Below are 56,245 nucleotides of genomic sequence, written 5' to 3'. Positions count from 1 at the left end.
AGCCGCGCCACCAGCGTAAAGTCCGATCATGAGTACGAGTACGACGACGATCAGCAGTGACGCGTTCGGCACTCTCCCGGACGGTACGTCCGTGGAGCGCTGGACCCTGGAGCGCGACGGGACCCGGGTACGCCTGCTGACGTACGGCGCGATTCAGCAGTCCGTCGAGGTGCCGGACCGGGACGGGGCGCCCGGCGAGATCGTCCTCGGACTGCCGGACCTCGCCGGATACCTCACCCACGCCTCGCCCTTCTTCGGCGCGGTCTGCGGGCGGTACGCGAACCGCATCGGCGGCGCCTCCTTCGATCTCGACGGCCGCACCCACCGGCTCACCGCCAACGAGGGCCCCAACCAGCTGCACGGCGGGGCGCGAGGCTTCGACAAGCGGGTCTGGGCGGCCCGCGAGGTGGACGGCGGCGTGGAGCTCGGCCTCGTCGCCGAGGACGGCGAAGAAGGCTTCCCCGGACGGCTCGCGGTCTCGGTGACGTACACGCTGGAGCCGGGCGGGGCGCTGCGGATCGGCTACCGGGCGACGACCGACGCGCCGACCGTCGTGAACCTCACCAACCACAGCTACTGGAACCTGGCCGGCGCGGGCACCGGCAGCGCGCTCGGGCACGAGCTGCGGATCGCGGCCGGGCGGATCACCCCGGTGGACGCCGCCTCCCTGCCGACCGGTGAACTCGCCCCGGTGGACGGCACCCGGTTCGACTTCCGCCGGCCGAAGCCGGTGGGCCCGGGGTACGACCACAACTACGTCCTGGACGCTCCGGGCGACCTCGCGGAAGTCTCCGCCGAGCTGTACGACGCGGGCTCCGGGCGGGCACTGACGGTGCGTACGACCGAGCCGGGCATCCAGCTCTACACCGCCGACCACCTCGGCGGCGGCCCCTTCGTGCCGTCGGCCGGGATCGCGCTGGAGACCCAGCACTTCCCGGACTCGCCGAACCGGCCCCACTTCCCGAGCACGGTGCTGCGGCCGGGCGGGGAGTACGTCTCGACGACGGAGTACGGCTTCTCCGTACGCTGACCCCTGGCGGGGCGGAGACGGGGCGGGGAGGAGCCCCGCAGCGGTGTCAGGTCCGCTGCGGGGCTCCTCGGTTGCGTGGACCGTCCCGAACCCGGTACGTACCCGGGTACGGCACGATCATGCGCATGGCGAGCGCTCCCTGATCCCCCGAAGTGCCGGGCGCGCTCGGGGCCCCCGTGCGAAGGTGGCCGGATGACGTCGTTGGAAGACCTCCGCAGACTGCGCCGGGCCCGCGACCGGATGGACCGCGAGTACGCCGAGCCGCTCGACGTCCCCGCGCTGGCCCGTACCGCCCTGATGTCGGCGGGCCACTTCTCCCGCAGCTTCAAGGCGGCCTACGGGGAGACCCCGTACAACTACCTCATGACCCGCCGGATCGAGCGGGCGAAAGCGCTGCTGCGGCGGGGCGACCTGTCGGTCACCGAGGTCTGCTTCGAGGTCGGCTGTACCTCGCTGGGGTCCTTCAGCTCGCGCTTCACCGAGCTGGTCGGCGAGAGCCCGAGCGCCTACCGGGCGCGTTCCCACGAGGCGGGCGCGGCCGTCCCCGCCTGCGTCGCGAAGATCCACACGCGACCGGTCAGGAATGGAGAAGCGAAACGATGACCCCGCCCGTAGCGTGAAACGCATGGACATCAACCTTTCCCAGACCTTCATCGCCGTCGACGACCACGACAAGGCGCTCCCCTTCTACCGCGACGTGCTCGGGCTCGAAGTCCGCAACGACGTGGGGTTCGAGGGGATGCGCTGGGTGACCGTCGGCTCTCCCTCGCAGCCCGACGTGAACATCGTGCTGGAGCCGCCGCTGGCGGACCCGGGCGCCTCGGCCGCCGACCGGCAGGCCGTGGCGGAGCTCCTCGCGAAGGGCCTGCTGCGCGGAGTCATCTTCTCGACCGACGACGTCGACGCCACCTTCGAGCGCATCCGCGAAGGAGGCGGCGAAGTGATCCAGGAACCGCTCGACCAGCCCTACGGCGTCCGCGACTGCGCCTTCCGCGACCCGTCCGGCAACATGCTGCGCTTCACCCAGAACAAGAAGTGACGCGCACACCCGCCACACCGCGGAACGTGGCACGGTAGACCGCCGCACCGCAGAACACCGCACGCCAGGACACCCGTACGCGCGCCAGGACGCCGCACCGCAGGAGGAGACAGCATGAGCAGGGCCCAGGGGACGGATCGCCGGTCGGCGGCGGAGCGCGGTGCGGACGGCCACGATCTGATCCGGGTGCACGGCGCGCGGGTGAACAACCTCAAGGACGTCCATGTCGAACTCCCGAAGCGCCGGCTGACGGTGTTCACCGGCGTCTCCGGCTCGGGCAAGAGCTCCCTGGTGTTCGGCACCGTCGCCGCCGAGTCGCAACGGCTGATCAACGAGACGTACAGCGCCTTCGTGCAGGGCTTCATGCCCACCCAGGCACGGCCCGAGGTGGACGTGCTCGACGGCCTGACCACCGCGATCCTCGTCGACCAGCAGCGCCTCGGCGGCGACCCCCGCTCCACCGTCGGCACCGCCACCGACGCCAACGCCATGCTGCGCATCCTCTTCAGCCGTCTCGGCGAGCCGCACATCGGCCCGCCGAGCGCTTACGCGTTCAACGTCCCCTCGGTACGGGCGAGCGGCGCCATCACCGTCGAACGCGGCAACAAGAAGGCCGTGAAGGCCACCTTCAACCGGACCGGCGGGATGTGCCCGCGCTGCGAGGGCCGGGGCACCGTCTCCGACATCGACCTCACCCAGCTCTACGACGACTCCAAGTCGCTGGCCGAGGGCGCGTTCACCATCCCCGGCTGGAAGTCCGACAGCTTCTGGACCGTGCGGGTCTACGCGGGGTCCGGCTTCCTCGACCCGGACAAGCCGATCCGCGACTTCACCGAGAAGGAGATGCGGGACTTCCTGCACCGGGAGCCCACCAAGGTGAAGGTCGAGGGCGTCAACCTCACCTACGAGGGGCTGATCCCCAAGATCCAGAAGTCCTTCCTCTCCAAGGACAAGGAGTCGCTCCAGCCGCACGTCCGGGCGTTCGTGGAGCGGGCGGTGACCTTCGACACCTGCCCCGAGTGCGAGGGCACCCGGCTCAGCGAGGGCGCGCGGTCCTCGAAGATCGCACGCCTCTCCATCGCCGACGCCTGCACGATGCAGATCAGCGATCTCGCCGCGTGGGTGGCCGCTCTGGACGAGCCCTCGGTGGCGCCGCTGCTCACCGCGCTGGGGCGGACCCTCGACTCGTTCGTGGAGATCGGCCTCGGCTACCTCTCGCTCGACCGTCCGGCCGGCACGCTCTCCGGCGGTGAGGCGCAGCGCGTGAAGATGGTCCGCCATCTCGGTTCCTCGCTCACCGACGTCACGTACGTCTTCGACGAGCCGACCGTCGGGCTGCACCCGCACGACATCCAGCGGATGAACGACCTGCTGCTGCGGCTGCGGGACAAGGGCAACACGGTGCTCGTGGTGGAGCACAAGCCGGAGACGATCTCCATCGCCGACCATGTGGTGGACCTGGGTCCCGGCGCCGGTGCGGCCGGCGGCACGGTCTGCTTCGAGGGGACCGTGGAGGGACTGCGGAAGAGCGACACGGTCACCGGCCGCCACTTCGACGACCGGGCGAAGCTGAAGGACGAGGTGCGGGAGCCCACCGGGGCCCTGGAGATCCGGGGCGCCTGCGCGCACAACCTGCGGGACGTGGACGTGGACCTCCCGCTCGGGGTGCTCACGGTCGTCACCGGGGTCGCCGGTTCCGGCAAGAGTTCGCTGGTGCACGGGGCGCTGCCGCGGCAGGCCGGGGGCGGGGACGTGGTGTCGGTGGACCAGAGCCCGATCCGGGGTTCGCGGCGCAGCAATCCGGCGACGTACACCGGACTGCTGGACCCGGTCCGCAAGGCGTTCGCGAAGGCCAACGGCGTGAAGCCGGCACTCTTCAGCGCCAACTCCGAGGGTGCGTGCGCCGGTTGCAACGGCATCGGCGTCGTCTACACCGATCTGGCGATGATGGCGGGTGTCGCCTCGGTCTGCGAGGAGTGCGAGGGGCGCCGTTACCAGGATTCGGTGCTGGAATACCGGCTCGGTGGGCGGGACATCAGCGAGGTGCTCGCCATGTCGGCAGCCGAGGCACGGGAGTTCTTCGCCGAGGGCGAGGCGGCGACCCCGGCCGCGGAGCGGATCCTCGGCCGGCTGGTGGACGTCGGGCTCGGATACCTCACCCTGGGGCAGCCGTTGACGACGCTCTCCGGCGGTGAGCGCCAACGCCTCAAGCTGGCGACGCACATGGGCGAGAAGGGCGGGATCTATCTGCTCGACGAGCCGACCACGGGTCTGCACCTCGCCGATGTCGAGCAGTTGCTCGGACTGCTCGACCGGCTCGTGGACTCCGGCAAGTCGGTGATCGTGGTGGAGCACCACCAGGCGGTCATGGCGCACGCCGACTGGATCGTCGACCTCGGTCCCGGGGCGGGCCACGACGGCGGGCGCATCGTCTTCGAGGGCACCCCGGCCGATCTGGTCGCCGCCCGCTCCACCCTGACGGGCGAGCATCTGGCGGCGTACGTCGGGGCCTGAGGGACTGCCGGGCCCGAGCGGGCGGGGCTCAGGGCCTGGATTCCAGCAGTCCCTCGATCACCGGCTCCAGCACCGGGGCCAGCGCGGTCGTGTAGCCGTCCGAGAGGTGGCTGGTGTCGCGGTAGACGGAGACGTTGCCGACGACGACGGGGCAGCGACCGGCGCGGGTGTCGCAGACCCAGGCCCGCGGGTCGATGAGAGTGGCGCCGGTCGCCGAGGCCGCGGAGCGCACGGCCCGGGAGCGCACCGGGTCGTGGATCGCGGCGGAGAGGGTGGTGCCGCAGGCCCGCAGCCGGGTGGAGTTGTCCGCGGCGCAGTCCACCGGGTCGCCCTTGGGCCACGGGGTGTCGAGGAGGGCGGCGACGCGGGTGCCGTGGGCGGCCAGCCGCCGGTAGACGGTCTCGAAGCCGCCCGTCCACTGGCCGAGCGGGTCGGCGGTGGGGCGGTAGGGGTCTCCCGCGTCCGACGAGGTGACGACGACCAGGTCGGGGTGGAGGGACTCGATCCGTGCGAGGGCCTTCTTCCGCCAGGTGTCGCAGGCGGTGTACGGCCGGTGGGCGCTGATGATGGTGACCTCGGCGGCCTTGCAGGACGCCTTGGTCAGGGAGACCAGCCTCCAGTGGTGGTCGGTGGCCAGGCGCTGGAAGGCGGGGAACCACTGGGCGGCGTGGGAGTCGCCGAAGAGCACCACGGTCCGGGAGCCGGCCGGGTCCCCGTAGACGCAGGGCCGTACCTCCGTACTGTCGTAGGAGGCCTGGCAGCCGTCGCGGTAGACGGCGGACCGGGCCGCCTTCACCCCGGCCGGGCCGGGGGCGAGGTTGGCGGGGAGTTCGGCCGGTGCGGCGGCGATGAGCCGGGTCAGCCGCGCCGCCGGGTCCGGGGCCCCGGCCAGCTCCCGGGCGAGGGCCGGTGCCGGCGGGCCCGTCTCGATCACCGGCGGCACGGCGGCGGCCGTCAGCGCCAGCGCCGTGATCCCTGCCGCGAGCCCGGCGCCCAGCATCAGGGCCCGGCGGGGGTGCCCCCCGAACGCCCGGTGGAAGCGGACCGGGTTCTCCACCAGGTGGAGGGTCAGCCAGGCCAGGACGAGGGCGACCGCGCACAGCGCGAGCGCCGTGGGTACCCCGCCGTCGCCGCCGAGCGCCATCGGGCCGATCACCAGCAGCGGCCAGTGCCAGAGGTACCAGCCGTACGAGAGTCCGCCGGCCCACACCAGGGGCCGCCGGCCCAGTAGCAGCCCGGCACCGTACCGGGCGGGCGCGGCGCCCGCGCCGAGGACCAGGACGGTGCCGAGCACCGGCAACGCGGCGTGGTGGCCGGGGAACGGGGTCGCGTCGTCGTACCGGAGGGCCGCGACGAGCACGCAGGCCAGGCCGGACCAGCTCAGTGCGGCGGCGAACCACGGGCGCGACCGGCCCGGGGCCGGTACAGGCCCCGGCCGGCCGGCCGCGAGGGCCGTCATGGCTCCGGCGCCCAGCTCCCAGGCCCGTGCGGGGGTGCCGAAGTACGCCCAGGAGGCCGAGGAGCGGGTGAGCAGGACGCTCAGCGCGAACGACCCCAGGCAGACCGCCCCGAGCGGCAGGGCCACCCGCGCGTAACGCCCCCGGGCGAGACGCAGGGCCAGCAGCAGGAGCAGCGGCCACCCCAGGTAGAACTGCTCCTCCACGGCCAGCGACCAGAAGTGCTGGAACGGGGACGGCGGGCTGTCCTGCGCCAGATAGTCCGTACCGGACCGCGCCAGGCGGAAGTTGACCAGGTACAGCGCGCTGCTGAGCGCGTCTCCCGCGTACTCGGCGAGGCGTGCCTTCGACAGGAACGTCCAGGCCCCGGCCAGGGTCAGGACGGTCACCAGCGAGGCGGCCGGCAGCAGCCGCAGTGCGCGGCGGGCGTAGAAGGCGCGGAGCGACACCCGTCCGGTGGCGGCGTGTTCGCGCAGCAGCAGGGTGGTGATCAGGAAGCCGGAGATCACGAAGAAGACGTCGACGCCCACATAGCCGCCGGCCACCCCGGCCACTCCGGCGTGCGAGAGCACCACCAGCCCCACGGCGACGGCCCGTAGGCCCTGGATGTCCGTCCGGTGGGCGGGGGCCCCGCCGGGAGCGGGTCCTGCCGTGCCGTCCACCGGACGGGAACGTATGTCGACGGAGGTCGCGCTGGTCATGGGGCGGCTCCTGGCGGGGCCGGGTGCCGACTCGCGCGACCCCCGGCCCCGGAACGCGTGCGGAGGGACGGGGCAGCTCCGTACTCTCCGTCAGCCAGGAGACGCCGAGGCGACCACCGCGCCAACTACGCCCCAAATCAACGCACTCGGTCGCGTACGGAGGCGGACCGGGCCGCACGGGGAGAGCGGACGCCTGCCGGGCCCCGGGGGCCGGAAGCCGCTTCAGCCCCTCAGTCGTCCTCGGGCTTCAGGAGCGAGGTGACCGGCGGGACCGTTGCGCCGGAGGCGTCCTGCGCGTTCTGCGGACCCTGCGCGTCCTCCGCGTCCTCCGCGCCGACGAGGTCGCGCACCAGCAGGGTCGCCCCGGCCACGGCGCCCGGCATCAGGAACACCGCGACGACCGGGATCAGGAAGGCGAGCGTCAGGGGGACGCCGAAGCCCAGCACCAGCGTCCGCCGGCCGCGCAGCAGCGCCAGACGGGCGCGCAGGTCGCGTCCCCGGCGCTGAAGGGCCACGGAGGTGAGTTCCTCGGCGAGGAAGTAGCCGGAGACGCAGAAGCCGAGGGCGGGCACGACGGTCTGTCCGGCCACCGGGATGAACCCGAGGGCGAAGAGGAGGATGCCGTAGAGGGAGACCCGCACCAGGATGCGGACGGAGTCCCGCGCGGAGAGCCAGAGTTCGCGCCAGAGCGGCAGCCCGGACTCGGGGACCTCGCCGCCCTCGCTGCGGTCGACCTCCTCGGAGAGCGACTCGTAGAACGGCTGGCCCACCAGGAGCGTGACGGCGGTGAAGGTGATGACGGCGAGGAACAGCCCGAAGGCGAAGACCAGTACGGTCAGCGTGTTGCGGAGCAGGCCGAGCCAGGGCGACGACCAGTCGTCGGCGAACGGGGTGGACCAGTCGGCCAAGTCGTCGGCGCCGTAGGCGAGTCCGACGAGTGCTCCGAGGTACAGGACGAGGGTGATCAGCCCCGGCAGCAGCCCGAAACCGAACCAGCGGCCGTGCCGGACGACCCAGCGCTGCCCCTTCAGCAAGTAGCCGAATCCGGCCCCGAGATCACTCATGGCGCCAGGGTACGTGCGCACCCCCCGGACGCCGCCAGTGGGTGTCCGGGGGGTGCGGCCTCGCCGTGGTGCGGCGGGGTCAGGCGACGACGAGGTCGACCTTGATGTTGCCGCGCGTGGCGTTGGAGTACGGGCAGACCTGGTGGGCCTGCTCCACGAGTTCACGCGCGGTCTCCGTGCCGACGTCCGGGATGGAGACGGTGAGCGTGACCTCCAGGCCGAAGCCGCCCGTGTCCGCCTGGCCGATGCCGACCGACGCGGTCACGGTGGACCCGGCGATGCTGATCTTCTTCTGTCGGGCCACGACGCCGAGGGCGCTCTGGAAACAGGCGCTGTAGCCGGCCGCGAAGAGCTGCTCGGGGTTGGTGCCGTTGCCGCTGCCGCCCATCGTCTTCGGCGGGTTGACGACGACGTCGAGGTTGCCGTCGTCGGAGTACACCCGGCCGTCACGGCCGTTCTCGGCGGTGGCGACGGCGGTGTAGGCGACGGTTATGTTCGGGATGCTCATGCGCGGTACTCCTCCTGTGGGTAAGGCCGTTGTCGGTGACGGAGCTGTCCGTGAGCGAGCTGTCCGTGACGGAGCTGTCGGTGACGGACGATCCTGCGGTCAGACCAGCGAAACGATCATCTTGCCGGTGTTCTCGCCGCGCATCAGGCCGTCGAAGGCGCTGAAGCCGTTCTCGATGCCCTCGACGGTGGTCTCGCGGTACTTCAGCTCGCCCGAGGCCAGCCAGCCGGCGGCCTCCTCGACGAACTTCGGCCGGAGCGCGGTGTGGTCGCCGACGAGCAGGCCCTCCAGGCGGAGCCGCTTGCCGATGACCAGCGCGAGGTTGCGCGGAGCCGGCGTCGGCTCGGTGCTGTTGTACTGCGCGATCATGCCGCAGATGGCGGCGCGGCCGTGGACGTTGAAGGACGAGAGCGCGGCTTCCAGGTGCTCACCGCCGACGTTGTCGAAGTAGACGTCGATGCCGTCCGGGGCGGCCTCGCGGAGCTGGTCGCGGACCGGGCCGTTCTTGTAGTTGAACGCGGCGTCGAAGCCGTACTCCTCGACCAGGAGCTTGACCTTCTCGTCGGAGCCGGCCGATCCGATGACGCGGGAGGCGCCCTTGAGCCGGGCCATCTGGCCGACCTGGCTGCCCACGGCTCCGGCGGCGCCGGAGACGAAGACCGCGTCGCCCTCCTTGAAGGAGGCGACCTCGAAGAGGCCCGCGTAGGCGGTGAGACCGGTCATGCCGAGCACGCCGAGGTAGGCGGAGAGCGGGGCGACGTCCGGGTCCACCTTGGCCACGCGGTTCGCGGGGACGTCGGCGTACTCGCGCCAGCCGAGGCCGTGCAGGACGTGGTCGCCGACCGCGATGCCCTCGGCGTTCGAGGCGACGACCTCGCCGACCGCGCCGCCTTCCATCGGCTTGTCGAGCTGGAAGGGCGGGGTGTACGACTTCACGTCGTTCATCCGGCCGCGCATGTACGGGTCGACGGAGAAGTAGAGGTTGCGGACGAGGACGTGGCCCTCGGCCGGAGCCGAGACCGGCGCCTCACGCAGCGCGAAGTCCTCGGGCTTCGGCCAGCCGTGCGGGCGGGCGACGAGGTGCCATTCGCGGCTGGACGCGGGAAGTGCAGCAGACATGGGCTCGGATTCTCCTCGGTGCGGGGTGCGGGGGGGTGGTGGCGTACACGGTGGGCGCACGGCGGCGTGGCTTCACCGCGTAGAGCTTCATCATGTAAAGCTTCACCACATGAAACAACCATGCTCCTGAATATTTCACCTTGTCAAGCAACTGGGTATCCTGTGTGTCATGACCACCCCGCGCACAGATCCTCTGACCCTCGAAGTCGTCGAGCTGATCGGCACTGTCGTGGCGCGCTACTACGAGGAGTACGACCGGGCCGCCGCCTCCTTCTCGCTCACCGGCGCCCAGGCACGGGTGCTGGGTCTGCTGTCCCTGGAGCCGATGCCCATGCGTCGGATCGCGCAGAAGCTGAAGTGCGAGCCGTCGAACGTGACCGGCATCGTGGACCGGCTGGAGGCCCGTGACCTGGTCGAACGCCGCCCGGACCCGCACGATCGGCGGGTGAAGCTCGCCGCCCCGACCGAGAAGGGGCGCGCGACCGCGCTGCGGCTGCGCGAGGCGCTGGACTTCGCCCGGGAGCCACTGGCCGGCCTGTCGGAGGCGGAGCGCACGGTGCTGCGGGACCTGCTGCGCCGGATGCTGGGGGCTGGACCCGACGGGGACCGCACGGCCCTGGAGGACCTCGTCGCCACGGCCACCGACGGCTCCTGAGCGGCGGGAGGGCTGGGCGCCGGGAAGAGGGCGCGGGGCAGGATGGACGGTATGACCGCCGCCACCCCCTTCGGACCGCTCCAGTTCCAGCTCGTCCTGCTCCGCCGGATGGCCGACCACCAGCCGGACCTGGCCGAGGACGCCCGGCACGAGCTGAGCGCCACCCTCGCCGAGGCACGCGAGGCGAACCGCCGCTGGCAGGCCATGGTGCGCGGACCGGGCGGGCGGGGAGTCCTCCGCCGGTACCGCTCCGTGCTCGGCGAGCCCGAGCGGTCCGTCCGGCGCAAGGTCGGCGATCTGGAGTGCGACGCGCTGACGTGGGCGCTGCCGCTCTGGCCCGGCCTGCGGTTCGAGGTGATGGCGGCGCCGGGCGGAGCCGTGTGGAACGCCTGGCTGGTCCGCGCGCCCGGGACCCCGGCCCCCGAACTGCGGACCGCCGCCGACCTCACCCCGTGGTCCTGCACCGTGGACGAGGTGGCGCGGGCCTTCGCGCCGGTCCGCCCGATGGAGGGCAGCGCGCCGACCCGCTGGGCGCTGGCCTTCACGGACCCGGCGACCCGCGCCCCGTACGTCGCCGAATTCACCTGGGGCCTGTTCCAGCGGCTGCTGCCGGGCTGACGGACGCTCCGGATCCGCCGGTCCCACGGGCCCCTTCCGGCGTACCTCAACGCGCGCCCGGCCCCCGCCCCGCCCACGATGCGAAGGAGAGCCGGCCGCCGCCGGGACACCACCAGCGCTCTCGGGAGAACCCGCCGTGACCGTCAGCCTTGAGCAGTTGCGCCGTTGCCACATCGCCGTAGACCTGGGGGCCGCGAGCACCCGGGTGTACGTGAAGGGGCTCGGGCTCGTCGTGGACGAACCGAGCGTCGCGGCCGTCAACACCCGCACCGGATCGCTCATCGCGGTGGGCGCGCTCGCCGAGCAGATGACCGGCCGCACCCCCAGTTACATCCGGGTGGCCCGGCCCGTATCGGGCGGCACCGTCGTGGACATCGAGATGGCCCAGCGGATGCTGCGCCACCTGATCGGCGAGAAGCTCCGCCGTCAGCTGCGCCGCAAGCCCCGGCTGCGGGCCGCCGCCTGCACCCCGCACGACAGCGACCCGCTGGCCCAGCGCGCGACCGTGGAGACCCTGGTCGGGCTCGGCGCGCGCCGGGTGGAGCTGGTGGACACCCTGATCGCCGCGGCCGTCGGCTGCGGACTCCCGGTCGAGCAGCCGACCGCGACCATGATCATGGTGTGCGGAGCGGCCACCACCCAGATCGCGGTGCTCTCGCTGGGCTCGATCGTCACCGCCGTACGCATCCCCATCGGCGGCAACACCATCGACAACGCGGTGATCCAGCACCTGCGCCAGCACCACGAACTGATGTTGCCGAGCCAGTCCGTACGCCCCCTCCAACTGGCCCTCAGCGGCACCGGGCTGACCCCGCAGGGCCCCGCCGTGACCGAGATCCACGGCCGTGACGTGGCGACGGGGCTGGCCCGTTCGGTGCAGGTGGACACGGCCGCCGTGCGGCAGGCGATCCACACCCCGCTCACCGCGGTGGTGGACGGCCTCGGCAAGGTGCTGCGGGACTGCCCGCCCGATCTGGTCGCCGACCTCGCCGACCGGGGCATCATGATGGTCGGCGGCAGCGCCCTGCTGCCGGGCTTCGACCAGTTGCTGCGGACGGCCACCGGGATGCCGGTCACCATCGCGGAGCGGCCCGACGTCTGCTCGATCCTCGGCCTCGGCGCGATGCTGGACGGCACGATCGCCCCGATGGTCCTCAACCCGCTCGTCGGCTGACCGCTCGACGGGGCTGGGGCGAGGCGGATGGCGCGCGAGCGCGGCAGCGGCGGTCCGGACCGGCCGCAGGACACCCCCGTCGCGGCGGGCGGTCCCGACCGGCCGGAGGGCGCGCCGCACGGCTACGCGCCCCGGCTGCCGGAGCTGCTGGAGGCGGTGCTGAGTGTCGGCACCGATCTGGGGCTGGGCACCACGCTCCAGCAGATCGTGGACACCGCGTCCCTGCTGACCGACGCCCGTTACGCCGCCCTCGGCGTGCTGGACCCCGAATCCGGCCGGATCACCGAGCTCTACACGGCGGGCCTCGGCGACGAGGAGCGCCGTCGCATCGGAGCGCTCCCGGACGGCCACAAGGGAGTGCTCGGCGCACTGATCCACGACCCCCGGCCGCTGCGCTCCGACGATGTGACCCGTGATCCGCGTTCGGCCGGAGTGCCGCCCGGTCACCCGGTCATGCACACCTTCCTCGGCACTCCTGTACGGGTCGACACCGAGGTGTTCGGCAACCTCTACCTCTGCGAGAAGAGCGGCGGCCGGCCGTTCACCGACGCGGACGACGCGCTGCTGCGGGTGCTGGGCTCCCAGGCGGGCATCGCGATCAGCAACGCGCGGCTCTACGAATCGGCCCTCCAGCGGGAACGCTGGCTGCAGGGGTCGGCGGCCGTCACCACGGCGCTGCTCACCGGAACGAGCCGGGCCGAGGCGCTGCAGACGGTCGCCGAAGGGGCCAGGGTGCTCGCGGAAGCGGCGGCCGGGGTGATCCTCCAGTCCCGCGAGGACGGCGGCATGGAGATCGTCACGGTCTCGACCCTGGAGGACCCGACCGGCATCCTGGGCGCCTCGATCGCGCCCGGCTCCCCCGTTCTCGTCCATCTGCTGAGCGGGCAGCCGGTGTTCCTGGAGGACGCGGCGACCGACCCGATGATGACGACCTCGGTGCGCCACCGGTACGGGCCCAGCATGATGCTGCCGCTGGAGAGCGGCGGCCGGCTGATCGGCACCCTCGCCCTGCCCCGGCTGCGGGGCGGCCGCCCGTACACCTCGGCGGACAGACAGCTCGCGACCCAGTTCGCCTCGCAGGCGGCGCTGGCCCTGGTGCTGGCCGACGCCCAGCTGGACCGGGAGCAGCTCGCGGTCTACGAGGACCGCGACCGGATCGCCCGTGACCTGCACGATCTCGTGGTGCAGCGGCTCTTCGCGACCGAGATGACGCTGGAGTCGGCCCGCCGCCGGGCCGTGGCGGCGACGAAGGCCCCGGAGTGGGCCGGTGACCCGGGCGACGCGGTGGAGGCGGACGGCCTGCTGGTACGGGCCGTGGACGAGCTGGATTCGACGATCCAGGAGGTGCGGACCACGATCTTCGCCCTCCAGCAGCCGCCCGCCGACGCGCCGACGACGTTCCGGGGCCGGGTGCTGCGGGAGACGGCCGGGGCTTCGGCGCTGCTGGGCTTCCAGCCGTCGGTGCACTTCGCGGGCCCGGTGGACGCCCTGGTGACCGAGCCGGCGGCCGGCGAGCTGCTGGCGACCCTGCGGGGCGCGCTGGCCGCCGCCCATCGCCGGACGGGGGTTTCCGCGATCGAGGTCGAGGTGGACGCGACGGTCCGGCTGCCGGACGGGGGACGCGCGGTGCGGTTGCTGGTTTCGGACGACGGGCAGGACGAGCGAGGCGAGCGGCGGCCGCCGCTCACCTGGCAGGCGCCGATCTGAAGCGTGTTGCGAAAGTCCCGCCTGTCCGGCGACGCCCGGCACGCACGCTTCAGGTGTACTGACCCGTGAGGTTGGGGACACGCCCTGAACCGCCGCCGGGGGTCAGCGGGTGGGCGCGGCCCGCAGGGCGATCCGGGTGATGGAGTGGGCGACGCCCGCGTCCCGCTTGAGGCGCCGCAGCAGGCTGTCGAGCGCGCCGGGGTCGGCGGCCGTGGCCCGTACGAGGTAGTCGTGGCCGCCGGTCAGGTGCACCACCTCGGTGATGCCCGGCAGCGTCAGCACGGAGCGTTCGAACTCCTCGTTGGTGGTGTCCAGGCGCAACGAGACGTCGATGAAGACGACGAGTCCGGAGCGGGTGTCGGCCGCGGGATCGATGATCACCGTGAAGCCGCGGATGACTCCGTCCCGGCGCATCCGGCGTACCCGGTCGCCCGCGGCGTTGGCGCTGAGCCCGACGCGGACGCCCAGGTCCCGGTACGAGATCCGGGCGTCCTCCTGGAGGATGGCGAGTATTTCTCTGTCCAGCCGGTCCATACCGCGATTGTCGCAGCATTCGGACGAAACCGACTGCGGAGGGGACGGTGGGAGCACGGGCGCGCACCGGGCGTGAGCGCGGCCCCGCCGTCGCGTCTGCGCCTCCGCGGTCCCCCGCTCGGAGCAGTCCGGCGGGCTGCCGGTGGGAGGGCGGTCTTGACTGGGGCCGTGGACACAGCAGCCCCCAAGCAGCCCGCCGCCCCGGTGGCGGCCAAGCCGTCCGCCGCCGCGTACCGCAACCTCGTCGTGGCGACGATCGGCTTCGCACTGACCTTCTGGGCGTGGAACCTGGTCTCGCCGCTGTCGGGCGAGTTCAAGGACCGGCTCGGACTCAGCTCGTTCCAGCAGTCCTTCCTGGTCGCGGTGCCGGTGATCGTCGGCTCGCTCGGCCGCATCCCGGTGGGCGCGCTGACCGACAAGTACGGGGCGCGGCTGATGTTCCCCGCGGTGTCGGCGCTGACCATCGTGCCGGTGCTGCTGCTGATCCCGGCGAAGGACTCGTACGGGGCGATGCTCGCGGTCGGGTTCCTGCTGGGGCTGGGCGGCACCACGTTCGCCATCGGCATCCCGCTGGTCAACTCCTGGTTCCCGCCCTCCGACAGGGGACTCGCGCTCGGTGTCTTCGGCATGGGCATGGGCGGTGTGGCGCTCTCCGGGTACTTCACCCCGCGCATCGCCAAGCACGGCGACAACCTGCCGTTCCTGGTGGTCGCGGGCGCGCTCGTGGTGTACGCGCTGCTGGCCGCCTTCCTGATCACCGACCGCCCCGACCGGCCCGTACCGGCCGACACCCTGGTCCACCGGCTCACCGAGGCGGGGAAACTGCGGGTGACCTGGGAGCTGTCGGCGCTCTACGCGATCGGCTTCGGCGGCATCGTGGCGTTCGGCGTGTACCTGCCGACGTACCTCAAGACCTGGTACGAGATGTCCCCCACCGACGCGGGCACCAAGGCGGCCGGATTCGCGCTGGTCACCGTCGTCTTCCGGCCGATCGGCGGCTATCTGTCGGACCACGTGCACCCGGCGCTGGTGACCGCCGGGGCCCTGCTGCTGGCCGCGCTGATGGCGATCGTCCAGGCCTTCGACCCGGCGCTGAACCCGGGCGGCACCATCGCGCTGCTCGCCATGGCGGCCGGGCTCGGCACCGCCAGCGGCAGCGTCTTCGCGCTGGTCTCGCAGGTGACGCCACAGCCGAAGGTGGGCAGTGTGACCGGCATCGTCGGCGCGATGGGCGGCCTCGGCGGGTTCGTGCCGCCGCTGGTGATGGGCGCGATCTACAGTGCGAAGGGCTCGTACTCGATCGGGTTCATGCTGCTGTCCGATCTCGCGCTGGCGGGCTGCGTGTACGCGTACGGGCGGATGCGGAACATCCAGCGGGACTCGGGCTGATTCCCCCGGGACAGCCCTTAGTCTGGCGGGCGTGACGCCACTTCTCCCCGCGCTCCAGAATCCCCCGGCCGCCGGTAATGAAGGCCGGGAGGCCGTCCGGTTCGGTGAACTCTCCCTCTCGTACGCCCGCCTCGGGGATCTCGCGGGGGCGCTGCGGCCCCGGATCACCGGGGCGGGCGGCCGGGTCGCCGTGTGGGCGACCCCGTCCGCGGAGACCGTCGTCGCCGTGGTGGCCGCGCTCCTGGCGGGCGTGCCCGCCGTACCCCTCAACCCGAAGACCGGCGAGCGGGAACTCGCGCACATCGTCACCGACAGCGCGCCCGCCGCCGTGCTCGCGGCACCGGGCGACGTCCTGCCGCCGGTGCTCGCCGCGCTCCCCCGGATCGACGTGCGCGTGGACGCGGACGCACCGGCCTCTCCCGGGCCCGTCCCCGTCGAGCCCGGCCCCGGGACGGCCGCGCTGATCGTCTACACCTCCGGGACAACCGGGCCGCCCAAGGGCGCGGTCCTCCCCCGCCGGGCGGTCGCCGCCTCGCTGGACGCGCTGGAGGACGCATGGGGATGGACCGGTGAGGACGTCCTCGTCCACTCGCTGCCGCTGTTCCATGTGCACGGCCTGGTCCTCGGGGTGCTGGGACCTCTGCGCCGGGGCGGTTCGGTACGTCACCTGGGGAGGTTCTCCGCCGAAGGGGTGGCCCGCGAACTGGCCGACGGGGGGACGATGTTGTTCGGCGTCCCCACCATGTACCACCGCCTGGCGGAGGTGCTCGCCGACGCCGGGGAGACCGGGACGGCGCTGGCCGGGGCGCTGGCGGGGGCACGGCTGCTGGTCTCGGGCTCGGCCGCGCTGCCGGTCCACGACCACGCGCGTCTGTACGCCGCGACCGGGCGCCGGGTGATCGAGCGGTACGGCATGACGGAGACCCTGATGAACACCGGTGTCCGGGCGGACGGTGTTCCCCGGCCCGGCACGGTCGGCCCGCCGCTCGCCGGGGTGGAGCTCCGCCTGGTGGAGGAGGACGGTTCCCCGGTCTCCGGGCCGGAGGCGATCGGCGAGATCCAGGTGCGCGGGGCGAACCTCTTCAGCGGTTACCTCAACCGGCCGGACGCGACGGCGGCGGCGTTCACCGAGGACGGCTGGTTCCGTACCGGCGACATGGCCACGGTGGCCCCGGACGGGTACGTGACGATCGTGGGGCGCAAGGCCACCGACCTGATCAAGAGCGGCGGTTACAAGATCGGGGCGGGCGAGATCGAGAACGCGCTGCTCGACCACCCCGGGGTCCGCGAGGCCGCCGTCACCGGTGAGCCGGACGCGGATCTCGGCGAGCGGATCGTCGCCTGGGTGGTCCCGGCCGATCCCGGATCGCCGCCCGGTGCGGCCGAGTTGGCGGACCATGTGGCAAAGCTCCTCTCCCCGCACAAGCGCCCCCGCGTCGTCCACCATCTCGACGCCCTGCCGCGCAACGACCTGGGCAAGATCATGAAGCGTGCCCTGACGGCCGCCTCGCAGGGGCCGGGGCACGGTGGCTGAGGGGCCGGCGCGCCAGAGCGCGCGCGAGATGATCGCGGCTGTCGCGGACACCTTCGACGAGCGGCCGGCCCCCGGCGAAGGCCACCATCCGGGCGGGGCGCGGACACCGGACGGACCGCTCGGCTGGAGCGGTTACGGGGCGGCGCTGGCACGGGCCGAGGAGCGGACCGGTGAGGCGGAGTCGGTGGTGCACGGCACGGCTTCGGTCGGCGGGCACCCCTGCGTGCTGCTCGCCTTCGAATTCGGTTTCCTGGGCGGCTCGTTGGGTCAGCGCACCGGGGACCGGCTGACGGCCGCGTACACCCTCGCCCGGGAGTTGCGGCTGCCGCTGGTCTCCCTCGTCGCCACGGGTGGCAGCCGGATGCAGGAGGGCATGGTCGCGCTCACCCAGCTCCAGCGGGTGGCCCGCGCCTCGGCGGAGCTGCGGGCGGCCGGGCTGCCGCAACTCGCGGTGCTGCGGGACCCGACGACCGGCGGCGGCTGGGCCACGGTGGGCGCGGGTGCCGACGTGGTGCTGGCGCTGGCGGGTGCGCAGGTCGGGTTCGCCGGTTCGCGGGTACGCCCGGCGGACGCGGAGCCGTACGCGTACACGGCCGAGGGACAGTCGGCGGCTGGGCAGGTCGACGCCGTGGTGGACCGGGCCGGGTTGGCGGGGACGCTGGGCCGGTGGCTCGCGGTGCTGGGCGGCGGCTTTGGGGAAGCGGCCCGGGCCTCCGGCGTACGGCCCGCGCCGGTGCCCGAGGCGCTCTCCCGCACCCGGCTCCCGGAGACCGGCCGGGAGGCGGTGGCGCTGGCCCGCGCACCGGAACGACCCCGCGCCGAGGCGTACTTGGACGCGTACTTCGCGTACCGGCTGCCCCTGCACGGCGACCGGGCGGGCGGCACGGACCCCGGCACGCTCTGCGGGTTCGGGCTGCACGGGGGCCGGCCGGTGGCGTACGTCGCCCAGTGCGGCACCCCCACCCGGCCGGCGGGCTACCGGACGGCGGCCCGGACCATCCGGCTCGCGGACCGGCTCTCCGTCCCCGTACTCACCCTGATCGACACCCCGGGCGCCGCCAACGACGCGGCGGCCGAGCGGTCCGGGGCGGGCCCTGCCATCGCCGAGACCTTCGCCGCTGTCGCACAGGCGCGGGTGCCGGTGACCACGCTGGTGATCGGCGAGGGCGGTTCGGGCGGCGCGCTCGCCCTGGCCTCCCCCGGCCGCACCTACGTCACGGCGGACAGCTACTTCTCGGTCATCGCACCGGAGTCGGCGGCGGCGATCCTCAAGCGCCCGCCGGAGAAGGCCGACGAGACGGCCGACCAACTCGGCCTGCGGCCGCAGGACCTGGTGGCGCTGGGGATCGCCCGGGGCATCGTGGGCGAGGCGCCGGACGCCGGCTGAGGGGTGCCGCTCAGGGTGCCTTCGCGAGGGCGCGGAGGCGGGGGGCGACCTCTTCGCCGACCCGGAACGCCTCCTCCAGGTGGGGGTATCCGGAGAGGACGAACTCGTCCACGCCGAGGCGCCGGTACTCGTCGAGCCGGGCGGCCACCTCGTCGTGCGAGCCGACCAGCGCGGTACCGGCCCCCTCGCGCACCAGGCCGATCCCGGCCCAGAGGTTGGGGGAGATCTCCAGCTCGGCGGCGTCGGTGCTGCCGCCGTGCAGGGCGGTCATCCGGGCCTGGCCCACGGAGTCCATCCGCGCGAACCGCTCCTGGCTGGCCCGTACCGCCTCCGGGTCGATGCCGCCCAGAATCCGGTCGGCCTCGGCCCACGCCTCGGCGGAGGTGTCCCGGCTGATGACGTGCAGCCGGATGCCGTACCGCAGGGCGGGGGCCACCGCGCGCAGCCGCGCGACGCGTGCGGCGATGGCGGCGGGCGGCTCGCCCCAGAGGAGCTGGACGTCGGCCCGGCGGGCGGCGACCGCCTCGGCGGCGGGGGAAGCGCCGCCGAAGTACAGGGGAACCCGGTACTGGACGGCCGGGTCGGTGAGTTTGGCGCCCTCGATCCGCAGGTGTTCGCCGTCGTGGTCGACCTCCTTGCCGTCGAGGAGGTCGCGCAGCACCGCCATCACCTCATCGGTGCGGGCGTACCGCTGGTCGTGCGGCAACGCGTCGCCGTAGGCGAGCTGTTCGGCGGGATCACCTCCGGTGACCACGTTGAGAGAGAGCCGGCCTCCGGCGAACCGGCGGAAGGCGTCGGCCTGTTGGGCGAGGAGCGTGGGGCTGGTGAATCCGGCGCGGAAGGCGACGAGGAAGCCGATCCGCTCGGTGTGCTGGGTGAGCGCGGCGCTGAGGATCCACGGGTCGACGCAGCCCAGCCCGACCGGGGTGAGCAGCGAGTGGAACCCGGCGGTCTCGGCGGCGCGGGCGACCTGCGCGAGGTAGCCGATGTCGGCGCGGCGGCGGGTGGCGGAGGTGGTCCGGCCCTGTACGGCGGTGACCCCGCCGGGATCGCGGCCGTCGCCGCCGGTGGGCAGGAACCAGTGCAGCAGGAGGGAGCTCTCGGACATGGCGGACCCCGATCGGCAGCGGTGGAAGGCGGGAGCGGTGGAAGGCGGGAGCGGCTCCGGGCACCGGCCCGCCGCGCCCGTGTGCCACCGGCGCGCGGCGGGAACGGGCGGGGGACGGGCGGGGGACGGAGGGGGTGGGCGAGCGGGACGCGGTGCGCGTCAGCAGGACGTACGACAGCGCTCGGCCGGACAGCGCTCGGCCCGACAGCAACCGGTCGGGACACGCGGTTGAACCACGGGGCGTCGCGAAACCGGGGCAGGGGCCATGGGGGCATCCTGATCCGCCCGCTGCCCGCCCGACAACCACGTCCCGCATCCCGGACGGCTCGCCGCCACATCCCGGGCGGGCCGGGGGCCCGGGTGTCCGGGTGTCCGGGTGTCCGGCGCCGTCAGGGCTGCGGGTTCCTGGCGTCAGGGCTGCGGGTTCCTGGCGTCGTAGCGGAGGAAGCCCCGCCACTTCAGCGCCAGCAGCAGCACCGCGACCACGCACGCGACGCCGCCGCCGGTGACGGCGACGCCCGGGGAGGCGAGGTCGGAGACGGAGCCGGCCAGGAAGTCGCCGAGGCGGGGGCCTCCGGCGACCACGACGATGAAGACGCCCTGGAGCCGCCCGCGCATCCGGTCCGGCACGGCGGCCTGGAGCATGGTGCCGCGGAAGACCATCGAGAAGGTGTCGGCGCAGCCCGCCAGTGCCAGGAAGACGATGCCGAGCCAGAGCTGGCGGGTGAGGCCGAAGGCGGCGATCGCCGCACCCCAGCCGGCGACGGCGCAGACGACCGCGAGCCCGTGCCGCCTGACCCGCCCGAGCCAGCCCGAGCAGACTCCGCCGAGGAGGGCGCCGAACGCCGGGGCCGCGACGAGCAGTCCGGTCGTGCGGGCGTCGCCGTGGTACCAGACGATCGCGACGACGGGGAAGAGCGCCTTGGGGCTGGCGAGCACCATCGCGCAGAGGTCGCTGAAGAAGGTCATCCGCAGGTTGGGGCGGGTGCCGAGGAACCGCAGCCCTTCCAGCACGGAGGCCCGCTCGGGCCGCTGCCCCGCCGTGGAACCTGTGCCGGACACGGCCTCTCCCGCGCGGGCGTCGTCGCTCCGGTCAGGCAGCATCGCCGGCAGCCGCCACATGGCGTACAGGGAGGCGGTGAAGGTGACGACGTCCACCGTGTACGCGGCGCGGTAGCCCCACCAGCCGACGATCACGCCGCCGAGCATGGGGCCGACGAGGGTGCCGGTGGTGCTGGTGAGGGAGCCGAGCGCGTTGGCCGCGGGGAGCTGCTCGGGCGGCAGCAGCCGGGGGATCATCGAGCTGCGGGCCGGGGAGTTGAGCGCGAAGCAGACGGCCTGGAGGGCGACGATCGTGTACAGCAACCAGACCTGTTCCACCCCCGCGAAGGCGGAGGCGACCAGGACCGCCGAGAGCAGGAAGGATCCTGCGGAGCTGCCGAGTCCGAGCTTGCGCCGGTCCATCGTGTCGGCGACGGCCCCGCCGTACAGGCCGAAGAAGACCAGCGGCACGAGGGAGCAGAAGCCGATGAGGCCCACGGAGAAGGCGGACCCGGTGAGGTCGTACACCTGGAGGGACACCGCGAGCGAGGTCATGCCCTGCCCGATCCAGGACACGGTGTTGCCGAACCACAGCCGCCGGTAGTCGGGGGAGGTGCGCAGCGGGGTCAGGTCGGCGAATATGCGCGTGCGGTGTACATCCGGTTTGCTCTTTTGGGTCACGCCGGATGGTAGCGGCCCTCCCAGGACCTGCTGGAGCGCGCCCCTCGCGGGCCTACACCCTGGTCACCTGCGTGCACGGTCTGCACTGCGTCGGCGACCAGCTCGGGCCGCTCGCCCGGGCCGCGTCGTGGGTGAGCGGCGACGGTCTGCCGGGCGCGCGCTTCGACCGCGACTCGATCCGCTGGGCCGACGGGGCTCCGGCCGGGCGCGCCGCCGTCCGGGCGCTGCGCACGGCCGGGTACGAGCGCGCCGCCCGCCCCGGCTCCTCACTCACCGAACGCCAGGCGGATGCCGAAGCCGGCCACGACCGTGCCGGTGATCCGGTCGAGCAGACGGCGGGCACGGGGCTTGCGGAGCCAGCCGCCGAGGAGCCGGGCGCAGCCGATCAGCACGGCCGACCACACCAGCCCGAGGACGATGTGCACGCTGGTCAGCAGGAGTCCCGCGGTGAAGTGGTCGGCGCCGGGCGGGATGAACTGGGGCAGGACGGCGAGGTAGAACGCGCCCATCTTCGGGTTGAGCAGGTTGGTCAGGAGTCCCTGGCGCCAGCCGCCGCCCACGGAGTCCGCCCCGGCGGGCAGCGGGGACACCGGTACGTCGTCCGCCGTCGGGGTCCGGCCTGTGAAGGTGTCGCGGAGCATCCGCGCGCCCATCCACACGAGGTAGGCGGCTCCCGCCCAGCGGAGCGTCTCGTAGGCGAGGTGGGAGGCGGTGAGGAGCGCGGTCACGCCCAGGGAGGTGAGGGCGCCCCAGGTGAGGGTGCCGCTCTGGATGCCGAGGACGACTCCCCAGGCCCGCCGACGCCGGCCGAGGGCCGAGGTGCGCAGGATCAGGGCGGTGTCGAGACCCGGGGTGAGAGTGAGGAGCCCTACGACGAGGGCGAAGGTCCACAGTGCAGTCAGTGCCATGGACCACCACCGTATCGGGGCGCGGACCGCCGCCCTCCGGGGAGGGTGGCTGACATGCTTCGTCGGCGGACCGGTATCGGATCGGTATGCCAGGGGGACACGGGCGCGCGATCGTGGTGTCGTCGCCGTTCATCGCGCCGACCGGTCGCCGTCCTCCGTCCTCCGCCCGCCACTCACCGCCCGCCCTTCAGAACTCGTCACCCCTCGCCCGTCACCCGTCACCCGTCACCCGTCACCCGTCACCCGTCACCCGTCACCCAGGAAGTCACACCATGCACTCCTCCAGGTCCTTTCTCTTCGTCCTCGGCAGCTCGCGTCCGGCCGGGAACTCCGAGGCGCTGGCCCGTCGTGCCGCCGCCGCCCTTCCCGGTTCCGTCGCCCAGCGGTGGATCCGGCTGAGCGACCACCCGCTGCCGCGTTTCGAGGACCTGCGGCACACGGGCACGGGGCTGTACGAGGAGCCGGACGGGAACGCCGGGATGCTCCGGGAGGCCACGCGCGGAGCCACGGACATCGTCATCGTCAGCCCGCTGTACTGGTACAGCGTTTCGGCGGAGGTGAAGCTCTATCTGGACCACTGGTCGGGGTGGATGCGGGTCCCCGGCCCGAGGTTCACGGAGGAGATGCGCGAGAAGACCCTGTGGGGCGTGACCGCCTACGCGTCGGCCGACGCCTCTCTCGCCGATCCGCTGATCGGCACGCTGCGCAACACCGCCGACTACCTGCGCATGGACTGGGGCGGCGTGCTGCTCGCCAACGGCACGCGGCCGGGCCAGGTACTGGAGGACGCCGACGCGCTCGACCGGGCCGCCCGCTTCTTCGCCCCGGCGGCGGAAGCCGAGGCGGCGCCTCCGGCGGCCGGCGCGGGGGCTCTCGTCGGCCCGTGACGCCACGGTACGGCCAACGGGCGGGAGAGGTCGAGCGAGTCGAGGGAACATCTCGCGGGCGCGTGCGCCGTGAGCAGCGCTTCGTAGGCGCGGTCGAGGGCGTCCAGGTCCCAGGCCCTGGCCGCGAGGGACCGGTCCTCCGCGGGGCCGGCGGTGTCGGAGCGGAAGACGTCCAGGCGCACTCCGGGCCGGTCGGCGAGGGCCGCCCGCGCCAGTTCCGTACGGTCGTGGGGGCTGCGCCAGAGGGCCGGGGAGAGGGGCCCCAATCGGTGGCGCCGGCTTCTCGCGCAGCTGGTCGCGCAGGGCGCGTTCGGTCCCGGGCACCGTGCACGGCGTCGGTGGCGGCCCCGTCCACCACGCCTTCGTCACCGTGGTCGACGGCCTCGGGCGGCAGCTCGTACGCACCACCGCCGCACTCGGCCGGTACGCGCCGGCGGGCCTGCCCGGGTACCTGAACGTCATCGCGTCCTCGCCGGGACAGGCACCCGCCCGTCCGGCGCCGGCACCTGCGCCCCGGTGCCGTGGTCCGCTCCGACTTCGCCCTGCGGGGTACGCGGCAGGGCGGCGGGTCCGAGCGGCCGGGGCGGTGAACCACACGGGGTGAAGGCTCCCGCGCGACCGCCGGATGCACCCGGACGCCACGCTCGGACGACACCCGACGAACGCCCTTATGTCATATTTCGGATACATCTCCGAGCGAAGGGCGTCCCATGAAATTCGCGGTCATCGGCGGCACCGGGCTGATCGGTTCGCAGGTCGTCAACGATCTCAACGCCGCAGGTCACGAGGCGGTTCCGCACGCGCAGTCCACCGGAGTCGACGTCATCGGCGGACGCGGGGTGGAGGAGGCGGTGGCGGGGGCCGACGCCATCGTCAACCTGACGAACTCGCCCACCTTCGACGAGGCGTCCCCGGCGTTCTTCCAGAAGTCGATGGACAACCTCCTGGCGGCGGGTACGAAGGGCGGCGTCGGCCACTTCGTGGTCCTCTCGATCGTGGGCGTGGACCAGGTTCCCGAACTGGACTACTACCGGGCCAAGAAGCTCCAGGAGGACATCCTCGCGGCCGGGCCCATCCCCTACTCGATCGTCCGCGCCACCCAGTTCATGGAGTTCGTCGAGTCGGTGCTCTCCTGGACCACCGAGGACGGCACCGTCCGGCTGCCCGCCACCCCGATCCAGCCGATCGCCGCCGCGGACGTCGCCCTGGCGGTGGCCGAGGTCGCCGCGGGCTCCCCGCTGGGCGGCGTGCGCAACATCGCGGGCCCGGACGTCTTCACCCTGGACGAGCTGGGCCGGATCACCGTCGCCCACGCGTCCGACGGCCGCACCGTCGTCACGGACCCGACCGCCGGCATGTTCGCCGCCGTCAAGGGTGACGTCCTCACCGACAAGAACGCCCGTCTCTCCTCCACCCGCTACGCCGACTGGCTCGCCTGATCCGGGGTCCGGCCCCGCGACTTCGCGGACGGAGCCGGTTCAGACGCCGAGCCAGGCCAGGGCGGCGACGGTCAGGGCGCTGACGCCGGTGTCCAGGGTCGGCTGGAGGACCGGGGCGAAGAAAGGGCTGTGGTTGACCGGTACGTCGCGGGCGACGGTGCCGTTCCTGACGGCTTCGGCGTACAGCTCCGGGTCGATGCCACCGATGCCCCAGTAGGTGAACGGCACCCCGAACGCGTCCGGGATCAGGCTCAGGTCCTCGCTGGCCGTCTGCAGCTCGACGGTGTGCGCGTCGTCGCCGAAGTGGGCCGCGAACGCGTCGGCGACCCGCGCGGTGACGGCTTCGTCGTTGACCGTGGGCGGGAAGGAGGCGATCTGCTCGATGAGAGGCGCCTCCGGCGATCCGGATGCCTGGCACTCGGCCAGCACGATCCGCTCGATCGCACCCAGCACCTGGGCGCGCGTGGCGTCGTCGTAGGTACGGACGTTGAGCTGGATGACCGCGCTGTCCGGGATGACATTGGGGCCGGTCCCGGCGTGGATGCTGCCGACGGACACGACCGCAGGGGTGGTCGCCGCCAGCTCCCGGGAGACGATGGTCTGCAGGCGTACGACGATCATCGCGGCCATCACCACGGGGTCCACCGCCGCTTGGGGCATCGAGCCGTGCCCGCCCCGGCCGTGCACGGTGACGCGAAGGCTGTCGGCGGCGGACAGGAACGGCCCCGGGCGGGTCCCGACGTAACCGGCCGGAAGGGCCAGCACGTGCTGGGCGAGCACCACGTCGGGGCGGGGCACCCGCGAGGTCAGGCCGTCGGCGATCATCGCGTCCGCACCGTCGCCCCTCTCCTCGGAGGGCTGGAAGAGCGCCACGAAAGTGCCCCGCCACGCGTCCCGGGACTCCGCCATCAGCCGGGCGCCGCCGATCAGCGCGGCCATGTGCACGTCGTGCCCGCAGGCGTGCATCACGGGCTGCTCGGAGCCGTCCTCACCGGTCACGGTCGCGGTGGAGGCGTACGGAAGTCCGGTCCGCTCGCGGACCGGCAGGGCGTCCATGTCGGCGCGGGCCAGGACGACCGGCCCGTCGCCGTTGGCCAGCACGCCGACGACTCCGGTCCCGCCGATGCCCTCGACGACCTCGTACCCGGCCCCGCGCAGCGCCTCGGACACCTTGCCGGCCGTGCGGTGTTCCCGGAGGCCGAGTTCGGGGTGGGCGTGCAGGTCCTTGTACAGGTCCTCCAGGCCGGGCCGGATGGTGTCCAGGCCGGCCAGGACGGTGCGGGCACGGTCGCTCATGGTTCCTCCTCGCGCTGTCGCCGCCGGGGCCTCGTCCGTGGACCGTGCGGGGCTCGCGAGCCGGCCCGATCCGAACGAAAGCCCCTCGCGCCACGGAGCCGCACGACAGGGACGAGCCGGGAACCGCGCCGCTCCGGCGGGGCTGGCCAGTCTATGGCGGGCCACCCCGGCCCTGACCCCGCCCCCGTCCTCGGCCCCGCCCCGTCCCCGTCCCGTCCCCGTCCCCGTCCCGTCCCCGTCCCCGTCCCCGTCCCGTCCCGTCCCCGTCCCCGTCCCGTCCCGTCCCCGTCCCCGTCCCCGTCCCGTCCCGTCCCGTCCCGTCCCGTCCCGTCCTCCAGGGTTACGCGACCATCGGCGGCATACCGGACGGAAAGGCCGTACGCGTCGAACAGCGCTCGGGCCACCGGCTTCGCCTCCGTGGTGGAACTCCGTGCGCGGCCCCCCGTGAAGACGCCTTCTCCCGCATCCTTCGTCCCGGGTTCCCGCGGCCTCCCCCAGAGTCGCGAACCCGTCCCCGCGGCCTTCACCCTCCGCCCGCACGACCACCTCGGCCGCAATGGGCTTCACCACCGCCACCCGCACCGGGCATGATCGGGAAGGCATCCGGCGAAGAGGTTCACCGGCGCCGCACATCGTCGAAGGAGGTCCGGCATGGTCGACCAGGTGCGCTCACGCGTCTCGGCGTACGGGTTGGTCACGAGGCAGGAGCACCTCCTGCTGACCCGGCTCTCGGAGGCCTCACCGGTGTTCCGACCCGGCCTGTGGCACCTCCCGGGCGGCGGGGTCGACCCCGGCGAACAGCCGCAGGAGACACTGGCCCGCGAGCTGCACGAGGAGACCGGACTCGAAGTCCTCGGCTCCCGCCTGGTCGACGCACGCGGTTACACCGCCCATCGGCTCGGGGTGCGTTGGCACCTCGTGGCGCTCTTCTACCGCGTCGACGTCGGGCCCGGTACGCCGACGGTCACCGAGACCGGCGGATCCACCGCCGAGGTCCGCTGGATGCCGCGGTCCGGCCTCACGCGTTCGACGCTCTCCCCTGCGGCGGTCGACGGCCTCGGCATGCTGGGCCGGTAGGCGCGCCCGGCTCCGGCGCCCGGCTCCGGCGCCCGCCGGAGAGCGAACAGAACCGCCCGCACCCGGACGAACCGAGGCATTCGGTCTCCGTCCCCCTGGAGCCTCCACGAGATACACACAACTGCTGTTCACGGATCCGGACTCGCTCCATGTGAACATCCTGGCGAATTGCTAGCGTGGCACCTGGGCTGTCCCGTGATCCGCGGTGGACGGGTTCGCAGCGCCGGACACGACGCGCCGCACGGTGGGAAGCGTCCGCGTACCGGGTGGTGTGCGGACGTGACGACATCGCGACGAGGCGTCGTGGCCGTCGTCGCGCACCGCCGGGAGTGCGGACGGCCCTTGGGCGGATGTCCGTCGGACCGAGGCCGGTCGGGGCGCGGCATCCGGTGCGGTGCCTCACGGAAGGGGGCCGGAGCGTCGTCGCGGAGCGATTCGGGCGGTTCGGCAACGCCGCGAGGGCACGGTTCCGGACGTCGCGACTGCGGCCCCGCGCGCCGGACACCACCGCGAGCCGTCGCGCCCACCGGGCGTGACGGGACGGGGCACAACGGGGGAAGGGTTTTTCATGGCGTGGGACGAGTGGGAGCAGCTGAAGGCGGGCGCCGCCGACCGGCAGTCGACCGGAATGCGGTTGAACCAGTTGGACCCCGGGGACGGCGGCGGTTACGTGGGCCTGCCCGGGCAGACGGGCGACCTCAAGGTGGCTCAGGGCGACCTGGCGAAGATCGGCAGTCAGGCGCACTCCCTCTACGACAACCTGTGGAGCAAGGCCAGGGTCGCCACTCCCAGCAGCGACACGGCCGCCGGCGATCTGAGCGGTCAGGGCTTCGCCCTGGGCGGCGGGCTCAAGCACGTGTCGAACCGGTGGGAAGAGCAGCTGAAGTCGCTCATGGACGCCTGCGCCCACATCTCCAACCACATGCAGGTCACCAAGAAGGTGCACACCGGGGACGAGAACTACATCCAGCGGCAGATGAGCAGCATCGACGCCCTGGACGCCGGGTTCGACGAGCGGGTCGGCGAACCGGGCAAGAAGAACCCGGCCTACGAACCGAAGAAGTAGCAGCGCGACCACAGACGTACAGGAGAAACGACACCTCATGGATCTCGACGCGCTGCGCTTCGCCAACTTCGCGACGCTCGACACGGCCGTCTCCGACTGGAACCAGCTCGTACGGCACCTGGCGGAGCTGAAGAAGCAGGCCGAGGACGGCCTGCACAAGGCCGCCAACTCGGCCGACTGGGCCGGTATGAACGCCACGGTCACCAAGGAGTTCATCGGCAAGACCGCCGGCGAGTTCGGCGATGCCCACACGCAGGCCACCACCATCCACAACATCCTCAGTGACACCCGGGACGAGTTGCGGCAGTTCAAGAAGGACCTTGAGGCCGCCATCACCCGCGGGCAGGCGAAGAACCTGACCGTCGTCAGCACCGACAAGGGCGGCTTCACCGTCACCATGAACATCCACCCGGACCGGGCCGCGAAGGGCACCACCGTCCCGGAGCACACCGAGAGCGACGTCACCGCTCTGCGCGACGAGGTGCAGGGGATACTCAACAGGGCCACCGAGAGCGACACCTCGGCGAGCACGGTGCTGAGCGCGATAGCCGACCAGTCCAAGATGGGCTTCTCGGACGCCAGTTACAAGGATCGCGACTCCGCGGCGGACGCCGTCCAGGCGGCGGACGACCTCGCCAGGATCGCGGCGAAGGACCCCAAGGACCTCACGCCCGCAGAGTTCGACAAGATCAACGACGGTCTCGCGAAGTACAAGGACGACCCGCTGTTCGCCGAGCGGTTCGCCACCCGGCTCAAGCCGGAGCAGACCCTCGAGTTCTGGGCGGGCGTCACCGATCCCGCCGTGAACCCGGAGTTGGTCTACGAGCGCCAGGACAAGCTCGACGACCTCCAGCGCAATCTCGGTCTGACGCTCGCCACCGCCACGCAGAGCGACTCCGCCGACATGTCGACCTGGAAGGGCGACATGGTCCGGCTCGGCGAACAGCCCATCGGCCGGAACGGCGCCGGCCCCATGGGGTTCCAGGTCATGAGCAACCTGATGCGGACCGGCGACTACGACGACCAGTTCCTCAAGAGCTACGGCACCGCGCTCATGGAGACGGAACGCAAGCTCACCGGCAACGGCGAGCACGCCAACATGGCCTGGCAGAAGATGGGCATGGACCCCCTCCTCAACCGTATCGGCGAGGACAGCGGTTCCGACCCGCTGACCGGATACCTCAAGGGGCTGTCCAACAGCCCGGACGCGGCGACCGACTTCTTCAACGAGGAGTACGTCTCCAAGGAGGACTCCCCCTTCGAGCGCGACACGGACGGCAACGGCAAGAACGGGAAGGTCCCGCTCTCCAACTTCCAGTACCTGTTCGAGGAGCGGGACTGGCCTCAGGAGAGCAACTTCCACGGCGACGAGGTCAACACCGGTCGCAACAACCTCGCCCTCGCCCTGGAGGCCGCCGCGACCGGTCACCCGGCGGGCGAGCTCCCGACGGCGGACACCCCGGCCCACAACGACGGGCAGGCCAAGCTCTTCGAGTCGATCGTGGCCTCCGTCGCGGACGACAACGAGCGTCTCACGGGGCACAGTTACATGTCCGACAGCATCGGGCAGATCACCTCGGAGTACCTGCCGGACATCAACCGGGCCCTGACCGACGACGCGGACAAGGACACCGACAGGCTGTTCCCCGTCGCCGGCAGTTCGGCCACGCTCGACCACCGCAACGTGAACGCGCTGCTGTTGACCGTCGGTCAGAATCCGGAGGGCTACGCGGCAGTGGAGGTCGCCAACAAGGCGTACATGGGGAACCTCATGGATTACCACTTGAACCCGGACCTGCCGGCCGACGCACGCTACTCGAACGACACGCAGTTCACCATCGAGCAGATAGCCCACGGCTCGGGTGAAGTGTCCGGCACGCTGGCCATCGGCCGCCAGGAGGCGGTCGCTGGTCCCGCGGACGAGTCCGACAAGAAGTTCGACCAGTCCGTGGGGCAATGGAAGAACGCCATTTCCGGAGGTATCGGCACGGGCATCGGAGTCGGTACGTCGTTCATCGCCAGCCCGGTCGCCGGCGCTGTGGCCGGCGGCGCGGCCGGGACCGTGAGCAGCATGGTCCTCGAAGCCCTGTTCCAGGACGCCGAAGGGCACGCCAAGGACGACGCGGGCCCCGTCATGGGCGAGCTGTGGGAGAGCGGCAACGATCAGAACTCGGACTACACCGAGGCCGCCGTGGAGAAGGCGGCAAAGACGCACCATCGCAACGACCTGTTGGACGACGGCATCGACGAGAAGGCCCGACGCGCCGCTCAGGACGGGTTCCGGGCAGCGGGTACGAACACCGCTCAAATGTCCCCGCACTTGAAGACGGACATCTGAGTCGAATGCCCGGGGACGGTGCCCGCCGCGCCGTCCCCGTCCGAACCCCGAAAGGCTTCTCGCGTTGTCCACAGAACTCGCGCGCGTCACCGGCTCATCGGCCCGGCCGTCTCCCTGTCCGCCGCCCTCGTCCTCGCCTCCACCCTGTCGGCATGCTCCGGCGACGACGAACCGGCCAAGAAGAACTACACCGTGCCCTCGTCACTGTGCGGGGTAACGGTCGGCCCCGCACAAGTGAAGCCCCTGCTGCCAGGCGGGGATTCTCTCTCCCTGACGGTCTCGAAGCCGAACAGCGGGACGGTCCGCTGCAACGTCTCCGTGGACGGCAAGATCGTCCTCCGCTTCACCCAGACCTGGTGGGACCGCCTGGACACCGGGCTCAAAGTCTCGGGGGCGTACTCCGGCACGAACGGCGCGGAGACGACGGACGACTACCGGTTCGCGTGGACCGGAACGGCCGGCGTGGGCAAGACCTCTTCCTGCACGTCGTCGAAGCACCCGGAAATGCGCCTCTTCGCCATCATCCAGGCATTCGATCCCAGTATCGACGACAAAGCGACCATGAAGACGCTGATCAACAGCTACACCGCGGCGGTGAACCGTTCAGATGCCTGCGAATGACCCTCGGTGCACGGGTAGTGCTTCGAAGGCGCACACCGGGACGGCCCGTTGAATGTGACCGACCGTCCGAGAACGGCCCCGCCCGATCACCTCTGTACACATCCAGAAAGGCCCGTCGCGTTGTCCGTCCGTGGAACTCTCCGGCGCCACCGGCTCATCAGCCCGGTTCTCTCTCTGTCAGCCGCCGTCGTCCTCGCCTCCAGCCTCTCGGCATGCTCCGACGACGAGCCGGCCGCGAAGAACTACACCGTGCCCACCACACTGTGCGGGGTCGCGGTCGACTCCGCACAAGTGAAGACTCTGCTGCCCGGCGGGGATTCCCTCACCTCGGCGACCTCGAAGCCGAACGGCGGGACGACCCGCTGCGACCTGTCCGTGGACGGCAAGCCGGCCCTGCGCCTCGCCCAGGCGTGGTGGGGTCGCCTGGACACCGGGGCGACGGTCGCGGCGGCGTACTCCGGCACGGACGGCGGGGAGACGACGGGCGACTACCGGTACGTCTGGACCAGCAAGGCCGGTGTGGGCAAAACCGCTTCGTGTACGTCGTCGAAGCACCCGGAGATGCGCCTCTTCGCGATCATTCAAGTCCTCGACTCCGGCGCCGGCGACAAGACGGCCATGAAGAGCCTGATCAACAGCTACACCGAGACGGTGAACCGGTCGGACGACTGTGAGTAACCCACGGCGCACCGTATTGCCAGGAAGGCGCACCACCGGGACGGGCTGTCGAAGGTGATCGACCGCCCGAGAACAGCCGCGCCCGATCACCCCTGTACACATCCAGAAAGGCCAGTCGCGTTGTCCGTCCACGGAACCCTCCGGCGCCACCGGTTCATCGGCCCGGCCGTTTCCCTGTCCGCAGCCGCCGTCCTCGCCTCCACCCTGTCGGCATGTTCCGACGACGAACCGGCCGCGAAGAACTACACCGTGCCCACCCCCCTGTGCGGCATCGCTGTCGACCCCGCGCAGGTGAAAGCAGCGTTACCCGGCGGGGAATCCGTCACCTCGGCGATCTCGAAGCCGAACGGCGGCACGACCCGCTGCGTCGTTTCCGTGGACGGCACGGTGGCCCTGCGCCTCACCCAGGCATGGTGGGGAAGAGGGGAGACCGGAACGACGGTCGCGGAGGCATACGCCTACACGGACGACGGGGAGACCACGGACGACTACCGGTACGTCTGGACCGGCAAAGCCGGTGTGGGCAAGACCGCTTCGTGCACGTCGTCGGAACACCCGGATTTGGACCTCTTCGCGATCATCCAGGTCCTGGACACCGGCATCGACGACAAGACGGCCATGAAGAATCTGATCACGAGCTACACCGCGGCGGTGGACAAGTCGGCCGCCTGTGAGTGACCCCCGTACACAGAGGCTCGCGCCGCCCGGGGCCGTTCACCGTGCGGGGTGGACCAGGCCCCCCTCGTAGGCGGCGATGACCAGGTGCGCCCTGTCCCGCGCTCCCAGTTTCACCATGGCCCGGTTCACGTGGGTCTTCGCCGTGAGGACGGAGATGCCGAGGTGGTCCGCGATCTCGTCGTTGGACAGACCGGTGGCCGCCAGCACCACCACCTCGCGCTCGCGTCCGGTCAGGCTCTCCAGCGTCGGGGCGGTGGTGCGCTGCGGAGGCGTACGGGCGAGGAAGCGCTGGATCAGCGAACGGGTCGCGACGGGCGAGAGCAGCGCGTCCCCCGCGGCGACCGTCCTGATCGCGTCGATCAGCTCCTGGGGGTGGATGCCCTTGCCGACGAATCCGCTCGCCCCCGCGCGCAGCGCCTCCGCCACGTGCTCGTCGGTCTCGAACGTGGTCAGGATGAGCACTTTGACCGCGGCCAGGTCCTTGTCGGCGGTGATGATCCTGGTGGCTTCGATCCCGTCGAGGCCGGGCATCCGGATGTCCATCAGCACCACGTCCGTCGGCCGGCGCCGGGCCTGGTCCACCGCCTCCGTCCCGTCGCACGCCTCGCCGACGACCTCGATGCCCGGGGTGGCCTCCAGCAGGATGCGGAAGGTTCCTCTCAGGAGCGCCTGGTCGTCGGCGAGCAGTACCCGGACACTCATTCGCCCTCCCGGGAGCAGTCCTGTGCAAGGGTGTTCGAGACGAGGGGCAGGATCGCGTGCACGCGGAACCCGCCTGCCGTCCGCGGGCCGTGGTGCAGGGTTCCGCCCGTCGCGCGTACGCGTTCCGTGAGGCTGATCAGGCCCAGGCCGGTGCCGGGGCCGTGGCCCGGTCCGGTGCCGCCGTCGTCGGTGACGGAGACCTCCAGGTGGGCCGGGTGGACGGCGACGACCACGGACACCCGGGCGTCGGCGACGTGTTTGCGCGCGTTGGTCATCGCCTCCTGGACCACCCGGTAGGCGGCCAGGTCGGTCAGCGGCGGAAGTGGGGTCGGCGTCCTGTCGTACCGGGCTTCGACGTGGAGGCCCGCGTGCCGGAACGAGTCCAGCAGCGCGGGCAGGTCGCGCAGTCCGGGCGCGGGGGCGAGTGGCTGGTCGGGCTCGTCCGTCTGCCGCAACAGGCCTACGGTGGCCCGGAGTTCGTCGAGTGCCGCCCGACTGGTGTCGCGGATCTGCCCGAGGGCCTCGTAGGCGCGCTCGGCGTCCTGGCGGACCAGGTGGTGGGCCACTCCGGCCTGCGCGTTGACGAGGGTGAGGTGGTGCGCGACGACGTCGTGCAGTTCCCGGGCGAGGCGCATCCGTTCGGCCACGACCCGCCGGTGCGCTTCGTCCTCCCTGGTCGCCTCGGCGTGCTCCGCGCGTTCCCGGTAGGAGGCGAGCAGCTCGCGTCGGCTCCGTACCGCGTCCCCGACCGCCGTGGGCAGCTGGGTCCACGCCAGGAGCGCGAGGTTGGGCTCCACGGCCGGGAGTTCGGGGCGTACGAGGAACGCGGCGACGGTCATCGCGACGCCCACCGCCGCGCTGGTGCGCACGGCGGTGCGGCGGTCGGTCCGGGCCGCGAGCAGGAAGAGTGCCGCGACCGCCGGTGCGGGCGGGGGCGGCATGTCGGGGACGAGGGCGAGGAGCAGCACGCTGGTCGCCGCCGTGGCCCACACCGTCGCGCGCGGCCACCGATGGGCGCACAGCACCAGCAGGCTGCAGAGTGCGGATACCGCTCCGGCCGGGCGGAGGGCGGCCTGCCCCTGCTGCGACGTCAGCATCATGACCGGGCCGGTGATGAGCACGCAGCAGACCACGGCGACGGCGTCCACGGCGAACGGGTGCCGGGCCGGACGGTCGGCGAGGTTCCTCACCGCCGACCGGATGCCTGTGAGGGGTGCCATGTTCCTTCTCATGTCTCCCGGGCGGCTGCGGGCGCCGGGTTCTCCTCCTCCCACAGCGGGTGGTGCGCTCGGGCCCAGTCCCGTGGGACCTCCCCGGTGCGCAGCCCGCGGCGGGCCTGGGCGTCGCGGACGGCCATCCGGATGTGTCCGAGGACCAGGGCGGCGACGAGCAGGGCCAGCCAGTCGTGGACGAACGTCGCCCCGGTGCGCCACAGGAGGGGCGCGAGGCGGGGGAACCACATGAGGAGCCCGGTGCCGATCATGACGAGCAGGGCTCCGGCGAGGACGTTCGCGTACAGCTTCTGCCCGGCGTTGAACTTTCCGGCGGTACGGGGTCGCTTGCGCAGGCCCGCCCGCACCCAGCCGCGGTCGTGCGGGCCGAACCGGTTGAGGCGGCTCAGGTCGGCGCGGAACGCGCGCGAGACCAGGCCCGCCAGGAGCGGTACGGGCATGGCGATGCCCGCCCACTGGTGCACGGTCACCAGCAGCCGACGCCGGCCGACGAGTTCGGCCAGCGCCGGCAGGTAGAGGAGGGCTGCGGTGACGAGTGCGGTTCCCACCAGTGCGGCCGTGCACCGGTGGATCCAGCGTTCGGCGGTGGTGAACCGTCGTATCAGGTCCGGGCGTTCAGCTGGTGGGTTCATCGTCCCGTCCGTTCGACTCGCCGACCCAGCCGTCCACGTCGTAGCCGTACCGCTCCCAGTAACCGGGCTGGACGCGGTCGGTGACGGTGATGCCGGACAGCCACTTGGCCGACTTGTAGAAGTACATCGGGGCGGCGTACAGGCGCACCGGTCCGCCGTGGGCGGCGGTCAGCGGCTCGTCGCGCATCCGGTAGGACACCAGCATGTCGTCGCGTCGCGCCTGGTCCAGGGTGAGGCTCTCGGTGTAGACCCCGTCGAAGCAGGTGAACCGCACCGCCCTCGCTCCGGGCCGCACTCCGCAGACGTCGAGCAGATGGGAGAGGGTGACCCCGGTGAAGGCCGTCTTGGGCACGCGCCAGCCGGTGACGCACTGCACGTCCCGCACCAGGCGGGTGCTCGGCATGGCCGTGAGTTCGGCCAGCGTGTACGAGGCGGGGCGGTCCACCAGGCCGTCCACGGTCAGCCGGTAGTCGTCGGCGGATCGGTGCGGCACCGTGTCGGCGACGGAGTAGAAGCGGAAGCCGCCGGTGCCGGGCAACACCGAGAAGAGGCCGGTGGGGTCCTTGCCCGCCACCGAGGCGAGCGTGTTGTCGAGGCCGCGCTGAATGGTCGCTCCCCCGGCCACGCCCAGGGCGCCGAGACCCAGTGCGCCGAGGATGATCCGCCGTCCGACGGGCCGCTCCTCGCCCTTCCCCCGGGCCGGTCCGCCCGCGCCGGTCCCGTTCACCGGCTGCCGGCCCGCAGTTTCCTGAGGCCGCTGATCAGGAGCGTCAGCCCGGCGACGGCCACGACCAGACCGATCACCAGCCACTGCGATTCGCCGGACATCACCTTGCTGTCGTCCATGGCTCCGGAGCCCTGCAACGACCACACCACACCCACGATGAGCAGGACCGTTCCGACCAGTGGTCGTACCCACTTCTTCATCCGCCGCTCCCTTCTGTCCGCATGCGTCCCGGACGCGTGCCGTCGCGCCCCCCGGACGCGTGCCGTCCGACAGGAACAGTCTCCCCGCGAACCGTCCTTCGGCGGTCATCCCCGGGGACGGAGTCGGGCTACCACCGCCATGGTGGACGCCCGCCCGCGTACCACGCCCGTGGTACGCGGGCGGAGGGCACGGGACCGACCGGCACGGGTGCCGCGGCGGACCGGGCGGACGCGTGCCGTGGGCCCGCGAAACGGCGGATGCCTGCCGCGGGCCCGCGAAACGACTGGCGCGCGGGGCCGACGGGACCGGGTAACGTCGTAGGCATGTTCTTCCAGAATCTGATGTACGAGTGAGAGCGTGACGGGCCCCAGCTGACGTCCCTCGACGCGCCGCGCCCGTCCCCCACCGATGCATCCGTAGACCACTTCACGTCATTCCGGGAGAACCCGTGAGCAAGAACATCAACAACCCCGTGGGCATGGGCGGCGGCCAGCGCAAGCGGCAGTCCCGCACCGAGCGCCAGAACAACGGTCCGCACCGCAACCTCGACCGCCAGGGCGCCGCCGACCAGAAGGCGGAGCTGGTGCGCAAGATGCGCGAGAAGGCAGCCGCGGCCGAGGGCGCCACGCAGGCGGACGACGACACCGCCCGGAGCTGACGCACCGCACCGCCCCTGGGCGGTGGCGAGGAGGCAGGGCCCGGACCGCGACGCGCGGTCCGGGCCCTGCCGTCGTACCGGGCATGCCGCCGTCTGCCGTCGTAGCGGGCATGCCGCCGCCGCGCCCGTGCGGACCGTGCGGGCTGTCTCCACGGCCCGGTGGGGGGCTATCCCCACCACGGATCCGGTGCTTCGCCCCATGGTTCGGCGAGGTGCGCTCCGGAAGGCTTGGAACCCGGGGAAACCGCCCGTGCCGAGTTTCAGGAGACCACAAGTGAAGACGTCCGTATCGAGTACCGCGGCCCGGGACGGCGAAGCCCGTTCGCCGTTCGCCGCGCGTGCGCGGGGGCTGACCAAGGCGTACGGCGACGGCGAGACCCGGGTGGTCGCGCTCGACGCGGTGGATGTCGACATTCCCCGGGGGCAGTTCACCGCGATCATGGGTCCCTCGGGTTCCGGCAAGTCCACGCTGATGCACTGCCTGGCCGGTCTGGACACCGTCTCCGGCGGCAAGACCTGGGTCGGCGGGACCGAGATCACCGGGCTCGGTGACAAACGGCTGACCCGGCTCCGCCGTGACAGCATCGGCTTCGTCTTCCAGGCGTTCAACCTGCTCCCGACACTGACCGCGCTGGAGAACATCACCCTGCCCATGGACATCGCGGGCCGCACTCCCGACCGGGCGTGGCTGGACCTCGTCGTGGAGACGGTGGGACTGGCCGGGCGGCTCACGCACCGCCCCACGCAGTTGTCCGGCGGGCAGCAGCAGCGGGTCGCCGTGGCCCGGGCCCTCGCCGCCCGTCCCGAGATCATCTTCGGAGACGAGCCGACCGGGAACCTGGACTCCCGGGCCGGCGCCGAGATCCTCGGCTTCCTGCGCCACTCGGTCGACACCCTGGGCCAGACCATCGTCATGGTGACCCACGACCCGGTGGCCGCGTCCTACGCGGACCGGGTCCTCTACCTCGCCGACGGACGGATCGTCGACGAGATGCACGCGCCCACGGCCGACGCGGTGCTGGAGCGGATGAAGTCCTTCGACTCCCGGGGCAGGACCTCGTGACCGTGCTCCGTACCTCCCTGCGCAACGTCCTCGCGCACAAGGGCCGCATGGCGCTGTCGGCGGTCGCCGTACTGCTGTCCGTGGCCTTCGTGTGCGGCACGCTGGTCTTCACCGACACCATGAGCACGACCTTCGACAAGCTCTTCGCGACGAGCTCCGCCGACGTCACGGTCAGCCCGCCGGAGACCGACGACCAGCAGGAGACCGGAACACCGGCGTCCCTGCCCGCCTCGCTCCGGGCGGAGCTGGAGAAGGTCCCGGGTGTGGCCCGGGTGGTGCCCGGGGTCGGCAGCCGGCAGGCCACCGTCGCCGACAGCCACGGCCAGGACATCGGTTCCAGCACCGGCGCGCCGACCGTCGTCACCAACTGGAACCCGAACCAGACCAAGTCCGTCGACATCACCTCCGGCCACGCCCCGGGCGCACCCGGTGAGGCCGTGCTCGACGCGGACACCGCGGCCGAGCACCACCTGGCCGTCGGCGACACGCTCCGGGTCATCGCCGCACCCGGGGACGCCGAGGTGACCCTCAGCGGCATCGCCACGTACAAGACCACCAACCCGGGTGCGGCCGTCGTCTACCTCGACACCCCCACCGCCCAGCAGGTGCTCCTCGGCTCCCGCGCCGCCTTCACCGACTACGCCCTGGACGCCGCGCCCGGGATCAGCGACGACCGGCTCAAGGCGAGCGTCGACGCCGCCTTGGGCGGCCACGACTACCAGGTGCGGACCGCGGCGGAGAAGACGGCCCAGAACCAGCAGGACATCGGCACCTTCCTCGATCCCATGAAGTACGTGCTGCTCGGCTTCGCCGGGATCGCCGTCCTCGTCGGCATCTTCCTGATCGTCAACACCTTCTCCATGCTGGTCGCCCAGCGCACCCGCGAGATCGGACTGATGCGGGCCGTCGGGTCGAGCCGTCGGCAGGTCAACCGCTCGGTGCTGGTGGAGGCGGTGCTGCTCGGCGCCGCCGGATCGGTGGCCGGGATCGGCGCGGGCATCGGCCTCGCCGTCGGCCTGATCGAACTCATGGGCGCGCTGGGAATGCACCTGGACACCGCGGACCTGACCATCAAGGCCACCACCCCGCTGATCGGTCTCGCCCTCGGTGTCGTGGTGACCGTCGTGTCCGCGATGCTGCCCGCACGCCGGGCCGGCGCCATCTCCCCGATGGCGGCGCTGCGCGACGCCGGAACCCCTGCCGACGCCCGCGCGGGACGCGTCCGTTCCGTGGTCGGCGCGCTCCTCACCGCGGCGGGCGGTTCGGCGCTGGCGCTGGCCGCGGCCTCGTCCACGACCTCGGCCGGTTCCGGACTGCTCGCGATCGGCGTACTGCTGACGCTGGTCGGGTTCGTCGTCGTCGGTCCGCTGCTCGCCGGTCTCGTCGTACGGGTACTGGGCGCCCTCACCCTGCGCGCGTTCGGCCCGGTGGGCCGGCTGGCCGAGCGCAACGCACTGCGCAACCCGCGCCGTACCGGAGCGACCGCGGCGGCGCTCATGGTCGGTCTCGCGCTGGTCGCGAGCCTGTCGGTGGTCGGCAACTCCATGGTCGCCTCGGCGAGCGCCCAGATGGACAAGTCCGTCGGCGCCGACTTCATCATCCAGGTGGGAGACGGCGACCCGATCAGCCCGGCGGCCGCCGAGGCCATCCACGCGGCCGGGCATCTGGCCCACGTCACCGACCGCACGGACGTCGCGGCGACCGTCGTCGCTCCCGACGGCACCACGGACAAGACGGAGATCGCGGCGGGATCGCCGTCCTACACCGACGACCTCCGGGCCAAGACCGTGCGGGGAGCGCTGATCGACGCCTACGCCCCCGGCGCCATGTCGGTGCCCGAGGGCTGGGCCTCGGCTCACGGGGTCACCCTCGGCAGCCGGCTCGGCGTCGCCTTCGCCGGCGGCACCACGGCTCGGCTGACGGTCCGGGCGATCACCTCCGACGACACGGTGTTCGACAAGGGCGCCATGTACATGGACATCGCCGAGGCCAGGCGCTATCTGCCGGCCACCGCATTCCCGCTGAACAACATGATGTTCGCCGCCGCGCGGCCCGGCCAGGAGACTTTGGCGGCAGCGGCGCTCAAGGCGGCCACCGCCGACTACCCGCAGGTCAAGGTCCGGGACCAGGCCGCCTACAAGGACATGGTCGAGCAGCAGCTCGACCAGTTGCTCAACATGATCTACGCCCTGCTGGCACTCGCCATCGTCGTCGCCGTCCTCGGAGTGGTGAACACCCTCGCCCTCTCGGTGGTCGAACGCACCCGCGAGATCGGGCTGATGCGGGCCATCGGGCTCTCCCGGCGTCAGTTGCGCCGGATGGTCCGCCTGGAGTCCGTGATCATCGCCCTGTTCGGAGCGGTCCTGGGTGTGGCCCTGGGCCTGGGCTGGGGCGTCGCCGCGCAGAAGCTGCTGGCCCTCGCCGGGCTGGGGGTGCTCAGCATCCCGTGGACCACCATCGGCATCGTCTTCCTCGGCTCCGCGGTGGTGGGCCTGCTGGCCGCGCTCTTCCCGGCCTTCCGCGCAGGGCGGATGAACGTCCTGAAGGCCATCGCCACGGAGTGAAGGCCGTACGCGCGGGGTGTCGCCGCGACCGGGACGATCGCCGCGACACCCCGCGCGTACCTGGTGCGGGAGGACCTCGGAGACAGGCGGGGGCCTCCGCGTGCCGCTGGGCGCCGGAGGCGGCGATCGCGCCGAAGACGCCTCCGATGACGGCGAGGTCCCACCAGCGGCGGGGATCGGGCGCCGCGGCAAAAAGCGATTGCGGTCGTACGACGGGCTTGGGGACACGGGCTTGGGGACACGGACTCCAGCCGCCCCGGGGAGCCCGCCACCCGCGAGGCGGTCCTGGAGGCCGCGCGGCGCACGTTCGCGGGGACCGGATACGACCGCACGACGATGCGGGGCGTCGCGGCCGACGCCGAGGTCGACGCCTCGGTGGTCTCGCACCGGTTCGGTTCGAAGAAGGGCCTGTTCGCGGCAGCGGCAGCCCTGCCCTTCGATCCCCAAGCCGTTCTCGCCGAACTGCTGGACGGCCCCCGCGAGACCATCGGCCACCGCCTGGCGTCCTGCGCCTCGTCGGGACCACCGACGGCCGCCTGCGGTCCACCGGACTCCAGGTGCTCACGGACACCGGCACGGAGGTCCTGGCGGGCGTGGTCGGACCCGTGCTACAGCAGTACCTCACCGGGCCCCTGGCCGTCATCCAGTAGGGCGCGGAAAGCCGCTTCCGCCTGGGCGGAGGCCCCTTCGCTCCCGGCATCCGTCCCGCCGGCACGACCGCCCCCGGACGGGGGCACGTGACAAGGAGATCCGATGAACCGTCGATCCGCCCTCCGGCCGGCTCTGTTGGCGGTGTCCGGGGCCGCCGTGCTGCTGCTCACCTCCTGCGCGAGTACCGGCGGGGACGGCCACCGCACGACGGACGGGCGTGCCTCGCACTGGGGAAAGGACATGGGCGCTCCCGAAGCATCGGCGTTCATGAAGGTGGCGTTGCCCGGGAGCGCGACGGAGGTGAAGGGCGCCGTGCAGATCAATCCGCAGGAGGACGTCTACCTGCTCTCCTTCGTGACCGACGAGAAGACGGCGGTCGGGGTAGCGGAGGACCTGCGTCCCGAGCAGCCCCTGCGCACCAGGAAGCAGGACCTCCCGTCCCCCACCGATCTCTTCGGGCACCTCGGCCTCGCCGAGCCCCAGAGCGAGAAAGGTGTCCGCTGGGCCGGGGTCTGCCCGCCCTGCGTGGGCGACAACCGCCGGAGCGGGGTCCAGTGGATCGAGATCCACCTCCTCCAACTGGACTCCGGTACGACCCGGGTGTACATCCAGGCGTTCTGACCGACCGGGGCCGCCCGGTTCGCGCACGGCGGATCAGTGCCGTACGAAGGCGACATCCCGTGGGCGCAGGTGCTCGCGCGGACCGGCCGACCGCAGGACCACGTCCAGCACCCGTGCCGGGTCGGCCGCGTAGGCGTGCGAGAACCACGCCATGTTGGCCTCCACCACGGCCCAGCGGTGACCTGGGCGGTACGGGTCCAGCAGTTGTCCCACGTCCACGACGACGGCACTCGGCAGCGTGTGCCCGGCCGCGGCGGCCAACCGGTCGACGAACTCCGTGATCTGCGCGGCGGTGGCCCGGTCCGCGGGGTCCGTACCGAGCGGGCGGGGGTCGAGCCGGCCGAACACCGCGTACCGGCTCGCCGTCGCGATCCGGCCGTCCAGCAGGAACAGCCGGTACTCGGCCGCGAAGGTCACCACGTCGGACAGCAGCACCGGTTCGGCCGGGTCCAGGGCGGAAGACAGCCGGGAGCCGTCGGTGTGGACATCGGCGGGGAAGGACTTGTCACGGGGCGGCTTGACGAACGTCGGCCGGTCGATCGCCCATGCGTCCGCGACGGTCCCCGCCCGTATCCGGCGGCCGGTGAACTCTTCCGGCAGCTCGGCGAGCCAGTCGTCCGTCGGCTCCAGCAACGCGATCGTGAGCCGGCCGGCCAGCCGCGCACCCGCGACCGGCCCCCCGTACCAGTACGCGGGGCCTGCCAGGCCCGGCTCCTCCGCCGCCCTGACCGGCATCCCCCGGCCGGCCGCCTCGACGGCCAGCAGTTCCATCGTCGACGTCCGCCGCCCAGGCATGACCAGCACCGCAATTCCCTCCTGCGCTCCGCGAAGCAGCATTCACACCAGGTCGTGTCCGAGTCATTCGCGTCGGACCAACGGGCGGTGTCCGGTGCGGTGGGACTGACGCCGCGCACCGATCCACCGCGAACCGCGGGCCGCCCTTCCCCGCCGTACCCACGACCGCAGCCGAGAACCCCCCGCCCAGACTCTCCCGGCCGGCGCCGGGGATTCGTGAAGTGCCCACCGGGGGCTTCACGTACGACGACCACGTCCCGGACACCGGCGTCATGGTAGGCGCCGTACCGAAGCGGCGGCCGACCCGCTCGGCGATCACGCCGCTTCCGCGCCTACCGGGTGGCCGTCGCGTCGCCGGCCGCCTCGCGCAGCACGAGGTCGAGGAGCCCGGGGAAGCGCCGGTCGAGTTCCGGGCGCCGCAGGGAGTTGGTGCGGCGCGTGCCCTCGTCCCGCTGTCGGATCACCCCGGCCTCGCGCAGGACGCGGAAGTGCCGGCTCGCGGTCGACTTGCCGACCGAGAGGTCGAAGCGGTTGCAGGCCACCTCGGACCGCGCGCCCAGAGCCACCACGATACCGAGCCGGACCGGATCACCGAGGGCCGTCATCACGGTGAACAGGTTCATGTCCTGCTCATCGGGGTGGAGCAGCGGAGAAGAAGTACGACTGGCCATGCCTCCAGTATCGCCCCCGTATCCACAGACCCCCGAACGCCGATGTTCGCTTTCAAGCGAACATGTGGTTACGGTGGACATCTCCCGTCCATGGGACCCACCGACACGGAGGCACCAGTTCTGATGCGCGCTCCTACGTCCACACCCGCCTCCGGACCAGCGGCGCCCATCGGCGTCGGCATCGTGGGCCTCAGTGCCCGCGGCGGCTGGGCTGGTTCGGCCCACGTCCCGGCTCTCGCCGCCCTGCCCGCCGCCTACGAGCTCCGGGCGCTCAGCACCAGCAGCGCCCGGACCGCGCAGGCCGCCGGCGAGAAATTCGATGTTCCGCTGGCCTTCGGCAGTGTCGAGGAACTGGTGGCGCGCGACGAAGTGGACCTGGTGGTCGTGACCGTGAAGGTCCCGCACCACTACGAGCTGGTCAAGTCCGCGCTGGCCGCCGGGAAGACCGTGCTGAGCGAGTGGCCGCTGGGCAACGGGACCGCCGAGGCCGACGAGATGGCCGCGTACGCACACGCGCGGAAGCTGCGCGGCTTTGTCGGACTCCAGGCGCGTTCCGCCCCGTCGGTCCGCCATCTGTCCGACCTGATCGCCGACGGCTACGTCGGCGAAGTGCTCTCGACCAGCATCATCGCCTCGGGAAACGCGTGGGGGCCGACGTTCGACGACGGCAGCGCCTACGTCCTCGACCGGGACAACGGCGCCACCATGCTGACCGTCCCGCTCGGGCACACCCTCGACGGCCTCGCTTCGGTCCTGGGCCCGTTCACCGAACTCAGCGCCACCACGGCGACCCGGCGCGGCACCGTCCGCCACCGGCGGACCGGGGAACCCGCGGCGATGACCGCGGAGGACCAGATCGCCGTCACGGGCGTCCTCGGCTCCGGCGCCGTCGCCTCTCTCCACTACCGCGGCGGACGGGCGCGCTCCACCAACTTCCTGTGGGAGATCAACGGAAGCGAGGGGGACCTGGTGGTCACCGGGGACTCCGGGCACCTTCAGTTCGGGCTGATCACCATCCGCGGCTCCCGCGGCCAGAGCGACGTACTCACCGAGCTGCCCGTCCCGGACCGTTACGACGCACACGCCCCCGCCCTCGCGAAGCTCCGCGGCACCAAGGCCTACAGCGTCGCGCACGCCTACGACCAACTCCGCCGCGACCTGGCCGAAGGCACCCGCGAGGTCCCCGACTTCGCCCACGCCGCGCGCCACCACCGCCTCCTGGACGACATCCGGAACGCTGCCGCCACGGGCAGCCGGCAGTATGTGACGAGCTGAGCGCCTGTTCACGCGACCGCCCGCCCTGGTGGCCCGGAACAACGGCCGCCTTCGCCTGGCGCACCAGCACCCTGAGGCCGGGACGACGCCCACGCCCGCACCAGCCCCGCCCTCCTCATCATGCCGTTCGCCCCGTCCGTCAGCATCGCGGCACCGGTCCGGGGGCTCCTCCTGGAGGCGTGACGTGACGCCGCCGTAGGTAGGCGCCCCCGCAGGAGGCTCAGCAGGACGCGCTGTACGAGATCCGGATCCCCGTGACGCTGAAGGCGTTGGCGAACACGGTCGAGGTGTTCGGCGGGAGGCAGATCGAGGTGCCGTCCTGGAGCCGCAGGTACACCACGTCGTCGTTCCGGGTGTTCACCACCCCGTAGTGCGGCCTGGGCGTCACGGCCTGGTAGCCACTGGTGACGTCCTTGAACATCGAGACCGGCGTACCCGCGAGCAGCGCGCTGTTGTTCAGGTAGAAGCAGACGTACGGATACGGGCAACCGTGGGTGGGCGCCTCCGCGTGAGCCGCGGACGCGCCGGTCACGGACATCCCCGCGACAGCTGCGCCCACCCCCACGAAGCTCGCGAACCTTCGGACGACGGGTTTCATCGAACCTCCAGAGATCTGCCAATCGTTCGACCCGCTGCGCCGGACCGCGACCGTGGCAGGGCCGGCCGCGACGCGGCCCTGCGGCGCGACGCGGGCAGCCGGTCACCAAATGGGCTTCCAGGCGCGGGCGTTGTGCACTCCCACTCACCCTGTAGACGTCGGACGAGCCACGCCGGTTGCACCCCGCCCGTGACCGAGCGCCCCCGGGAGACGAGGTGCGGCGAACGGAAGCACGCACCCGGTGCCGTCCCACCGCCGGGCGGACGCGCCCGGGCCGGCAGGTCCAAGGCCGGCGCACGGTGCGGGCCGGCTGTTCCGAGCCGGTCCGGGGGTCCCAGCGCCCACGACCTCACGGAGGCCCGGGTCAGGCCGGCTCCTTCCTCCGGACGCGCACGACGAACTCGACCACGAGCGTCAGGACCACCAGCACCAGACAGGACACGAACCCGAGCAGCCCGGACGCGATGACGAAGACCGGGCGCAGGTCCGTGCACTCCAAGGCCGAGGAGCAGCCGAGGGCGTGCGGGTCCGTCCGTGGGCCCATCGCGTCCCGGCCGATGACGGCGCAGACCACGGAGGCCGCGGCTCCGACGGACAGCCCGATCCACCGCAGGCGCCGGGTTCCCCACCAGGACGCGATCCACCCCGCGAGGATCACCGCGGGCAGAGTGAGTACGCAGACGAGCACTACGCCCATGGGGAATCCCTCCGCGGCATCCTGGTCCGGCCGGTCTGCCGCTGGGTGCGTGGTTGCCCATGCCGACCAGGTTCACGGTTCGTCGGCCGCGCCGGCCAGCCGGCCCTCTCACACCTCCGGCCTCGCGCCTCACATCTGGCGGTGGGCGCCGGGCCGAGAGGACGGGCCGCTCGGCACGAGGAGAGGCGGTGGCCGGTGGCCGGGCGGGGCTTCTCGTCGACGACCCCGGCAGGGCGCGGGAGGCCAGGGTCTCGGCGAGGTGCCGCCGGCGAAACCTTCAAGAGCCCTGGCCGAGCATGTCCAGCACCAGGGGGACGAGTTCGTCCAGGTCGGCCCCGGCGAGTGTGCCCAGGGTGCCGCCGTGGCGGCACAGCACGATGCCCACGAACGCCGCCACCGCCAGCTCCGCCCGCAACCGCGGCCGGTCCAGACCCTCGCGGGTGAATCGCTCGCACAACGGCTCCACCAGACGCCACTGGAGCTGCTCCATGGCAGCATCCCGCACGTTCGGCTCCTTCAACGGGTCGACGGCCGAACGGAAGATCGGCCCCGGCCCGCGGAGATCCACGCCACTCACCAGCCCGCGGTTGCGCTCGGGTTCCAGCAGGTCGGCCGGCCGGACCCCCGCACGGTCCAGATCGAGCACCGCGAGGTACAGCTGCGCCTTGCCCCCGAAGTAACGGGCGATCAAGGCCGGATCCACGCCGGCACGCTCACCGATCTCCCGCGTAGTACTGCGATCGAAGCCACGTTCGGCGAACAGGCCGGCAGCCGCCTCCAGCAGCAACTGCCGGCTCCGGGCGGCGTCCCGCCGCCTGCCCTCGCTCACCTGACGGGTCCGCCCGGTACCGCGGTCACGCTGTCCTCGGCGCTCTCGGCGTCCGCGATGCTCTCTTCCATCAACAGTTCCTCGTCCACGGTTCCGGCGGTCGCCCCGGACTCCCCTGCCCGGGCCCGTCCGGGCAGGACGATCGTAACGATCCCGGCGACCACCCAGATCGCACAGCCCAGCCAGGCGGCGGCCTGGTAGCCGCTGTCCGTCGGCAGGATCCGGCCCGGGGCGGTGTGCGCCTCCAGGACGACCGCGCTGACGACGCTGCCGGTGGTGTAACCGATGGTGCGCACCACCTGGTTGAAGCTGATGGCGCTGCCGGTCTCGTGCGCGGGCACGGCGTTGACGATCAGTCCGGGCATCACGGCGAAGGTGCAACCGACACCGAGTCCGGCGACGCCCATGACCACGAAGAGCTCCCACAGACTGCCCCGGGCGAACAGGAACAACACCATCGACACCAAGGAGATCCCGCAGCCGATCGGCAGCACCGCCGCCGTGGACGCCCGCCGGACCAGCAGCGGCACCAGTTTGTTGGAGGCCACACTGGCGGCCGAGAAGGGCAGCAGCACCAGCCCGGTCACCAGCACCGACGTGCCGAAACCGTAGCCGGTGGAGGCCGGGGTCTGAGCGAAGCGGGTGATCAGCGACATCATCATGTACATCGCCACGCCCGCTATGAGGCCGGCGACGTTCGCGGTCAGCACCGACCGGTTGCGCAGCGTCCGCAGGTCCACCAGGGGGTGGGCGGTGCGCAGTTCGTGGAAGCCCCAGCCGGCCAGGAGCAGCAGCGCGAAGAGCACCAGGCCCAGCACCCGGGCCGAGGTCCAGCCCCAGACCTCGCCCTCGCTCAGCGCGAGCAGCAGCGAGGCGAGTCCGACGGCGAGCATCGCCGCCCCGGGGGCGTCCAGGGGCCGCCTCTCCCGTCCGGCCGCCTGCGGTACGACCAGGGCGGCGGCCAGCAGGGCGAGGCCGCTGATGACGGCGCCGAACCAGAAGGCGGCGTGGACGCCGATGGTCTGGGTGATCAGTCCGGTGAGCGGATAGCCGAGTCCGACGCCCGCCACGGTGGTGAGGGAGAGCATCGCCACCGCGGAGCGAGACCGCCCTCCCGGCAGTGCGTCGCGCGCGGTGGCGATGGCCAACGGGACGAGGCCGAGGCCCACTCCCTGCATACCGCGCCCGGTGACCAGGAAGCCGAAGCCCAGGGGGAGCGCGGCCAGCACGCTGCCGGCCAGCACCGTCGTGAGGGCTCCCAGCACCACCCGCCGCCGGTGGGGGCCGTCGCCCATGCGCCCCATCACGGGGGTGGCTATGGAACCGACGAGCAGGGTGACCGTGAGCGACCACTGGGCGTCGGAGAGGGACACGTGGTCCACCTCGGCGATGGTCGGCACCAGCGGAGCCCCGAGGCTGCTGATCACCGCGACCACCGTGCCGATGAACACCAGCACCGGGACCAGGGCCCGTTGCCGAAGGTCGACGGTCGCGTGAGGGGCATTCATCGGCATGTTCTCCCGAGATTGTCATCAAATGATGTCTTCAGATGATGACATGCGGCCGTGGCACCCTGCGCCGCCGACTCCGAGATGACGACCGCCACCACCGCCTGCCACGAGCGCAGGCCCCTGCGGCCTCGGCCCCGTCGAGCGCCGAGGGGCGCCCGCATCGCGCCGGGAAGCGGCGGCTCGACGGGGAAGGAAAGGCCACTCGACGCATGAAGCTTCTGGTCGCTCACCGTCGCCATACCTGCCGCTCCGGGGAGCACGGGCGCCACGACGTAAGCCTCCAAGGCCTCGCCCATCCGTTCGACCGGCCGTTTTGGACGCCTCCGCCCTGCCCCGAGCAGTCCACGACCCAACCGCCCCCACCGCGGTCGTCTGAGGCGCACTCGTCCCCGGAGGCATCGACGGCCGCCGACAGCGGTACCGCCGTCTCACTCCGGACGGGTCCTCGGTGACCTGCTTCGGGCTGACGCCTCCGGACGCCGGTGCGTGCCGCCCCTTCAAGGCGGCACGCGTTGCGGCGGACCGGGTCCACTGACCACTCATCCCACCGAGAAGGCGCGAAACTCCAGGTCACGAATGCCCGGAAGGTCACGAGAGCGCAGAGCGCCCCAGGTTCGCCGCACCGCTGCGGAGACCGCAGCTCCCCGGAAATCACGAACCCCCAGGTCAGAACGATTCTGCCTGGGGAAGCCGGGTGGGACGGGTGGGACTCGAACCCATAGGAGTGACGCCTCTCACCTGCGGCGATGCCGAAACGACGGACATAGCCACCCGTAACGAATCACCCCGGGCTGCGGCGAGCTTCGCGAGTTCCCTGACGCCGTTACCGACCCAGGGCGCGGCTACGTCCGTAGCGGACAGGCCGACGGCGAAAGCATCGGCTCGCGGTGTCGCAAGGGGTGCGGCATACAGAAGCATGCCGCTCAGGTGCGGACCAGCAGCGCGTCGCGGGCGACGCTCTCCCTTCATCACCTCGCCGATGGCGTGCTCCATCCGGCAGGACGGAACAACATCACCGAGGGCCCACGCCATCACGGACGGGACATGACCCGGCCGCTGGCGTCCCTCGCCTTCATATGACCCAACCGATCGCGATGGCGACGCAGTTGTGGGGCACCACGGCCATGCGCCATCACGGACCGGGGAATACGCATTTCGAAAGTTCGACCGCGCCCGCCCCACGTACGGGCGTGCTCACCGCTCGGCAAGTCGGTAGGTGGCGCTGTCCGGGTCGATCTTCACGATGACGCCTGTTGCGGCAAGATCGCGAAGGGATTTGCGGGCTCGCTTCTCCTGCTGCCGCTGGTTGCCGTCACCGTGACCGGCGTCGCGGAGCGCGGTCACGGCGCGCCGGGTGTCCCAGGTGCCACCGAGGGCCCGGATGGGCTTCTCCAAGATCTGCGCGATGGTCACGGGCGCGGGCCTTGTTGCTCGGCGCGGTGATACTTGCGCTGGTGATTGGCGATACTCTCCGCCGTTCCTCGATAGCCGGGTGCGCTGGAGCACTCGCGGCACTCCTCCCAAACGCCGGCATCGACCGCAGCACGGCTGACGGAGTGATGGGGGCCATAGCCGTGGGTGTGCAGAAACTCGGGTACGGAAGAGCCGTACTTGATGGCGATGAGGGCGGCTTCAGCGACCTTGTCGTGGCCGGGCGCGAAGAACTTGCCGAGGCCGACTTCCTTCTCACAGCCACACCAGCACGTGCCGGTGGGGATGAGGCGGAGCTTCTTCTCTGTCATGGGTCGAGCATGCCCAAACCCTTGCATTGATCACAAGGGTTTAACCCAAGCATTACCCCCAAGGGTTACTTTGCATCCAGGACAGCAACTGCCCCTATCCAGAACGCCCTTACACCCCCGCCTGCCGGGCAACTGCGGGGCTGTAGCGGCGAACCAGTCTGGGGGCCACGGCACGATGTGGCACTACGACTCCCCGACCGAGGGCGGCGGGCCGTAACCGCAGTGACCGCAAGGTCGCGAGGGGTCTCGTCGACAGCTGCGGCCCCGTCGCCCGCAACCCCAGCACCGGCAGCTACCACGGCAGGAGCGTTGGCGCGCGGGGCGAAGTATGGGTCCTCGATGTGCCAGCCATCGCACCTCGCCCTCTCCATCGATCCACTTGAGATGTTCCGTTTGCGGCGGCCCGGAACCGTACTGGCGAGATCCGCGGAGCGAGTCGGGACCACGTCGGTGACTGTCGCAGGTTCGTCGCCGGAGTCCGTCGGCCGAGGTCGGGTGCTCATGACGGGAGGGACTGCGGCTGCGATTCACGGCGACCACGGGAACACACCGCTGCAGGTCGGAGGCTTCCAGGCGGATATGCTCTAAAAATTCTAGCCTCACTTGAGTCCGGACGGCCGAGGAGGCGTGAGCCTCCTCGGCCTCCGGGCCAACCGTCCGCACACCATCGGGCCGAGCAAAAAAAGGGGCGCACTGAATGACCACGCACAAGGCAACAGCAGAGCGTCAGGGACGCTTTTGGGTCGTGAGCATCGACGGCCTTCCAAAAGGGGAACAGAACGTCACGCAGGGCCTCACCTGGACCGAGGCCCACGACAACGCGCGTGACCTGATCAGCCTCGTTCTGGACATCGAGGACGATCCGGCTGCCTACACCGTCGACCTCGTCCCGGCCGACCCGGCGATGTTCAAGGTCGTTCGGGAAGCCGAGGAAGCCGACGCTGCCGCGCAAGAGGCAGAGCGGCGCCGCCGCGTAGCGATGACACAAGCAGCCAAGACACTCGTCGGCCTCGGACTGACGCAGGCCGAAGCAGGGCGCATGCTCGGCGTCACACACCAGCGCATCGCCCAGCTCGCACCCAAGGCACCGAAAAAGAGCGCCAAGAAGAAGCCCACTGCCGCCTGACAGGCACGACGTGAGTGGTGGTTCCGCTGACGGCCCGACGGGAGTGTCATGAATTCCTGATAGACCCGGCTGCGTACAAGCGAGTGGTATCCGTGGATGCTGACGGGGCAGAACGCCGCACCCAGATTCTCGACAGCCTGTAGCGATGCTCAGGACGTTCAGCTCCGGCAAGGGCCGCCATGGCGCCACGGATGGTGACGTCCGGCCGGCGGATCCCCCGGTGCCGTTCCCGCACTCGCGACGAAGGGCCCGGCCGATGGTGACGGCCGGGGCCCAGATGCGTCCGATGGTTAGCCGAGGGAACCGGCGAACTTGCCCGCTTCGGCTTCGTCCGCGCTGAGCTGGAGGGTGCCGCGGTGGGAGATCTCCACCTTGTAGAACTTCTCCCCCCTCGGCACGTCCGGGACAGAGACCCCGAAGCGGCAGACGTACGTGTCCTGGTCGTAGGTGGATGCACCGAGCCCGCCCGTGGCGACGACGTCGCCCTTGGCGCTGTACACGGTGACGCTGACACCTTCGCTGATGTCGTCGTACCCGCGAGTTCCTCCGCAGCCACCATTGCCATCGGGGACGACGCTATCGGTGAGCACGAACGAACCCTCAAGGGTGAACGTCCCGGGTTCGCCGGGCCCGCTGTTGGCGCTGATCGCCCAGGCGCCGCCAACGGTGCCGGCGCCGATGACGAGGCCGGCGAGGAGCGCGGCGACGGGTCTCTGCCGTCTGGCGGGTGCGTCTGCGGGTGTGGGGTCTTCGGGTGCGAGGGCGGGTGCTTCGGTGGGCTGTGGCGGCAGTTCGGTGGTCATATTCCCCCCAAGGGTGTTCGGTCCGCATGTGAGGGACTCGTGAACACGCGTCACGGTTGCGCATGTGGCGCGGGCAGTTACCGCGGTCCCCCAAGACCGTCTTGCCGGAGGCTCGCTCCATGACGCCCCAGTCGAACGTGAGCGCCTCGGCCAGAATCAGCCCGCGCCCACTCTCGGAGCCCTCATCGGGCGGACACGGGTGCGGCTGCGGGCGCTGGTCGGCGCACGCGCCAGAGACCTCGATGCGGAGAATCAGGGGGTGGTCAGGCTCAACTGCGAGGCGGAGCAGGAAGTCCTGATCGTCGGTCCGGCAGTGCGCGACCGCGTTCGCGGCAGCCCCGACTCGGTCCCAAAGGGCGGGTGGGAGTCTCTCTCACGGTCGTGGGATCGCTCAAGGACGCCTCCCACTGAGGTGGCACCACAAAAGGCCGGCTCACAGCCATGCAAAGCTCACCTTCGATGTTTGGGGACCCACGTTCGCCGCACCTCCGCGCAGCTGACGCTGCACGCAATAACGCCCCCCGGAAACCACGAATCCCCAGGTCAGAACGATTCTGCCTGGGGAAGCTGGGTGGGGCGGGTGGGACTCGAACCCACGGCCGACGGATTATGAGTCCGCTGCTCTAACCGGCTGAGCTACCGCCCCGTCTCGGCGTGGCGCGTACAAGTGTGCGCGCCGTCTGCCGCAGCATAGCCGGTCATACGATCTCTCGCTGCGGCTGGTCGACTTCGCTTGATCTTGAGGACCGCGCTGCGTGCTGCCCGGTTCCGGGCGGCCGGAAAGCCACCCGAACGTGTCACGGGAGAGGCGCCGGAGGGGCTCGGGGCGGTCGGCGAGTGACGTGCGATACGGTCGCGGCCCATGCGGGGCCACAAACGCGGAAGAGGACCCCGAAGGGTCCTCTTCCGTTGGCTCCCCCGACTGGACTCGAACCAGTAACCCTCCGGTTAACAGCCGAATGCTCTGCCAATTGAGCTACAGGGGACCGCGCTCCCCCGACTGGACTCGAACCAGTAACCTGCCGGTTAACAGCCGGCTGCTCTGCCAATTGAGCTACAGGGGATTGCTGCGTTGCCTCGAAATCGTACCTGCCTGGCTACTGCCGGGCGGCGCGCTCTCGCTGCGACACATACATTAGCGCAAGCAGGGGGGTGCTTCGCCAATCGGTATGCCCCGGGGTGATCTCGGGCGCCTCCGGGTAGGCGGGGAGCAGACGTCCCACGCAGCGAACGTCCCACGCAGCGAACGCAGAACGAAGGGTGACTGCCATGCGGTACCGGCTCACGTTCATCGCCGGCCTCGCTCTCGGCTACGTGCTCGGCACGCGGGCCGGCCGGGAGCGCTACGAGCAGCTGAAGAAGTCAGCCCGGCAGGTCGCCGAGAACCCCGCCGTGCGGAACACCGTGGAGTCCGCCGCGCTCAGTGGCCGGGAGTACGCGGGCAAGGCGTACCACTCGGTGAGCGAGAAGGTCGGGGACCGGGTGCCCGCCTCGGTGGCCGACCGGGTGCGGTCGCTCCGGGAGCGCGCCGGTCACAACGGTGTCGAGGACGACTGGGGCACCACCAACACCTGACGCACCCCGCACGGGCCGCACCGGCCCCACAACCGCCTCCGGCCCCCGCACACCGCGGGGGCCGGAGGCGGTTGTGGGAAAGCCCGCGCGATGCGGCAGAATCCGTACATGGGCATAGTCGCCGGCTTGGACAGTTCCGCCTCCTTCACACACATCGTCGTCTGCGACACGGACACGGGTGCCGTGCTGCGGCAGGGGTACGCCGCGCATCCGGTCGAACCGAAGGCCGTGGAGGTCGATCCGCAGGCGTGGCTCCTCTCCCTCGGCGAGGCGGCGGGCGGCGGGCTGCTCGAGAACGTGGAGGCGATCGGGGTCGCCGCGCAGCAGCACGGGCTGGTGGCGCTGGACCGGCAGGGCAACCCCGTCCGTCCCGCATTGGTGGGCAACGACCGGCGGGCGCAGGTCGCCGCGGCGGATCTGATCGACGGGCTCGGCGGGCGGCAGCCCTGGGCCAAGGCGGTCGGGGCGGTACCGCAGGCCGCGCAGCCGGTGGCGAAGCTGCGGTGGCTGGCCCGGACCGAACCGGAGAACGCCCAGCGCGTGGCGGCCGTCCTCCAGCCGCACGACTGGCTGGTGTGGCAGTTGCTCGGCCGCCCCGCGAGGCGGACCACCGACCGGGGCGCCGCCTCCGGTACGGGGTACTGGTCGGCGCGCACGTCTTCCTACCGGCCCGACCTCGTGGAGCTGGCGCTCGGCCATCAGGCCGCGCTGCCCGAGGTGCTGGGCCCCTCCGACGCGGCCGGGACGACCCCCGAGGGGCTGCTGATCTCCGCCGGCACCGGCGAGACGATGGCGGCGGCGTTCGGGCTCGGCGTGGCGGTCGGGGACGCCGTGGTGTCGCTGGGGGCCTCCGGGTCCGTGATGGCGGTGCACCACGAGGTGCTGGCCGATCCGCGCGGGATGATCACCTCCTTCGCCGACGCGACCGGGATGCACCTGCCGGTGGTGCACACCTCCAACGCCGTACGGGCCCTGCGCGGGACCGCCGACATGCTCGGCCTCGACGGCGGGCTGGAGGAGCTGTCGGCGCTGGCGCTGAAGTCGACGCCCGGATCCTCCGGCCTGGTGCTGCTCCCGTACCTGGAGGGCGAGCGGACCCCGCGGCTCCCGCACGCGGCGGGCACGCTCTGCGGGCTGCGGCGCGAGTCGATGAAGCCGGAGCACCTGGCGCGGGCCGCGTTCGAGGGGATGCTCTGCTCGCTGGCCGACGCGCTCGACGTGCTGCGCCGGCGCGGGGTGCACGTGCGCCGGGTGTTCCTGCTGGGCGCGGCGGCGGAGCTGCCCGCCGTACGCGCGATGGCGCCGGCGGTCTTCGGTACGCAGGTCGTCGTGCCGCAGCCCGCGCAGTACGCGGCGCTGGGCGCGGCGCGGCAGGCGGCGTGGGCGCTGGGGGTCTCCCAGGGCCGGCTCGACCCCGGTACTCCCCCGGCCTGGCAGGGGGCGGCGGCGCAGGTGCTGGAGCCGGGCGAGGAGCTGCCCGTGGGGCGTGCGGTGCGTCAGCAGTACGAGGCGACGCGCGACCAGATCCATCCGGGGGCCTTCGAGTTCGACGCGCCGGGCACGGAGGCCGGTACGGACTGACGGGGGCCCCGGCCCTCGCGCAGGCTTCTTGACCTCGGCTTGGGGAAATCCGGTCGTCCCCACCGAGGCGGGCACGGCAAGATGGGTCGGCCTCTGCCGTCGCCGACCCGAGAGACACGCGTGCTCATAAAACTGCTCAGGTCCTTCCTGGGCCCCTACCGAAGGCCGATCCTGCTGCTGGTGTTCCTCCAGCTGCTGCAGACCTGCGCCTCGCTCTACCTGCCCAGCCTGAACGCCGACATCATCGACAACGGTGTCGTGAAGGGCGACACGGGCTACATCCTGGAGTACGGCGGCGTGATGATCGCCGTCAGCCTCCTCCAGGTCGTCTGCAACGTCGGTGCCGTCTACTTCGGGGCGCGGACCGCTTCCGCGCTCGGCCGTGACCTGCGGGCCTCGGTCTTCGACCGGGTGCAGTCGTTCTCGGCCCGGGAGGTCGCCCGCTTCGGGGCCCCCTCGTTGATCACCCGTACGACCAACGACGTCCAGCAGATCCAGATGCTGGTCCTGATGACGTTCACGCTGATGGTGTCCGCGCCGATCATGTGCGTCGGCGGGGTCGTCATGGCGCTGGGCCAGGACGTGCCGCTCTCCGCCGTGCTGCTGGCCGTGGTGCCGCTGCTGGGGATCTCGGTGAGTCTGATCGTCCGGAAGATGCGGCCGCTCTTCCGCACGATGCAGGAGCGGCTCGACACGGTGAACCGGGTGCTGCGTGAGCAGATCACCGGCAACCGTGTGATCCGTGCCTTCGTGCGCGACGGGTACGAGGTGAAGCGGTTCCGCGGCGCGAACACCGAGCTGACCGACGTGGCGGTGTCCACGGGCCGGCTGATGGCGCTGATGTTCCCGACGGTGATGACCGTGGTGAACGTGTCGTCCGTCGCGGTGGTGTGGTTCGGTGCGCACCGGATCGACAGTGGCGGGATGCAGATCGGCGCGCTGACGGCGTTCCTGTCCTATCTGATGCAGATCGTCATGTCCGTGATGATGGCCACCTTCATGTTCATGATGGTGCCGCGCGCGGAGGTCTGCGCGGAGCGCATCGACGAGGTGTTGGAGACCGAGTCGAGCGTGGTGCCGCCCGTCGCCCCGGTGACGGAGTTGCGCCGGCACGGCCACCTGGAGCTGCGGGGTGCGGAGTTCCGCTACCCGGGGGCCGAGGAGCCGGTGCTGCGCTCGGTGGACCTGGTGGCCCGGCCCGGGGAGACGACCGCGATCATCGGGTCGACGGGCAGCGGGAAGTCGACGCTGCTCGGGCTCGTACCGAGGCTGTTCGACGTGACGGAGGGCGAGGTCCTCGTCGACGGCACGGACGTGCGGACGCTGGACGCGGCGCTGCTGGCGAAGACGGTGAGCCTGGTCCCGCAGAAGCCGTACCTCTTCTCGGGGACGGTGGCGTCGAACCTGCGGTACGGGAACCCGGACGCGACCGACGAGGAGCTGTGGCACGCGCTGGAGGTGGCGCAGGCCAAGGAGTTCGTGGAGCTGCTGGAGAACGGTCTGAACGCGCCGATCGCCCAGGGCGGTACCAACGTCTCCGGTGGTCAGCGGCAGCGTCTGGCCATCGCCCGGACGCTGGTGCGCAAGCCGGAGATCTACCTCTTCGACGACTCGTTCTCGGCGCTCGACTACGCGACCGACGCGGCGTTGCGCGCGGCGCTCGCGCGGGAGACGGCCGCCGCGACGGTGGTGATCGTCGCGCAGCGGGTGTCCACCATCCGCGAGGCGGACCGGATTCTCGTC

53 protein-coding genes and 3 tRNA genes (2 of these 56 only partly in view) are annotated in these 56,245 nt (G+C 71.8%); 30 read left to right on the top strand and 26 right to left on the bottom strand.

The features are described from left to right. The 5 genes from OHT52_RS22190 to OHT52_RS22170 all read left to right on the top strand — a co-directional run. Positions 1-19, top strand: partial view of a GDSL-type esterase/lipase family protein gene (locus OHT52_RS22190; RefSeq protein WP_443046808.1) — the 3' end only. The gene continues 857 nt to the left of window position 1, outside the view; only the last 19 of its 876 coding nucleotides appear in the window; its start codon lies off the left edge, out of view; the stop codon is at positions 17-19. A 9-nt stretch (positions 20-28) separates the two neighbouring features. Continuing rightward, positions 29-1,030 carry an aldose epimerase family protein gene (locus tag OHT52_RS22185; RefSeq protein WP_328721929.1) on the top strand — a complete coding sequence of 334 codons (1,002 nt, stop codon included), beginning with the start codon at positions 29-31 and terminating at the stop codon, positions 1,028-1,030. A gap of 192 nt (positions 1,031-1,222) precedes the next feature. After that, a complete protein-coding gene (locus OHT52_RS22180; RefSeq protein ID WP_327175604.1) occupies positions 1,223-1,633 on the top strand; it encodes a helix-turn-helix transcriptional regulator in 411 nt (136 codons plus the stop codon). 22 nt (positions 1,634-1,655) lie between these two features. Further along, positions 1,656-2,069 (top strand): VOC family protein, encoded by a 414-nt coding sequence (locus tag OHT52_RS22175; protein ID WP_328721928.1) that lies wholly within the window; start codon positions 1,656-1,658, stop codon positions 2,067-2,069. A 114-nt stretch (positions 2,070-2,183) separates the two neighbouring features. Beyond that, the gene (locus tag OHT52_RS22170) at positions 2,184-4,583 is read left to right on the top strand and encodes an excinuclease ABC subunit UvrA (protein WP_328721927.1); all 2,400 of its coding nucleotides are present in this window, start codon (positions 2,184-2,186) and stop codon (positions 4,581-4,583) included. Positions 4,584-4,611: 28 nt separating this feature from the next. On the opposite strand, the gene OHT52_RS22165 is transcribed toward OHT52_RS22170, so the two are convergent. From OHT52_RS22165 to OHT52_RS22150, 4 genes are all read right to left on the bottom strand, one after another. Continuing rightward, entirely contained in the window at positions 4,612-6,741 is a 2,130-nt protein-coding gene (locus tag OHT52_RS22165) for an acyltransferase family protein (RefSeq protein WP_328721926.1), read from the bottom strand. 230 nt (positions 6,742-6,971) lie between these two features. Then, a complete protein-coding gene (locus tag OHT52_RS22160) occupies positions 6,972-7,805 on the bottom strand; it encodes an EI24 domain-containing protein (protein WP_328721925.1) in 834 nt (277 codons plus the stop codon). 79 nt (positions 7,806-7,884) lie between these two features. Beyond that, entirely contained in the window at positions 7,885-8,313 is a 429-nt protein-coding gene (locus tag OHT52_RS22155) for an organic hydroperoxide resistance protein (protein ID WP_328721924.1), read from the bottom strand. A 99-nt stretch (positions 8,314-8,412) separates the two neighbouring features. Beyond that, positions 8,413-9,432 carry an NADP-dependent oxidoreductase gene (locus OHT52_RS22150; protein ID WP_328721923.1) on the bottom strand — a complete coding sequence of 340 codons (1,020 nt, stop codon included), beginning with the start codon at positions 9,430-9,432 and terminating at the stop codon, positions 8,413-8,415. A gap of 169 nt (positions 9,433-9,601) precedes the next feature. On the opposite strand from OHT52_RS22150, the gene OHT52_RS22145 reads away from it, so the two are divergent. The 4 genes from OHT52_RS22145 (at position 9,602) to OHT52_RS22130 (ending at position 13,586) form a co-directional block, all read left to right on the top strand. After that, positions 9,602-10,087, top strand: coding sequence for a MarR family winged helix-turn-helix transcriptional regulator (locus tag OHT52_RS22145; protein WP_328721922.1), 486 nt, complete (start codon positions 9,602-9,604; stop codon positions 10,085-10,087). A gap of 51 nt (positions 10,088-10,138) precedes the next feature. Continuing rightward, on the top strand, positions 10,139-10,705 hold the full coding sequence (locus OHT52_RS22140; protein ID WP_328721921.1) for a hypothetical protein: 567 nt from the start codon (positions 10,139-10,141) through the stop codon (positions 10,703-10,705). 136 nt (positions 10,706-10,841) lie between these two features. Beyond that, complete coding sequence (locus tag OHT52_RS22135; RefSeq protein ID WP_328721920.1) at positions 10,842-11,879, top strand: rod shape-determining protein; 1,038 nt, start codon at positions 10,842-10,844, stop codon at positions 11,877-11,879. Positions 11,880-11,906: 27 nt separating this feature from the next. Continuing rightward, positions 11,907-13,586, top strand: a complete 1,680-nt coding sequence (locus tag OHT52_RS22130; RefSeq protein ID WP_328721919.1) for a GAF domain-containing sensor histidine kinase — start codon at positions 11,907-11,909, stop codon at positions 13,584-13,586. A 102-nt stretch (positions 13,587-13,688) separates the two neighbouring features. On the opposite strand, the gene OHT52_RS22125 is transcribed toward OHT52_RS22130, so the two are convergent. Beyond that, positions 13,689-14,120 carry an Lrp/AsnC family transcriptional regulator gene (locus OHT52_RS22125; protein ID WP_328721918.1) on the bottom strand — a complete coding sequence of 144 codons (432 nt, stop codon included), beginning with the start codon at positions 14,118-14,120 and terminating at the stop codon, positions 13,689-13,691. 168 nt (positions 14,121-14,288) lie between these two features. Between OHT52_RS22125 and OHT52_RS22120 the strand changes: the two genes are divergently transcribed. The 3 genes from OHT52_RS22120 to OHT52_RS22110 are packed head-to-tail and all read left to right on the top strand — an operon-like array spanning position 14,289 to position 18,430. After that, positions 14,289-15,509, top strand: a complete 1,221-nt coding sequence (locus OHT52_RS22120) for a nitrate/nitrite transporter (protein ID WP_328721917.1) — start codon at positions 14,289-14,291, stop codon at positions 15,507-15,509. Positions 15,510-15,540: 31 nt separating this feature from the next. Next, positions 15,541-17,043, top strand: a complete 1,503-nt coding sequence (locus OHT52_RS22115) for an acyl-CoA synthetase (protein WP_328721916.1) — start codon at positions 15,541-15,543, stop codon at positions 17,041-17,043. Between the two features lie 28 nt (positions 17,044-17,071). Beyond that, positions 17,072-18,430, top strand: a complete 1,359-nt coding sequence (locus OHT52_RS22110) for a carboxyl transferase domain-containing protein (protein ID WP_328723845.1) — start codon at positions 17,072-17,074, stop codon at positions 18,428-18,430. A gap of 10 nt (positions 18,431-18,440) precedes the next feature. Here the strand turns inward: OHT52_RS22110 and OHT52_RS22105 are convergent, their stop codons facing one another. From OHT52_RS22105 to OHT52_RS22095, 3 genes are all read right to left on the bottom strand, one after another. Then, positions 18,441-19,538 (bottom strand): LLM class flavin-dependent oxidoreductase, encoded by a 1,098-nt coding sequence (locus OHT52_RS22105; RefSeq protein ID WP_328721915.1) that lies wholly within the window; start codon positions 19,536-19,538, stop codon positions 18,441-18,443. 411 nt (positions 19,539-19,949) lie between these two features. Continuing rightward, positions 19,950-21,260 carry an MFS transporter gene (locus OHT52_RS22100; protein ID WP_328721914.1) on the bottom strand — a complete coding sequence of 437 codons (1,311 nt, stop codon included), beginning with the start codon at positions 21,258-21,260 and terminating at the stop codon, positions 19,950-19,952. Between the two features lie 266 nt (positions 21,261-21,526). Beyond that, positions 21,527-22,168, bottom strand: coding sequence for a LysE family translocator (locus OHT52_RS22095; RefSeq protein WP_328721913.1), 642 nt, complete (start codon positions 22,166-22,168; stop codon positions 21,527-21,529). A gap of 272 nt (positions 22,169-22,440) precedes the next feature. Between OHT52_RS22095 and OHT52_RS22090 the strand changes: the two genes are divergently transcribed. Both OHT52_RS22090 and OHT52_RS22085 read left to right on the top strand, forming a co-directional pair. Further along, a complete protein-coding gene (locus OHT52_RS22090) occupies positions 22,441-23,055 on the top strand; it encodes an NAD(P)H-dependent oxidoreductase (protein ID WP_328721912.1) in 615 nt (204 codons plus the stop codon). A 710-nt stretch (positions 23,056-23,765) separates the two neighbouring features. Next, on the top strand, positions 23,766-24,494 hold the full coding sequence (locus OHT52_RS22085) for an SDR family oxidoreductase (protein ID WP_328721911.1): 729 nt from the start codon (positions 23,766-23,768) through the stop codon (positions 24,492-24,494). Between the two features lie 39 nt (positions 24,495-24,533). Here the strand turns inward: OHT52_RS22085 and OHT52_RS22080 are convergent, their stop codons facing one another. Beyond that, a complete protein-coding gene (locus OHT52_RS22080) occupies positions 24,534-25,790 on the bottom strand; it encodes an amidohydrolase (protein ID WP_328721910.1) in 1,257 nt (418 codons plus the stop codon). 651 nt (positions 25,791-26,441) lie between these two features. Between OHT52_RS22080 and OHT52_RS22075 the strand changes: the two genes are divergently transcribed. From OHT52_RS22075 to OHT52_RS22050, 6 genes are all read left to right on the top strand, one after another. Then, complete coding sequence (locus OHT52_RS22075) at positions 26,442-26,867, top strand: NUDIX hydrolase (RefSeq protein WP_328721909.1); 426 nt, start codon at positions 26,442-26,444, stop codon at positions 26,865-26,867. A 568-nt stretch (positions 26,868-27,435) separates the two neighbouring features. Next, positions 27,436-27,933: a hypothetical protein gene (locus OHT52_RS22070; RefSeq protein WP_328721908.1), complete on the top strand. Its 498-nt coding sequence runs from the start codon at positions 27,436-27,438 to the stop codon at positions 27,931-27,933. Between the two features lie 37 nt (positions 27,934-27,970). After that, positions 27,971-30,271: a hypothetical protein gene (locus tag OHT52_RS22065; protein ID WP_328721907.1), complete on the top strand. Its 2,301-nt coding sequence runs from the start codon at positions 27,971-27,973 to the stop codon at positions 30,269-30,271. A gap of 318 nt (positions 30,272-30,589) precedes the next feature. Then, positions 30,590-30,892, top strand: coding sequence for a hypothetical protein (locus OHT52_RS22060; RefSeq protein WP_328721906.1), 303 nt, complete (start codon positions 30,590-30,592; stop codon positions 30,890-30,892). Between the two features lie 120 nt (positions 30,893-31,012). After that, positions 31,013-31,570, top strand: a complete 558-nt coding sequence (locus OHT52_RS22055; RefSeq protein WP_328721905.1) for a hypothetical protein — start codon at positions 31,013-31,015, stop codon at positions 31,568-31,570. A 120-nt stretch (positions 31,571-31,690) separates the two neighbouring features. Then, entirely contained in the window at positions 31,691-32,248 is a 558-nt protein-coding gene (locus OHT52_RS22050) for a hypothetical protein (RefSeq protein ID WP_328721904.1), read from the top strand. 36 nt (positions 32,249-32,284) lie between these two features. On the opposite strand, the gene OHT52_RS22045 is transcribed toward OHT52_RS22050, so the two are convergent. Genes OHT52_RS22045 through OHT52_RS22025 form a run of 5 tightly spaced genes read right to left on the bottom strand, consistent with a single transcriptional unit; the run spans position 32,285 to position 35,741 of the window. Then, positions 32,285-32,950, bottom strand: a complete 666-nt coding sequence (locus tag OHT52_RS22045) for a response regulator transcription factor (protein WP_328721903.1) — start codon at positions 32,948-32,950, stop codon at positions 32,285-32,287. Then, entirely contained in the window at positions 32,947-34,170 is a 1,224-nt protein-coding gene (locus OHT52_RS22040; protein WP_328721902.1) for a sensor histidine kinase, read from the bottom strand. The genes OHT52_RS22045 and OHT52_RS22040 overlap by 4 nt, the downstream gene beginning before the upstream one ends. An 8-nt stretch (positions 34,171-34,178) precedes the next feature. Next, positions 34,179-34,814 (bottom strand): cytochrome b/b6 domain-containing protein, encoded by a 636-nt coding sequence (locus tag OHT52_RS22035; protein ID WP_328721901.1) that lies wholly within the window; start codon positions 34,812-34,814, stop codon positions 34,179-34,181. After that, complete coding sequence (locus OHT52_RS22030) at positions 34,798-35,541, bottom strand: molybdopterin-dependent oxidoreductase (RefSeq protein WP_328721900.1); 744 nt, start codon at positions 35,539-35,541, stop codon at positions 34,798-34,800. Before OHT52_RS22030 ends, OHT52_RS22035 begins: the two co-directional genes overlap by 17 nt. Further along, a complete protein-coding gene (locus OHT52_RS22025) occupies positions 35,538-35,741 on the bottom strand; it encodes a hypothetical protein (RefSeq protein ID WP_328721899.1) in 204 nt (67 codons plus the stop codon). The genes OHT52_RS22030 and OHT52_RS22025 overlap by 4 nt, the downstream gene beginning before the upstream one ends. Before the next feature lie 449 nt (positions 35,742-36,190). Here OHT52_RS22025 and OHT52_RS22020 point away from each other — a divergent pair, with 449 nt between their 5' ends. The 5 genes from OHT52_RS22020 (at position 36,191) to OHT52_RS22005 (ending at position 41,299) form a co-directional block, all read left to right on the top strand. Next, the gene (locus OHT52_RS22020) at positions 36,191-36,400 is read left to right on the top strand and encodes a DUF6243 family protein (RefSeq protein ID WP_328721898.1); all 210 of its coding nucleotides are present in this window, start codon (positions 36,191-36,193) and stop codon (positions 36,398-36,400) included. Between the two features lie 199 nt (positions 36,401-36,599). Next, complete coding sequence (locus tag OHT52_RS22015; RefSeq protein WP_443046633.1) at positions 36,600-37,463, top strand: ABC transporter ATP-binding protein; 864 nt, start codon at positions 36,600-36,602, stop codon at positions 37,461-37,463. After that, positions 37,460-40,027: an ABC transporter permease gene (locus OHT52_RS22010; RefSeq protein WP_328721896.1), complete on the top strand. Its 2,568-nt coding sequence runs from the start codon at positions 37,460-37,462 to the stop codon at positions 40,025-40,027. Before OHT52_RS22015 ends, OHT52_RS22010 begins: the two co-directional genes overlap by 4 nt. 198 nt (positions 40,028-40,225) lie before the next feature. Further along, positions 40,226-40,768 (top strand): TetR/AcrR family transcriptional regulator, encoded by a 543-nt coding sequence (locus OHT52_RS31530; protein WP_443046807.1) that lies wholly within the window; start codon positions 40,226-40,228, stop codon positions 40,766-40,768. Between the two features lie 12 nt (positions 40,769-40,780). Then, positions 40,781-41,299: a hypothetical protein gene (locus OHT52_RS22005; protein WP_328721895.1), complete on the top strand. Its 519-nt coding sequence runs from the start codon at positions 40,781-40,783 to the stop codon at positions 41,297-41,299. A gap of 33 nt (positions 41,300-41,332) precedes the next feature. Here OHT52_RS22005 and OHT52_RS22000 read toward each other — a convergent pair whose 3' ends face one another. After that, on the bottom strand, positions 41,333-42,070 hold the full coding sequence (locus tag OHT52_RS22000; protein ID WP_328723844.1) for an ATP-grasp domain-containing protein: 738 nt from the start codon (positions 42,068-42,070) through the stop codon (positions 41,333-41,335). A 356-nt stretch (positions 42,071-42,426) separates the two neighbouring features. Next, positions 42,427-42,765, bottom strand: a complete 339-nt coding sequence (locus OHT52_RS21995) for an ArsR/SmtB family transcription factor (RefSeq protein WP_328721894.1) — start codon at positions 42,763-42,765, stop codon at positions 42,427-42,429. 90 nt (positions 42,766-42,855) lie between these two features. Between OHT52_RS21995 and OHT52_RS21990 the strand changes: the two genes are divergently transcribed. After that, positions 42,856-44,040, top strand: a complete 1,185-nt coding sequence (locus tag OHT52_RS21990; protein ID WP_328721893.1) for a Gfo/Idh/MocA family protein — start codon at positions 42,856-42,858, stop codon at positions 44,038-44,040. A 220-nt stretch (positions 44,041-44,260) separates the two neighbouring features. Here OHT52_RS21990 and OHT52_RS21985 read toward each other — a convergent pair whose 3' ends face one another. The 6 genes from OHT52_RS21985 to OHT52_RS21960 all read right to left on the bottom strand — a co-directional run bounded on the left by OHT52_RS21985 (position 44,261) and on the right by OHT52_RS21960 (position 49,417). After that, positions 44,261-44,638: a hypothetical protein gene (locus OHT52_RS21985; RefSeq protein WP_328721892.1), complete on the bottom strand. Its 378-nt coding sequence runs from the start codon at positions 44,636-44,638 to the stop codon at positions 44,261-44,263. Between the two features lie 364 nt (positions 44,639-45,002). Beyond that, entirely contained in the window at positions 45,003-45,335 is a 333-nt protein-coding gene (locus OHT52_RS21980; RefSeq protein WP_328721891.1) for a hypothetical protein, read from the bottom strand. A 277-nt stretch (positions 45,336-45,612) separates the two neighbouring features. Continuing rightward, positions 45,613-46,164 carry a TetR/AcrR family transcriptional regulator gene (locus OHT52_RS21975; RefSeq protein ID WP_328721890.1) on the bottom strand — a complete coding sequence of 184 codons (552 nt, stop codon included), beginning with the start codon at positions 46,162-46,164 and terminating at the stop codon, positions 45,613-45,615. Next, positions 46,161-47,672 (bottom strand): MFS transporter, encoded by a 1,512-nt coding sequence (locus tag OHT52_RS21970; RefSeq protein ID WP_328721889.1) that lies wholly within the window; start codon positions 47,670-47,672, stop codon positions 46,161-46,163. Before OHT52_RS21970 ends, OHT52_RS21975 begins: the two co-directional genes overlap by 4 nt. A 1,197-nt stretch (positions 47,673-48,869) precedes the next feature. After that, a complete protein-coding gene (locus OHT52_RS21965) occupies positions 48,870-49,088 on the bottom strand; it encodes a hypothetical protein (protein ID WP_328721888.1) in 219 nt (72 codons plus the stop codon). Next, positions 49,085-49,417, bottom strand: coding sequence for a hypothetical protein (locus OHT52_RS21960; protein ID WP_328721887.1), 333 nt, complete (start codon positions 49,415-49,417; stop codon positions 49,085-49,087). Before OHT52_RS21960 ends, OHT52_RS21965 begins: the two co-directional genes overlap by 4 nt. 697 nt (positions 49,418-50,114) lie before the next feature. Here OHT52_RS21960 and OHT52_RS21955 point away from each other — a divergent pair. Beyond that, positions 50,115-50,543: a type II toxin-antitoxin system HicB family antitoxin gene (locus tag OHT52_RS21955; protein WP_328721886.1), complete on the top strand. Its 429-nt coding sequence runs from the start codon at positions 50,115-50,117 to the stop codon at positions 50,541-50,543. A 290-nt stretch (positions 50,544-50,833) separates the two neighbouring features. On the opposite strand, the gene OHT52_RS21950 is transcribed toward OHT52_RS21955, so the two are convergent. The 4 genes from OHT52_RS21950 to OHT52_RS21935 all read right to left on the bottom strand — a co-directional run bounded on the left by OHT52_RS21950 (position 50,834) and on the right by OHT52_RS21935 (position 52,410). Next, a complete protein-coding gene (locus OHT52_RS21950; RefSeq protein ID WP_328721885.1) occupies positions 50,834-51,346 on the bottom strand; it encodes a hypothetical protein in 513 nt (170 codons plus the stop codon). Positions 51,347-51,918: 572 nt separating this feature from the next. Next, positions 51,919-51,992, bottom strand: a tRNA-Ile gene (locus OHT52_RS21945). 264 nt (positions 51,993-52,256) lie between these two features. After that, positions 52,257-52,332, bottom strand: a tRNA-Asn gene (locus OHT52_RS21940). 5 nt (positions 52,333-52,337) lie between these two features. Then, positions 52,338-52,410 (bottom strand) — tRNA-Asn (locus OHT52_RS21935). A gap of 205 nt (positions 52,411-52,615) precedes the next feature. Here OHT52_RS21935 and OHT52_RS21930 point away from each other — a divergent pair. The 3 genes from OHT52_RS21930 to OHT52_RS21920 all read left to right on the top strand — a co-directional run. Beyond that, the gene (locus OHT52_RS21930; RefSeq protein ID WP_328721884.1) at positions 52,616-52,921 is read left to right on the top strand and encodes a YtxH domain-containing protein; all 306 of its coding nucleotides are present in this window, start codon (positions 52,616-52,618) and stop codon (positions 52,919-52,921) included. 108 nt (positions 52,922-53,029) lie between these two features. Then, positions 53,030-54,502: an FGGY family carbohydrate kinase gene (locus OHT52_RS21925; protein ID WP_328721883.1), complete on the top strand. Its 1,473-nt coding sequence runs from the start codon at positions 53,030-53,032 to the stop codon at positions 54,500-54,502. A gap of 120 nt (positions 54,503-54,622) precedes the next feature. After that, positions 54,623-56,245, top strand: the 5' portion of a protein-coding gene (locus tag OHT52_RS21920) for an ABC transporter ATP-binding protein (RefSeq protein WP_328721882.1). It continues 111 nt past the right edge of the window; only the first 1,623 of its 1,734 coding nucleotides appear in the window; its start codon is at positions 54,623-54,625; the stop codon falls past the right edge of the window.

This window comes from Streptomyces sp. NBC_00247 (assembly GCF_036188265.1).
Taxonomy (GTDB): Bacteria; Actinomycetota; Actinomycetes; order Streptomycetales; family Streptomycetaceae; genus Streptomyces.
The sequence above is the reverse complement of the archived record's forward strand: the minus strand, read 5'-3'. Positions and strand labels throughout refer to the sequence as shown.

Excerpts from the sequence above, each read along its gene's own strand:
- OHT52_RS21990 (WP_328721893.1), top strand. The coding sequence starts at position 42,856 with ATGGGACCCACCGACACGGAGGCACCAGTTCTGATGCGCGCTCCTACG.
- OHT52_RS21970 (WP_328721889.1), bottom strand. The coding sequence starts at position 47,672 with ATGAATGCCCCTCACGCGACCGTCGACCTTCGGCAACGGGCCCTGGTC.
- OHT52_RS22085 (WP_328721911.1), top strand. The coding sequence starts at position 23,766 with ATGAAATTCGCGGTCATCGGCGGCACCGGGCTGATCGGTTCGCAGGTC.
- OHT52_RS22015 (WP_443046633.1), top strand. The coding sequence starts at position 36,600 with ATGGTTCGGCGAGGTGCGCTCCGGAAGGCTTGGAACCCGGGGAAACCG.
- OHT52_RS22025 (WP_328721899.1), bottom strand. The coding sequence starts at position 35,741 with ATGAAGAAGTGGGTACGACCACTGGTCGGAACGGTCCTGCTCATCGTG.
- OHT52_RS21980 (WP_328721891.1), bottom strand. The coding sequence starts at position 45,335 with ATGGGCGTAGTGCTCGTCTGCGTACTCACTCTGCCCGCGGTGATCCTC.
- OHT52_RS21950 (WP_328721885.1), bottom strand. The coding sequence starts at position 51,346 with ATGACCACCGAACTGCCGCCACAGCCCACCGAAGCACCCGCCCTCGCA.
- OHT52_RS21995 (WP_328721894.1), bottom strand. The coding sequence starts at position 42,765 with ATGGCCAGTCGTACTTCTTCTCCGCTGCTCCACCCCGATGAGCAGGAC.
- OHT52_RS22155 (WP_328721924.1), bottom strand. The coding sequence starts at position 8,313 with ATGAGCATCCCGAACATAACCGTCGCCTACACCGCCGTCGCCACCGCC.
- OHT52_RS22095 (WP_328721913.1), bottom strand. The coding sequence starts at position 22,168 with ATGGCACTGACTGCACTGTGGACCTTCGCCCTCGTCGTAGGGCTCCTC.
- OHT52_RS21930 (WP_328721884.1), top strand. The coding sequence starts at position 52,616 with ATGCGGTACCGGCTCACGTTCATCGCCGGCCTCGCTCTCGGCTACGTG.
- OHT52_RS22150 (WP_328721923.1), bottom strand. The coding sequence starts at position 9,432 with ATGTCTGCTGCACTTCCCGCGTCCAGCCGCGAATGGCACCTCGTCGCC.
- OHT52_RS22170 (WP_328721927.1), top strand. The coding sequence starts at position 2,184 with ATGAGCAGGGCCCAGGGGACGGATCGCCGGTCGGCGGCGGAGCGCGGT.
- OHT52_RS22005 (WP_328721895.1), top strand. The coding sequence starts at position 40,781 with ATGAACCGTCGATCCGCCCTCCGGCCGGCTCTGTTGGCGGTGTCCGGG.
- OHT52_RS22070 (WP_328721908.1), top strand. The coding sequence starts at position 27,436 with ATGGCGTGGGACGAGTGGGAGCAGCTGAAGGCGGGCGCCGCCGACCGG.
- OHT52_RS22090 (WP_328721912.1), top strand. The coding sequence starts at position 22,441 with ATGCACTCCTCCAGGTCCTTTCTCTTCGTCCTCGGCAGCTCGCGTCCG.
- OHT52_RS22185 (WP_328721929.1), top strand. The coding sequence starts at position 29 with ATGAGTACGAGTACGACGACGATCAGCAGTGACGCGTTCGGCACTCTC.
- OHT52_RS22000 (WP_328723844.1), bottom strand. The coding sequence starts at position 42,070 with ATGGAACTGCTGGCCGTCGAGGCGGCCGGCCGGGGGATGCCGGTCAGG.
- OHT52_RS22160 (WP_328721925.1), bottom strand. The coding sequence starts at position 7,805 with ATGAGTGATCTCGGGGCCGGATTCGGCTACTTGCTGAAGGGGCAGCGC.
- OHT52_RS22180 (WP_327175604.1), top strand. The coding sequence starts at position 1,223 with ATGACGTCGTTGGAAGACCTCCGCAGACTGCGCCGGGCCCGCGACCGG.
- OHT52_RS22045 (WP_328721903.1), bottom strand. The coding sequence starts at position 32,950 with ATGAGTGTCCGGGTACTGCTCGCCGACGACCAGGCGCTCCTGAGAGGA.
- OHT52_RS22075 (WP_328721909.1), top strand. The coding sequence starts at position 26,442 with ATGGTCGACCAGGTGCGCTCACGCGTCTCGGCGTACGGGTTGGTCACG.
- OHT52_RS22080 (WP_328721910.1), bottom strand. The coding sequence starts at position 25,790 with ATGAGCGACCGTGCCCGCACCGTCCTGGCCGGCCTGGACACCATCCGG.
- OHT52_RS22035 (WP_328721901.1), bottom strand. The coding sequence starts at position 34,814 with ATGAACCCACCAGCTGAACGCCCGGACCTGATACGACGGTTCACCACC.
- OHT52_RS22110 (WP_328723845.1), top strand. The coding sequence starts at position 17,072 with ATGATCGCGGCTGTCGCGGACACCTTCGACGAGCGGCCGGCCCCCGGC.
- OHT52_RS22165 (WP_328721926.1), bottom strand. The coding sequence starts at position 6,741 with ATGACCAGCGCGACCTCCGTCGACATACGTTCCCGTCCGGTGGACGGC.
- OHT52_RS22130 (WP_328721919.1), top strand. The coding sequence starts at position 11,907 with ATGGCGCGCGAGCGCGGCAGCGGCGGTCCGGACCGGCCGCAGGACACC.
- OHT52_RS22145 (WP_328721922.1), top strand. The coding sequence starts at position 9,602 with ATGACCACCCCGCGCACAGATCCTCTGACCCTCGAAGTCGTCGAGCTG.
- OHT52_RS21985 (WP_328721892.1), bottom strand. The coding sequence starts at position 44,638 with ATGAAACCCGTCGTCCGAAGGTTCGCGAGCTTCGTGGGGGTGGGCGCA.
- OHT52_RS22065 (WP_328721907.1), top strand. The coding sequence starts at position 27,971 with ATGGATCTCGACGCGCTGCGCTTCGCCAACTTCGCGACGCTCGACACG.
- OHT52_RS22140 (WP_328721921.1), top strand. The coding sequence starts at position 10,139 with ATGACCGCCGCCACCCCCTTCGGACCGCTCCAGTTCCAGCTCGTCCTG.
- OHT52_RS21925 (WP_328721883.1), top strand. The coding sequence starts at position 53,030 with ATGGGCATAGTCGCCGGCTTGGACAGTTCCGCCTCCTTCACACACATC.
- OHT52_RS22125 (WP_328721918.1), bottom strand. The coding sequence starts at position 14,120 with ATGGACCGGCTGGACAGAGAAATACTCGCCATCCTCCAGGAGGACGCC.
- OHT52_RS21960 (WP_328721887.1), bottom strand. The coding sequence starts at position 49,417 with ATGACAGAGAAGAAGCTCCGCCTCATCCCCACCGGCACGTGCTGGTGT.
- OHT52_RS22175 (WP_328721928.1), top strand. The coding sequence starts at position 1,656 with ATGGACATCAACCTTTCCCAGACCTTCATCGCCGTCGACGACCACGAC.
- OHT52_RS22105 (WP_328721915.1), bottom strand. The coding sequence starts at position 19,538 with ATGTCCGAGAGCTCCCTCCTGCTGCACTGGTTCCTGCCCACCGGCGGC.
- OHT52_RS22040 (WP_328721902.1), bottom strand. The coding sequence starts at position 34,170 with ATGGCACCCCTCACAGGCATCCGGTCGGCGGTGAGGAACCTCGCCGAC.
- OHT52_RS21955 (WP_328721886.1), top strand. The coding sequence starts at position 50,115 with ATGACCACGCACAAGGCAACAGCAGAGCGTCAGGGACGCTTTTGGGTC.